The sequence below is a fragment of the Vibrio sp. 10N.247.311.13 genome (genome assembly GCF_041467595.1).
Taxonomy (GTDB): Bacteria; Pseudomonadota; Gammaproteobacteria; order Enterobacterales; family Vibrionaceae; genus Vibrio; species Vibrio crassostreae_C.
In genome coordinates, this window is record NZ_JBFSUX010000008.1 from 1 (window position 1) to 57,671 (window position 57,671).

Sequence of the window (57,671 nt, forward strand, 5' to 3'; positions counted from 1 at the left end):
ACCGATGACCTCAACCTTGGCAAGGTTGCGCTCTACCAACTGAGCTAGTATCGCAATCTGAAAACGTCTTTCTCCGTTCAGGGCTGCGAATTATAAGAGCATTTTTTTGTGATGCAAGTCCTTAATGCAAAATTACGAAACTTTTTACTCAACTGCTGTAAAAGCACACAGATTTGCAAAAAAAACGGCTCTTATGTCCCTGAAAAGTTAGATAAACGTGATCATTTTATTCGACTAGATGTTAATAATCGTTTTTCGGTAGTACTGCAGCTCGGCGATCGACTCTCGAATATCGTCTAACGCAAGGTGACTTCCCGACTTAGAAAAACCATCTAAAACTTCAGGTTTCCAACGACGAGTCAGCTCTTTCAGAGTGCTTACGTCAACATAGCGGTAGTGGAAGTACTCTTCTAACTCTGGCATGTGCTTGTATAGGAAACGACGGTCTTGACCAATGCTGTTGCCACAAATTGGTGACTTACCTTTTGGTACCCATTTTTCAAGAAACTCAATGGTTTGTTGGATGGCATCTTGCTCTGAAACCGTGCTTTCTTGAATTCGCTTCACGAGGCCGCTGCCAGTGTGAGTCGTTGTACACCACTCGTCCATCTTGTCCAATTCACTCTGAGGTTGGTGAATAGCCAAAACAGGTCCTTCAGCCAGGATGTTAAGCTCACTATCAGTAACGATAGTAGCAATTTCAATGATTTTATGAGTTTCAGGATCAAGTCCTGTCATCTCTAGATCAACCCAAATAAGGTTCTGATCGCTAAAGGACATAAGGCGTCGCCTATTTGTTTATGTGTAAAAGAGGTACTATACCCAAATAACTATACTCAAACTAGCTTTAGGACCATCGAAATCACGTGGTACCAGCAACATCCTGTTTGAGTCCCCAATCATCAAGTTAGATGTGTTAAGTGAAAAATTGTGGCTAAAAAAAAGAAGTTAACCAAAGGTCAAGTACGTCGTGTACGTAGCAACCAGAACAAGCGACTCAAGAAAGAAGATTCTATCCAATGGGATGAGAACATGCTTGGCGGAACCAAAAGCGGACTCGTGATTACGCGCTTTGGCCAACATGCTGATATCGAAGATCTTGAAACTAACGAAGTTCATCGTTGTAACTTACGCCGTAGTATCGAGACTTTAGTTTCTGGTGACCGAGTGACTTGGCGCGCAGGCTTAGAATCAATGGCCGGTATTTCTGGCGTTGTGGAAGCGGTTGAGCCGAGAACTTCAATGCTGACTCGCCCTGATTACTACGATGGCCTAAAGCCAGTAGCTGCGAACGTCGACCAAATGGTTATCGTATCGGCTGTGCTACCAGAGCTATCACTTAATATTATCGACCGTTACCTAATTGCTTCAGAAACGGTAAACATCGCGCCGCTTGTTGTACTGAACAAGGTCGATCTACTGACTGATGAGCAGATTGCTGAATACCGTGAAACACTTAAAGAGTACGAGAAGATCGGCTATAAAGTGATGTTCGTGAGTAAAGAGTCTGGCTACGGCATCAAAGAGCTGGAAGCTGAACTCAAAGACCGTATCAACATCTTTGTTGGTCAATCGGGTGTGGGTAAATCAAGCCTAGTGAATGCATTAATGCCTACGCTAGACATTGAAGAAGGCGAAGTCTCTGAGAACTCAGGTCTTGGTCAGCACACAACCACGGCAGCTCGTTTATACCACTTCCCTTCTGGTGGTGATCTGATTGATTCACCAGGAGTGCGTGAATTCGGCCTATGGCACCTAGAGGCCGACGAAATCACTGAAGCCTTTATCGAGTTCAAGCCTTACCTTGGCGGTTGTAAGTTCCGTGACTGTAAACACATTGATGACCCAGGCTGCATCCTGCGCGAAGCGGTAGAAAACGGAAAGATCAGTCGATTACGTTTCGACAACTACCACCGCATCATTGAAAGCATGGCGAGTAACAAAGATAACCGTCAGTATTCACGCAACAAAAAAGCCGATCTCTAATCGCGTTTTTGTGAACAAATGTGTGCATTTACTGACAATTGGCGCGAATTTAAGTAACATCTCGCGCCCTAAACCGTCATCGACAGATTTAATTGAAAAACAATTAGCATTGGAAAATTAATACAATGGATAAGATTAAAGTTGGATTGCAGTACTGGATTCCACAACATGGATTAACTCGCCTAGTCGGCAAACTTGCGTCTGCTAAAGCGGGCGGCTTAACGACAGCGATCATCAACTGGTTCATCAAGCAATACAAAGTGAACATGGATGAAGCTCTGCATAGCGATCCAAAACACTTTAAAACATTCAATGAATTCTTCGTGCGTGAATTGAAAGAAGGCATGCGTCCTATCGCTGAAGGTGAGTCTGTTATTGTTCACCCTGCAGATGCACGTGTGAGCCAATTTGGCCCAATTACTGACGGTCAACTGATTCAAGCGAAAGGCCATAACTACTCAGCTCGCGAGCTATTGGGTGGTGATGCTGCGCTAGCGGATGAGTTTAAAGACGGTGAATTCGCAACGCTTTACCTGTCTCCAAGTGATTACCACCGCGTGCACATGCCATGCGACGGCACACTGCGCCAGATGATCTACGTTCCAGGTGACCTTTTCTCAGTTAACCCGTTAACGGCAGAAAACGTTCCAAACCTATTCGCACGTAATGAGCGTGTCGTTTGTATCTTCGATACGGAATTTGGCCCAATGGCACAAGTGCTGGTTGGCGCAACGATCGTAGGTAGCATCGAGCAAGTATGGGCAGGTACCATCACCCCACCTCGTGGTAACTCGGTTTACAAATGGGATTACCCTGCACAAGGTGACAAAGCAATCATCTTGAAGAAAGGCGAAGAGATGGGCCGCTTTAAGCTTGGTTCAACCGTTATCAACCTGTTCGCTAAAGATGCGATCAAGTTTGACGACACTATGCAAAATGGCGAGAAAACGGTTCTTGGTACACCTTTCGCGCACATTGCTGGCAAAGAAGCGCAAGCAAATGACGATGTTGTTACCGATTCTGCTGAAAACACTGACCAAGCTTAACAATTTGAGTTAACTCATTTAAGCTTTCAAGGCGCGTTACTTTTTCTATTTCAGAGAAGAACGCGCCTTTTTCTTAACTCTACCGATTCATTTGCTACTCAAGCTCTAACAACTCAATCTTTCAAACCCTGCCCAGCCACCTGCTGCTTCTCACTCTTGTCTCTAATTGCCCAGATAAAAGATTGACCAAAAACAAAACAACTGTCGAAACCTTAAACAACTTTTTGATTTTACAACCCGTCTCCAAGTACCAGAAATCCAGATAACTTACTCTATTTGAAGATATTTTATTTATAGGGTCTTTGTACATGCCTAAACTCAATGTTGGCGTTCTGGTCAAGCTGTTGATTTGTTTTGCGATTCCCTTAGGCGTGTTATTCATGCCGATAGATTCAATACCAATCGATGATCTCACGCTGATTCAACACCGCCTGTTGGCGATATTCTTATTAGCAGCCCTGCTGTGGGTGCTTGAACCTGTTCCGGTATTCGCCACTTCCATTTTGATCATTGCGCTTGAACTGGTGATGATATCTGACAAAGGTTTACACCTATTTAGAAATCCACCAGCGGGGCACAATCTCGGTGAGTTAATCAAATATACCGACATCTTCGGTGCATTTTCGTCACCGATCATCATCCTTTTCATGGGTGGTTTTGCTCTTGCGATATCCGCATCCAAGTACGAACTCGACAACAACCTAGCTCGAGTGCTTCTCAAACCATTTGGTACAGAGCCGCGCTTCATTATGCTCGGCTTAATGCTGATCACCGCCGTGTTCTCAATGTTCATGTCAAATACCGCAACGACGGTAATGATGCTTGCGCTGCTCGGCCCTATCGTGGCATCTGCACCAAAAGGCGATATGGGTATCAAAGCGCTCGTGTTGTGTATTCCAATTGCTGCCAATACTGGCGGTATCGCAACCCCAATCGGTACACCGCCCAATGCCATCGCGCTGCAATACCTAACGGGTGAAAATACCATCGACTTCCTCAGCTGGATGATGATGGGCTTACCCTTTGTGATCATCCAACTCACCATCGCTTGGTTTCTTCTACAAAAACTCTTCCCTTCTAAAGAAAGAAACATGGTGCTCAAGCTTGATGGACAATTTAGAAAGAGCTGGCGAGCGATTGTGGTTTACATCACCTTCGCTGCGACAATCTTATTGTGGATGACCACCAAACTGCACGGCATGAACACCTATGTCGTGTCTATCATTCCACTGGCTGTGTTTACGCTCACTGGCATCATGGGCAAAGAAGAACTCAAGCTGATTAACTGGGATGTGTTGTGGCTGGTCGCAGGTGGTATTGCGATTGGTATTGGCTTAGATAAAACAGGCTTAGCCGCTGCACTCGCACACGCAATTGACTATGAATCGCTGTCACCTGCAGCTGTGGTACTGACATTGTCTATCGTGTGTTGGTTAATGGCGAACTTCATGTCAAACACTGCGACGGCCAACTTGCTGATGCCGATAGCCGCTGCAATTGGTGCTTCCATGGAAAGCCTAGTTGCGATTGGTGGTCTGCAAGGCTTGCTGGTTGTGGTCGCCTTCTCTGCGTCACTTGGTATGATTCTGCCCGTATCGACACCACCAAACTCACTGGCCTACTCGACCGGGCTTATCGAAAGCAAAGACATGGCGAAGATGGGCATCATCTTAGGTATTGTGGGCTTGCTGATGGTTTACCTCGCCCTGTTTATCATCACCTAGCACGTTAATCCCTACTAATGCCCTTCCAGATAGTAATCACGTCTTTGCTATCTGGAAGGTTTAGTGCATATTGAATCCCCCACTTCTACATTTTGACACGGACGTACACTTCAATGGGATTCGAATGGCTGGCTCTTGCTGCCGCTTTTCTTTGGGCTATCGCGAGCCTGATGTCAGTAAAGCCTGCTCAACACTTAGGTTCTTTCGCCTATAGCCGTTGGCGCATGGGTTGCACTGCTATCATCTTATCGAGCATGGCTTGGTTTACTGGTGGCTGGTCAACGGTCGAAGCAGACCTAGTCACGCCGATGATGCTGTCTGGGCTAATTGGCATCTTCATTGGTGATACCGCCCTATTTGCTTGTTTGAACAGAATGGGACCGCGCCAAGCAGGTTTGCTGTTCTCTTGTCACGCCGTGTTCTCGGCAATTCTTGGTTACTTCCTATTTAGCGAAAGCATGACTTCGGTGGAGCTGATTGGCTCGGCTTTGGTGTTCAGTGGTGTATTAACCGCGATATTCTTTGGTCGTCGAGGACAAGCCAACAATCAACTCGAAACCATTAAAGGCACTGTGTGGATTGGTGTTGCACTGGGAATTACAGCTGCGATTTGCCAAGCCTTGGGCGGTATTATTGCAAAACCCGTGATGCAAACCAGCATAGACCCTGTTGCCGCTTCAGCGATTCGTATGATCACCGCTTTTGTTGCTCACTCCGCATTTCGTCTAACTGGCGCTAAGCTCTCACGCGCAATCAACCCGATGAATGGTCAAATATTTGCGATTACCGCAGTGAACGGATTTTTAGCGATGGCGGTGGGAATGACGCTGATCTTGTATGCGCTTCAGGAAGGCAATGTCGGCATGGTTGCTCTGTTATCTTCAACCACACCTATCATGTTGTTACCAATACTTTGGCTGTACACCAAACAGAGACCAAATGCCTACGCTTGGATCGGTGCCATTGTTGCCGTAGTGGGTACTGGTATTCTAGTCAGCTAGCTAGTGAAGTTAATTGGCAGCTGATTGGAAACTGAGAGTGAATAGCTAATGACTATTCACTCTCAGTAAAAACAAAAGCAAAAAGTTAAGAACGTGGGAAAGGAAAAGCCGTCACGTCATCGATGTGGTCATAACCTAACGCCAGCATGATCAGACGATCAATACCTAAAGCAACACCCGCACAGTCTGGTAAGCCCGCTTTTAATGCCTCAATCAAGTGATGGTCAATCGGTTGAGGCGATAAGCCCATCTCAATACGTTTGGCATTGTCATCTTCAAAGCGCTTGAGCTGCTCTTGTGGTTTATCCAGCTCATGGAAGCCGTTTGCCAATTCAATCCCTTTGAAATACACCTCAAAGCGATCCGCCACTCGTGGATCATTCGGGTTAATCTTGGCTAACGCCGCTTGTGATGCCGGAAAGTCATAAACAAACGCAGGGACTTGTTGGCCTATTTTGGCTTCAACCCCAATACTAAACAGCAACTGCAGCAAGGTATCGCGGTCTTCTTCTGGTTCTGCAATGTCGCTGAGCCCAAGTTTCGCCGCAGCTTGCTTTAGCGTATCCATCGAATCTTCCAGTGGACACACACTTAACACATCAATAAAGGCTTGTTGGTAAGTCATTCGCTCTGCTGAGCCTGATTTAAGTACCTGCTGTAACAACAGATCCATTTCATCCATCAAGTCATGATGATCAAAGCCAACGCGATACCACTCCAACATGGTGAACTCAGGGTTGTGGTAACGGCCATTTTCTTCGTTACGGAAAGACTTACAAATTTGGTAAATACAGCCACTGCCCGCCGCTAATAGACGTTTCATATGAAACTCAGGGCTAGTCATAAAGAACAGAGGCTGACCGTGCGCATAACCCGGCCCTACGAATTCAGTTTTGAAAGTATGCAAATGCACGTCCGTCACCGTGGCGTGGCTCATCGCAGGCGTATCCACTTCCATCACGTTTCGCTCAGCAAAGAACTGACGAATTTGATTAAGGATATCAGCACGTTGCTTTAACTGTTTAATGGTTGCGGCCGGTTGCCATGTAGAGTGCATTATTGAGTTCCATATTACTGAATTCTAGGCGACGAAAATTACCACCTTTCATCGCTTTTGTAAGCTTCTATCTTTCTATTCGTGAAAGCAAAATGTTGTTTTAATGAAGCCAGAAAATTACGTTCTACAATACAATTATCAATACAGATTTCACATCAACATTGATAACAAAAATCATACTCAACAAGCCGTTAACACCCGTCCTGTGGGTTAATCGTTATCAACAATTCATTGCCGTGATTGCAGTCACATAACCTATAATTTCTATGCCTCCATATGCATTACCGACCTAAAAACCCAAATGCATCAACTTTTCGAATACCGTCCTCTCTTACACTGAACCTACCACTTAAGGCTTAGGGGCGCTAAATGGTTCCTACGATTTAGAACCTCCTAAATAGGCTTTTTATAATTACAAGCGGAATACTCCGCATCACACTGGAGAATAACTGTGAAGACAATTACCACAGATATCGCAGTCATCGGCGCAGGCGGCGCTGGTCTTCGTACAGCTATTGCTGCGGCTGAAGCTAATCCTGAACTGGAAGTAGCACTGATTTCTAAAGTTTACCCAATGCGTTCGCACACGGTAGCGGCAGAAGGCGGTTCAGCAGCAGTAATTAAAGACGAAGATAGCTTAGATAACCACTTCAACGATACTGTTGGTGGTGGCGACTGGCTATGTGAACAGGATGTTGTTGAATACTTTGTTGAAAACTCGACTCGCGAAATGATCCAAATGGAACAATGGGGCTGCCCATGGAGTCGTAAAGAAAACGGTGAAGTAAACGTACGCCGATTCGGCGGTATGAAGGTAGAGAGAACGTGGTTCGCAGCGGATAAAACCGGCTTCCACATGCTTCATACTCTGTTCCAGACTTCGATGAAGTACGACACAATCAAACGATTTGATGAGTACTTTGTGGTGGACCTTCTCGTAGAAAACCAGAGCGGCGTTGAAGATGGCGAAGTACAAGGCCTAATCGCGATTCACATGTCTGAAGGTGAGCTTGTTACCATCAAAGCAAAATCTGTTGTTCTAGCAACGGGTGGCGCAGGTCGTGTTTACCACTGTAATACCAACGGCGGCATCGTAACTGGCGACGGTATGGCAATGGCTTATCGCCACGGTGTACCACTGCGTGATATGGAGTTCGTTCAATACCACCCAACAGGCCTACCAGGCACTGGCATCTTGATGACCGAAGGTTGTCGTGGTGAAGGCGGTATCATCGTCAACAAGAACGGCTACCGTTACCTCCAAGATTATGGCATGGGCCCTGAAACTCCAGTGGGCGAGCCGAAAAACAAATACATGGAACTGGGTCCTCGTGACAAAGTTTCTCAAGCATTCTGGCACGAGCAGCAGAAAGGCAACACCATCAAGCACCCGCTTGGTGATGTCGTACACCTTGACCTTCGCCACCTTGGTGAAGAGTACCTGCAAGAACGCCTACCGTTTATCTGTGAGCTAGCAAAAGCGTACGTAAACGTCGACCCAGCAAAAGAGCCAATCCCAATTCGTCCAACCGTTCACTACACCATGGGTGGTATTGAAACTAACGGTACCTGTGAAACTCGCATTAAAGGCCTATTCGCCGTTGGTGAATGTGCTTCAGTTGGCCTGCACGGTGCAAACCGCCTAGGTTCTAACTCTCTGGCTGAGTTCGTTGTATTTGGTCGCGTAGCGGGTGAACAAGCCGTGAAACGTGCAGCAGAATTCAAAGGCTGGAATGAAGAGTCTATCGCGAAGCAAGTGAAAGCGGTTGAAGATCGCATCGCAGGTCTGCTAAGCCAAGAAGGCGATGAGAACTGGGCTGATATCCGCACTGAAATGGGTCACACCATGGAAGCGGGTTGTGGTATCTACCGTCAAGAAGACTTGATGCAAGAAACCATCGACAAAATCACTGAGCTAAAAGCACGTTACAAAAAGATCAGCATTAAAGACAAAGGCCAAGTGTTCAACACGGACCTACTTTACGCTATCGAAGTGGGTTACGGTCTTGAAGTTGCTGAAGCGATGGTTCACTCAGCTATTCTTCGTAAAGAGTCACGCGGTGCGCACCAACGTCTAGACGACAACTGCACAGAACGTGACGACGTGAACTTCCTGAAACACTCTCTATCGTTCTACAACGAAGATGCAGCACCAACCATCGACTACAGCGGCGTTAAGATTACTAAATCTCAACCTAAAGCTCGTCTTTACGGTGAAGCTGCTGAGAAAGCCGCTGCCGCTGAAAAAGCAGCAGAAGAGAATGCGAAGAAGAGCGAAGAGGAGCAAGCATAATGTCAGCGAATCGAATCCAAAAAATTGAAATCCTGCGTTATGACCCTGAGCACGATGCAGAACCTCACTTTCAAACCTTTGAAGTTCCGTTTGATGAAACCATGTCAGTACTTGATGCGATCGGTTACATCAAAGACAACCTAGATAAAGACCTGTCTTACCGTTGGTCTTGTCGTATGGCGATTTGTGGTTCTTGCGGCATCATGGTTGATGGCGTGCCAAAACTGGCGTGTAAGAGCTTCTTACGTGATTATCCAAACGGCTTCAAAATTGAGCCTTTGGCTAACTTCCCAATCGAAAAAGATTTGATTGTCGACATGACGCCGTTCATCGAGCGCCTTGAAGCGATCAAGCCTTACATCATCGGTAACGACCGTAAGCCAGAAGACGGCACAAACATCCAAACTCCAGAGCAAATGGCGAAATACAAACAGTTCGCTGGCTGCATCAACTGTGGTTTGTGTTACGCAGCATGTCCTCAGTTTGGTCTAAACCCTGAGTTCATCGGCCCTGCGGCACTTGCTCTTGCTCACCGCTACAACCTAGATAGCCGTGACAATGGTAAAGCCGAACGTATGAAGCTTATCAATGGCGACAATGGCGCTTGGGGCTGTACGTTTGTAGGTTACTGTTCTGACGTATGTCCGAAGAAAGTAGACCCAGCGGCTGCAGTAAACCAAGGTAAAGTTGAGTCTTCAATGGACTTCGTTATCTCGATGTTCAAGCCAGACGGATCGCAAGTAAAAACAGCAGAGGAGGCATAATATGAGCAATCGTAAGCCTTATGTTCGTGAGATGAAGAGAACGTGGTGGAGCAACCATCCGTTCTACCGCTTCTACATGCTACGTGAAGCGACTGTACTGCCTTTGATTTTATTCACTCTGTTCCTAACCTTCGGTTTGGGTGCACTAGTGAAAGGCCCTGAAGCTTGGGCTGGTTGGTTGAGCTTTATGGCTAACCCTATCGTCGTTGGTATCAACATCGTGGCACTGCTAGGCAGCTTGCTGCACGCTCAAACCTTCTTCAGCATGATGCCTCAAGTAATGCCAATCCGTCTTAAAGGCAAATTGGTTGATAAAAAAATCATCGTACTGACCCAGTGGGCAGCGGTGGCTTTTATTTCTTTAATCGTTCTTGTTGTGGTGTAAGGAGCTTTCGTTATGAACACAAATTACAAAGTAAAACCTGTTAACCACAACCCACAACGCTCTGATGAGCCAATCTGGTGGGGCCTATTTGGCGCTGGCGGTACTTGGTTTGCGATGATCACACCAATCACAGTTCTAGTGTTAGGTATCTTAGTGCCAATGGGCATCATCGATGCGGACGCAATGAGCTACGAGCGTGTGTCTGAATTCGCCACCAGCATTATTGGTGCGCTATTCATCATCGGTACGCTAGCACTGCCAATGTGGCACGCAATGCACCGTCTTCACCACGGCATGCACGACCTTAAGTTCCATGTCGGTGTTGCGGGTAAAGTTGGCTGCTACTTCGTTGCAGGCCTAATCAGCGCATTGTCTATTATCTTCATTTTTATGATTTAACAGTTAAGAGCAGATTCGGGATTCAAGTTATAGAGCACCGAAGAGCTTAAGAGCGAAAAGACTAAAAGCAGAACAAGAACTCCTTGTTCTGCTTTTTTTGTTGCTTGTTATATCTCTTACTCTCAATTTCTCTAAGAACCCATCCGAAAAACCACTCACAAGAAAATCAACCTATTCAATAAAAAGCCAAATTAAACCTATTATTTTGTGAACCCCCTTCAAAAAAATAAATTCTTGCCATAATTAAACCAATCATTTGCAACCTAACGCTTAAATACTCAACCTCGCACAGTGTCTTTAGTTGATGCAAATCACAGTCCATAACAAATAACTAAACTTTATGGTTAAGCATTCTTGATTCGCAGCGTGCATATTGGTAATAATTCCTTATAAAAAACAAATATTAATAACAATAATATCAGTATGCAGGTTTATCTATGGACGGCTTAAAATCAATCTACTTTCCGCGACACACTTCCCCCCCAATGGCTAGTCGATATTAATTCTATTTAGTCATTCAAAATGAATCTAAAAAAGATTGTGTTTTCGATAGCTGTTTTTTCTGCAGTTGTCATTGGGTATACCTTTTTTTCATCTTTTCCCTCTCCTGAATGTCGTCAGTATTCAGGTGAACTACGTATGGGAGAAGAAATTACAACCTTCACTTTTTCGCTTCTTTCTAAAACCGTCGAACTAAAGACAACATTTAACCAGCCTCTACAAAAGCTCGGTATACCAAATGAAATACATTACCAGTTTCAAATCCTTGCAGTCACACAGCAAAATAAGACTTGGCGCTACCGATTAAAAGAACTAAACAGTGGTTTTCTGCAAGAGCTCGAAATTAAGTCAAATGGTGATCGTTATTCGATTCGTTGGATCAACGACCGAGCAAACAACATAATTTACAAATGCACGGAAGTAGATAATGCAAAACTTTAAAAAAGCAGCAATCGCGGTAAGCCTATCCTTAGCGGTTTCTAGTTGTTCAAGTACAGGTAATTATGGTGGCATTAGCACTACCACTCTAATTGGCTGTGCTGGAGGGATGATAGTCGGTGGTCTTGCTGGCAAAGCTCTTGGTGGAAAGGAAGGAGCGTGGATCGGCGCAGGTGTTGGCGCATTAGTCGGTTGCTCCGTTGGCTATTACTGGGCGCAACGTGAAGCAAAACTAACAGAAGCGGCAAAAGAACAGAATGTAGACGTCGAGTTTGAACGTATTGGCTCTCAGGATGACAACGAAGTCGACGGCATGGTCGTAGTCCAATCAAAGGCGATTATTAAAGCTGAACAAACGGGTAATACAGAGCAAATTGAAAATGTGGTGGGCAACTCCGAAGTAGTTGGCCTTTCTGCAACAGTTAAAGGCGATATATTCCGAACAGGCCAAACCGATGTATCGAGTGCGAAACATAAACGCTTCTTTAAAACTTATTCAGACACCGTAAAACCAAGTGGTAGCGCAGTACTGGTCGTAGGGCACACAGATAACACCGGTTCGGCAAAAGTTAATGCCGAGGTTTCACTTAAACGAGCTCGTAGTGTTGCTCGTGAATTAATCCTCAACGGGATCCCAAAAGAAAACATCTATATTTACGGGGCTGGAGAATCTCAACCAATTACCTCCAATAACTCGACTCAAGGCCGTGCTGAAAATCGACGTATTGAAGTCGTTACTCTGGATAACAAACCTGAATACATTACCAACTATGTTCGATACAAAGCGACAGAACCTAGCTACGCGAAACTAAGAACCACAGATAACATTGCCAAACGCAGTAAAACTGTTAGCCAGCAAGTCACGAAAGGACAAGCGACTTCTGTACAAAGCACGACAGCTGTAAAAGATCTAATCGATAAAAACAACCGTCGTAGTATAAATAATCGTTCTTATGTCGACTTCGGTGGGGAAAGCTATCAAGGGGCAGGAAATAACCTTTTTGCCTACATTGGCGCGCGCGAGAGCAATAATTTCTCAATTATCGGACAGGCTGTGGCCAATACACTTGAAGAATCATCATGTGTCTACGACGAACCAAGTGTAACGACCCCATTATTTAAGATAAGTGATAATAGTCGTCGAACAACAGATTACCTACCAGGGATGAACCGCACAGCATGGGGGGCCGAAGTAAATGAGCACCTTGTCGCTCTAGCACCACTAGCAGTGGACCGAAGCTCGTTAGAGGCAACCGAAAGCCCTTCTATTTATGTTTACGAGGGTTACGCTTTAAACAAGAAAGTTAAACCTCAAAAGACGCATAAAGTCGTTGATGTCAATATCTACAATGGATCTGAAGGGGTTATTTATCGCGCCTTCGTACAAGACAAAAACTACCCAATTAAGTGTGTAGATATTGCTGTGAACAAAAAACACGATAAAGGCGTGTTTAGTGCATTTGCTGGCAGTATCTACTACCAAGGTCCTAAAGGCCTGATGATTGCAGAATACAAACCAGGGAAAATTTAATCATGAGTGAATTAACAACTTGGCTATTACTCAACCGCATGCTTGTGGTAGGTATCAGCTCAATTATTATAGCTATAATCGTTTATCTTAGTAATCGCGATACCATCAATCTATATTTAAAGGCGATGTATTATCGCCTACCCGTCATAGGTAAAAACGCTCGGCTGGCAAAAAGGCTGGGATTAGATGACCAACGCTGGTTTAACTCAGAGCGTGAAGTATGTAATAGTTTTTTACCATTCTACGACCAGTATAATGCTGATGAATATCATTACGACCAATCAAGTCGTTACCTAAACAAAGTTGGAGATACCGGCATCTCCCCGATGAAATGGTACACTTGGCTTGGCTTGTCTATCATGGTTCTAATTGAAGCTGCTGGCTTTGCTTATGTCCTTGCTGGTTTCACCATTCAAGATGGTAGTGAATCAATTCAAGTCCAAGCCGCTGTCGGTATTGCATTATTGATCAGTGTACTTTTGGTCGGATTTACTCATGCGATGGGTGGTGAGCTATACCGAAACCAACAGATAGGTAAAATTCGTCTGCACTGGAACCATGATCCACAAAAGCCAGGAGTCATTGCACCTGATCTGAACATTGGCTTGAAATCCAAAACGAATGCTCTCGATGACAACCAACCAAGTTGGCGCCAAATGGCAAACCGTTTAGCCAAAGCGAATGCCGGTTTCACTAAGTCTTGGATGATGAGCATCGTTACTATTGCCTTCATTTCCATTGTTGCCGTCGGTGCAACCTACGTTCGTGGACAAGTGCTTGAAAAAATTGCAATAGAAGAAATTAGTGGTCACGAACAAGAAGGGATGGGAAGCGCCTTTGATATTCAAGACCCATTCGCTGAAAGTGCACCTGCAGAGCTAAGTGCATACAATAATGAAGCAGAAAATAAAGCATTTATCGATGCTATAGATGCCCACAAACGCGGCGGGTGGATGACGTTTATCATGCTAGCCGTTATCTTTGCGGCAATGCAGGCATATAGTATTTACCTTGGCTTCAAAAGCACATTCTCAGGAAAAGAATCCCCCGTCGCTTATAATGCAACTTATAAGTTCTCTAACGTCAATGCATACATTGAACACTATGCAGCACTGCAAGCCAATGTTGAACGTGTTGCGCAAAGCGTACTTTCGCACTTGCAAAGTAAAATTGCGATTAATGCCCAAAGAAGCGCAGGCGAACAACATATTATTTATGCCGCAAACAACCCTTCTAGTCGTAACTTCTTAAATTATTACAAGCTACGAGCTTTGAAGAGCGCAGAAACACCTGAGCTTATCAAATCAAAACAACCTGACTATCAGCCAGCTCAAACAATTGAACCACAGCCCGTAGTCCAACCAACAACTCAACCAATTGAAGAATCAATCCACCAAACGACACCAGCCCCACAATCACACGTAACACCAACTGCAGAATCATTCCTCACCGACCTGGATATTATCAACAAAGTGAAGAGTAACAACTTTGATGGTTTAACAGATGAACAAATCGTTGCAGCACTTAAGACTATAAATAACGAGCCTAAGCCAGAAACTACAGAAGAACGCCTCGCTCGACTACAAAAACAAGCGATGGTTTCTTAAAGGTATGAACATGAAAAAAACATCCTTAGTTATATGCGCAACAGTTGCTCTTATTTCTCAAATCACTAATGCAGCCACCTTGCGTAACGATGTCCCAAGCTGCACTAGTGAAGTACCTGCGGAATATTACCAACTACCAAATGATCGAGAGCTGGTTATCTTGCTGGATAAAACGATGGCTCACTCCCTTGACCAAGGTATCAAGTCAGAGCTTTATCAAAGTGTAAAACGATTCATTCAACCAGGTGACAAAGTGCAGCTGGTCGAGTTTTCATCGTTTGCTCAAGACAGTTACACAAAAGTGACATTTAACGGTCAACTGGATACTCAACTCAGTGATGAACATCGTAGCTATGTGAAAAAATCCGTTCTTAAGTCGCTGGATAAGTGTCTCGATAAACAACATAACTTTATGTTAAACAAAGTTGGTATATCGCTAAAAACGGCATTTCAACCTCAAGAAAAGCCTACAAACACTGAGTTGGTTGGCGCTTTGAGTGACATAAGCAGTCAGGTACTCACTCAATCAACCGCTAAACGTAAAGTTGTTTTACTTATCAGTGACATGCTTGAGAACTCAGACATCACCTCCTTCTACAAGAACAACAAAACTCGAGTTATCAATCCACAACAAGAATTGAAGCGAGTGTCTGCATCGCAAATGTTTGCCAATTTTAACCAAGCTGATATTTATGTAATTGGTACCGGTGTTATACCTGGTAATCAACAGTACATATCGGCACAAAAAATGAGCAAATTAGAATCTTTTTGGAAAGACTACTTCAAGCAAAGTAATGCAACATTGCTCGGTTTTGGTAAGCCGATGCTACTTGGAGATATTCGCTAATTTTACCCATATCAGGGCAACTTTAGTTGCCCATTTTTAATTAAAACAAGGATGTAGCATGAGTCATTGTCACAGCACAATATTTCATGGCGATAATTTCTGTCCGGATTGTGGAGAAACTTTAACCACAACACCACAAAAGTATAGCGTTGAAGAAGTCTTTCCAACAATTTTAGATGACGTAAGAAAATATTATACAGAAGCAGAAGCTAAGACAGGCCGAGTACTTGAATCCAGGCTCTACAAACGTTTATCTAAAACGTCTTCGCAAAATCTAGAGTACTCATATTGGTGGCTCAGACTAGAAACCAATGATGGGACAATTATCGAGACCTCGATTTCCGCGGAGCACAAATATACATCTTCCATTGGTCGTGGCGACATTCTTACTCTCTATTACCCTACAACAATGAACCTGTTATACAAAAAAAGTCGCGATGCAAAGAAATTTGTCAAAGACAACCAATCCGTACCATGTGTCGTTGTTCACGGTGACAAGGGACAATGTTATACGGTAGAAAACCTTTATCCAAAGCCTGAAAAAAAGTCCCCGTGGCTCTGGATTGTGGCAGGCGTATTAGCAGCTATCCTGATGTTTAATGCATCTCACACCACAACAGGCTCTGTATGGTTTACGAGCTTAGTCGTCGCGATAGTCGTTCTATTGCTAGAAAACAATCGCAACAAAAAGAAATTTGCATTTGAGGAGTCCAAAGATGAAGCTCTAAACGCTTCATTTAAAAAACTCCTCAAAGTAACCAAAGAGCAATTAGGTTACAGCAACATTGAACGAAATAAAAAATCATCGGATATCATTTGTATTCAGTGCAACGCTCGTTTACCCGAAGACATTGGATACTGTACCTGTTGTGGTAACGCAAATACTACAAAATATCCACCAGACACCTCTCTACAAAATGTTAACTCCAAGTTTAACCAAATGAACCCTGCCCCTCCGACGTTGGAAGCAAACGGTTTATACCAAGAGAACGTTGCACAAGAACTCTCAAAAGTTCACTCATCGCCATCATCAGTATCTGTTAGTGACATTCAGCAACGCCTCCACGAGGTTTATTCATATCACTCGCTTGATAACTATACTCACCACTATGCGCTGAAGGATGCACGACAAGGTAAATTGTCCAACGAATTTATTTTAGCTCGCGTTAGCTCTCTTTCTCTCAAGGCAGATGTATCAGACGTTACACACCAAACTACTACCACAACAGAAACCAAGCACTATCGCGGTAACAACTATCAGTACTCAACATATGATACTCAAAGTTCAAGTCACCGAAATCGTTCATCAACTCTTAAAGGTAAGGTGTTACTAGAATATGTTTCGGGTAAGACGGTTACCTTTACGCTGTCTGAAGACGTTTTAGGTGATATCGATGTCGATGACTGGATCGCCATCGCTGATAGCTATGTCGAGTTTGAAGACCAAAGTAAATATTACTTCGAATACGCTTACAATATCACCAAAGATAAAGAATATTTTGATTCATCATTTGCCAACTATTCGGATATTCGTGGTGGAAACATCTGGTGGGGCTGGAACATACTGTTTGTTGTAGGCGGTATTACTGCTGCGTTCACCAATAATGACGCCTTAGTCCCCTTATGTTTCACCGGTATTGTATTGTTTAACTTCTATGCACTTTGTAAATCGCTAAGCTCTTCAGCTAAGAATAAGCGTCAGCGTAAAGCACTACTTAAGCCCTTGCAGGAAAGAGTGTCCGTCTTCAAAGAATCCTTGGAACCACTAAAAAAACAACTGAACGTTATTGGATAGTCTTCAAAAGCCAGCAGCATGGTATGCTGGCTTAGATTTCCTTAATCGGTTTGTTGTGGCGTAAGAAACTATAATTGTAAACAAAAACTATAAAGTTAAGATTGTTAATCACACCCAATCTTCTTATCGCATATTCCAACTTGATATGACTCATCGCCAGATACAAAAAAGGCCGCTCATGAGCGACCTTTTCTATTTCACTGAGCCATCCTAAACAAGATGGACACAATCAAATTACTTCACACGACCAACGTATTCGCCAGTACGAGTATCAACTTTAACAACTTCACCGATTGCGATGAATAGAGGTACGCGAACTACCGCGCCAGTTGCTAGAGTTGCAGGCTTACCGCCAGTACCTTGTGTGTCGCCTTTAAGGCCAGGATCGGTTTCTGTTACTGCGATCTCAACAAAGTTTGGTGGAGTTACTGTGATAGGGTTATCATTCCACAACGTTAGAGTACATACGTCGTTTTCAACTAACCATTTAGAAGTCTCGCCTACTGCTTTTGCATCAGCAGCGATTTGCTCGAATGTTTCGTTGTTCATGAAGTGGTAGAATTCGCCATCGCTGTATAGGTAGCCTAGTTCAACGTCTACAACGTCCGCTAGTTCTACTGTATCGCCTGACTTAAATGTTTTCTCTAACACTTTGCCTGACAGCAGTTTACGAAGTTTAACACGGTTAAACGCTTGGCCTTTACCTGGCTTAACGTATTCATTGTCGATAATTGAGCAAGGCTCGTTATCCATCATGAATTTTAAACCGCCTTTGAATTCATTGGTGCTTACTGACGCCATGATTTTCTCTTCCACATCTTTGAGTTAATTTCAATGCCGCATATCATAACCCGAAAAGTCGAATCTGTTGAGCAAAACTGGCTCAAACAACTATCGAATGCGATCTCTGACCCGACAAAACTGCTTGAGGCATTGGAAATAGACCCAACACCATGGCAAGCAGGCTTCGCTGCTCGTGAGTTATTTGCACTTCGGGTACCTCTTAGCTTTGTCGAACGAATGGAAAAAGGCAACCCACACGATCCATTGCTACGACAAATTTTACCGCTAAGCGAAGAGTTTGAGGTACACCAAGGCTATTCCGCCGATCCTTTGGAAGAACAAGAAAATGCAATTCCTGGGCTACTGCACAAATACAAGAACCGTGCACTGATGATTGTGAAAGGCGGTTGTGCGATTAACTGCCGTTACTGCTTCCGCCGTCACTTCCCTTATCAAGATAACAAGGGCTCGAAGTCTGTTTGGCAAACCAGCCTCGACTATGTAGCCCAACATCCCGAGATAAACGAAGTTATCTTATCCGGTGGCGACCCGTTGATGGCAAAGGACAGTGAACTAGAATGGCTGATCAATGCCATCGAACGAATTCCGCATGTAAAAACCGTTCGAATTCATAGCCGATTACCGGTTGTGATCCCTGCTCGAGTGACTGACGAACTCTGCCAAACATTGACTAACACTCGCCTTAATGTAGTGATGGTCAGCCACATTAACCATGCTAACGAAATCAACTTAGAGCTCAAACAAGCCTTCCACAAGCTTAAGTTAAGTGGTGCTACTCTGCTCAACCAAGGCGTGATGCTTAAAGGCGTAAACAACAGCGCTAACTCATTGAAAGAATTAAGCGAAAAGCTATTCGACGCCGGTGTTTTACCTTACTATATGCATGTACTTGATAAGGTTCAGGGCGCCGCTCATTTCTATATTTCAGATGAAGAAGCGAAACATCACTTTAAAGGATTAATCTCTGAGGTTTCAGGCTACCTAGTTCCGAAGTTAACCCGTGAGATTGGCGGGCGCAGCAGCAAGACACCGCTCGACCTACACATTGAATAGAGAAGTTGTATCAATGAAACACAATACCTCAGTTGCTCCACCAGCAACCATATCTCAACCAGCGCTTAGGTTCAGCTCAAGAGGTTTCACCATCATCGAGCTGGTCGTGGTGATCGTGATTCTAGGTATTGTGTCGGTCACTGCAGCTTCTAAGTTCCTCAACCTTCAAACCGATGCTCGTATCTCGACATTAAACGGCCTTAAAGGCGGAATGGAGGGCGCAAGTGCTATGCTTTATGGTAAGACATCAGCATTGGGCTTAGATAAAGCAGCTAGCGCATCGATTAATGTTGAGGGTGACAATATCTCAGTGGTCTATGGTTATCCTGCAGCGATGAACGATCAAACTTGGTCACAGCTCATCGAATCAACCTTTCTAGATGCTGTTTGGGATACGGGTCGAGCTGACTGGTTCTTTACCAACACAGATGCGAATGATGGCATTATTCTTTATGCGCCTTCTAGCCGAAAAAAACAGGCTGATAACTGCTACCTTGAGTACCAAGAAGCGACAGAGACCACGACACCAGCCTTCACCTTAACAACAAGCGGCTGCTAGGTTTTAAGTAATCTTTATCAATCGTTAAGACAAAAAGTTTTTGTTCGATCGTCCGGTCTATTATTAGCATACTCGGCTCTATTCTAAATTTTTAGGAGGGGTGATATGTCACAATTTATAGAACAAACTCTCAACCTTGCCCCCTTTAGCTGGGCAGGCCTCGCTGCATGCATGCTGTGTGGTTCTTTAATCGGAATCGAAAGGCAAACACGCGGTAAACCCGTCGGAATCCGAACGTCGATTCTGATCATCAGTGGTACCTATTTCTTCCTCACCATGGCGATCAGCCTATCCCCCAACACACTCGATCAAGCTCGTGTGCTTGGTCAGATAATTACGGGTGTTGGATTTCTTGGGGCTGGTGTAATGATGACACTGGATGGCAAGATTCATGGCGTGACTTCAGCCGCAATTATCTGGGTACTCGCAGCATTAGGTATGATGATCGCACTAGGGCATCTTTCCCAATCGGTCATTATCACGCTAATGGCGCTAGTGATTCTGCTTGGTGTCGATAAAGTGGAAAACAGCTTCCAAAGCTTACGTCGTGGCGTTCACCAAAAGTGGATGCGAAAAGGTCGCGTGAAGAAATAGCGCAGCACTTGATAGCCTTAGTGGTAATGCCAATGATACAAAGAAGCCTAGTCAAACGACTAGGCTTCGCATTATTTTGGGAGAACTTAATACACCTGAATGCACACCTGATTCTTACCCGCAGCCTTTGCCTTATAGAGCTGCTCATCAGACGAACGAATACTCTGGTTTTCCCACAAGTGCCCTACGCTGTCGAACTTATACAAAGAGTAAAGCGTCGCGCCACCAGACACTGAGATACTAATCTTGTCACCCGTAGGGCATCGATAACTCTGTAGGCTAATGTCGTTTTGAATTCGCTCAAAGATCGATGAAAGCAACTCAGACGATTCACCCGTAATCGCGACAACAAACTCTTCGCCACCAAATCGAGCCACGATATCTTGCTGTCTAACGCTGTTCAGCATCAACCGAGCAACATGGCAAATCACCTCGTCCCCCACTTTATGGCCATGCTGATCATTAACGACTTTGAAATCATCGATATCAAACACGCCAACACCAATAATCGGCTCTTCATCTTGCGCCAGTAATCGAGCCTCAAAACCACGTCGATTCAGCAAGCCCGTTAATGGGTCGCGCATTGCTAGCTCATTTAAACGCTGGTGCTCTTGTCTTGTATAGAAGCGCCATAGCCATAAAACCGAGAGCAGATACAAAACCAACAGTATCGAAAGCTGAATCTTCTCCATCTCCAATACATGCAGAAAGTGCTCGCTCTTATCTTCTTCAATACTCAGATATAGCTGGGTGTTAATGTCATCAACATACAGAGGCTTGGAATACGTAAAATCCATAAACCCGTATTTGTTTGCGCCTCGAGTACTGGTGACTTTATAGCCATGGGTAGGGTTCGATACTAGGTTCGAGACATAACCATCGACACCCAACACCCCTTTAAACTCACCATTAACGTAGATTCCTTTGGTTAAGGTCACCACTTTCTGACCTGTCAGGTAGTCATCATATTGGCCGGTATACACCACTTGGTCTTGCCCTTGAGCTAAGCCAAAGCGAATCGTGTTCACCCAATAAGGCCTGCTATTCACAACCGAATCAAAGGTGTCGCCCTTAATGTAACTGGCAAAATCAGAAGGCGAAGAGATAATGAATTTCTCTTTTGAAATGAAATAAATCGCAGAGATGGTATCAATGGTATTGGCAAAATAAGCCATGGTCGGCGCGATGAACAGGCGCTTGCCCGCTTCGGTATAAAGGTCCGATTCCGGGTTGCACATCTCGCGAGGGCCAGAGAACATAAAATCAAAACGAGGGGCATGTTGCTCCTCACTGGTGAAGTAACACGTCTCACCCTCGATCTTTTTGTCATGCGAGAATACGTAGGTATCCCCATGCAGTGGATAAAGCGCAGTGATGTTGTACTCAAGCGCATTTATGATCTGTGTGAGCTCCGCTAAAGAGCGTGTTACGCCTTGGTTTTCCATTCCATACTGTTTATCTGATTCTTCCGCTGAATCAACGAGCAACAAGCTCAAAACTACTAAAAAACTGGCGGTCAGGCCTAAGAAAGCCTTTTTAAAATCGACGGTATGGTGGTTAATCAAAGCATATAAATCATCATTAGGGATTTATCGCACATTGTACTCATAAGTAAAAATACTGCAATAGAAAATATAAAACAATATGCTTATCTATTTTGGAGGGGCGTTTGGATATCTATAAGAAAATGTTGAGTTGCAATAACGCCTAAGTCAGATGCACTTAGGCGCTATGAATCACTATAGTAACACTAAGCCTTACTTAGCAAAGTTTACAATCGGGAAGCACGGGAAGAAACCGTTGTCAGCACAGTTGATCAGACCAACTTGTACGCCTTCGATTTTGTTGGTTTTGTTGAAGATACCAACCTGAACCGTAGACACTTCTGAAAGGTTCGCAGCGCCAACATCAACCATAGTGTTACCTTCTGAGTAGTTGACGAAACTCACGTTCGCGCCTTTCACATCATTAGTAATGTTCACAGCACCAAGGTTAACACCTGTTGTTTTACCCGTGTTCCAGTTGAAGAAACCTAGAGATGCACCGGTCATTTCTTGGTTCACTTTTGATGCACCCAAAATACCCAGGTTCACACCTGTGGTCGTTTGCGTCTCAGACATACCAACAACAGCAAGATCAAGACCTTTAAGGTCGTTCACTTGTCCGTGAAGTAAAGCCAAGCGCACACCGCCAACAGCATCTGAGTCAGGTGCGTTGAAGCCATTGATCGTTGAAAACATAACAGGCGAAGAGGCAAATGCCGCCGGTGCCATTACTGCTGCAGACACAGCAAGTACAGAAAGTAGTTTTTTCATTGGGGAGTCTCCACTGACTTATTGTTCACTTGATTAATCCATTTTTAATCAAGCATTTATTGTCCTTTATTCAACAGCTACCCATGTTAAATCAATGTAATAACTGTACTGTTGAATATAAGCCGCTAAATCATAAAGAGCAATGGTTAAGAGCAGATGCGGGATTCGAGTGAACGAGATGCGAAAAGCAAAAAAAACAGAGACCGAAACCTCCGCTCTAACGCTTATTATTCCAAACAAAAATCTAGGCGAGAAAATCAACATGTTTCACAAGCTTATAGCCCACACACTTATTGCCGCATCTAAAGCGATGTCATCCTAAAAAATTTATTGATAAAAGCTCAACAGACCTCAGGTATTCAAAAACTAATGTTCGTAAAATTCTGAAAATAAACTAAATTCTAATATAGGAATAGAACGATATGAAACAGTGGGAATAGCATGATTAAGGAACCTACGAATAAACAGACCATTAAAGCGATTATTTCGCGTGGTTTTTTGGCTATCGTGTTATTTTTAGGCCTCTATATCTATGTTAGCCATGCTCTGAAGAACAAAGAGCAGGACATGATTAATCTCCAGCTCAGTCTTTCTGAAGCTTATAGCGTTATGCTCTCTGTCAGACGACAAGAGCAGCAGTTTGTTTCCACAAGGCAACCAGAGATTCAAGAACAACTCAATATAAAGCGAAGTCAGCTGATCGAAAAGCTGGCTGAGATCGATGGGAAAATCGTACGAAGCGACCTCAATATTTCTTTTAATTATGCCAAAGTTGTCGAGTATCTCGACGAATACCACACCGCCTTTACATTATTAGCCCTTGAGTTAGTCAGCATACATGGCAAGAGGGACCAAATTGGGCTCATTGAGAAACTAAAAAATGCAGCGTTGACACTTGAGCGCTTCGTACATGAATCCAATAATGTGCAGCTTGAAGAATTGACTTTAGAAACACAAGATCTCATGTATCAGTTCTTTACCGATTTTGATCAGACAACATTAGATAAGATTGTCGATTCATTGTTCAAAATCCAAGATGAAATAGAACAGAATTCCCGAACGATCAGTGCATTAGCTTCGTTTAATAATTTTAAACGCCACTTTTGGCGATTGCAGCGAGGGTTAAAGAGTGTCGGGTACAGCTCTGATAGCGGCCTCAAAGGAGAACTCACCAGCAGTATTTATCATGTTGAAGATGAGCTCAACTTACTTTTCACCGAAACACCCAAGCAGATCGCAGAGAGCCTGACGCAGATAAAGTCGTACAGCTACTTATCGACAGCCGCATTAGGAGGGGTGACGTTACTGGTGCTGCTTTATGTTGTGTGGCGTGCCAGTCAACTTGAAACTCAATTGATTGTTTCACAAGAGAAAGCACGACAAGCAAACCGCGCAAAAAGTGCCTTTCTTGCCAATATGTCTCATGAGATACGGACACCGCTTAATGGCGTGATTGGTATGTCAGAAATACTTGCAGAAACCAAACTATCCGCAGAACAGAAAGACTGCCTTGGGACTATCTATACCTCTTCTCAAACCTTACTTATGTTGATCAACGATGTTCTCGATCTGTCCAAAATTGAATCGGGTAAACTGGAAATTAATCCACATACGACAGACTTAAGAGAGCTGCTGTTTGATAGCGTGACTCTGATTTCTTCTAAAGCTTATCAAAAGCAGATTAAGTTGGAAGTTGAAATTGATGGCGAGCTCCCAGAGTACATTCATGTTGATGAGAATAAAATTCGCCAAGTGTTGATGAATTTAGCCTCAAATGCGATCAAATTTACAGAACAAGGCTCTATCGTATTCACCGCTAAACGGCTTCCATCATTGGAAACAGAGTGTGTGGTCGAGTTTTCTGTTCGAGATACGGGTATTGGTATCGCAGCAGACCAACAAGAGCACATTTTCAAAGCGTTTTGCCAAGAAGATACCAACATCACCTCCAATATTGCGGGGACCGGATTAGGGCTTAGTATTTCGTCACGTATGGTGGAAATGATGGGAGGCTCGATAAACGTTGAGTCAGAGAAGGACGTGGGCAGTTGCTTTCATTTCCAATTAACCGTAGTGCCATCAGATCATTCTGAACATAAAAATCGTAAACAAACCGTTGTCTATTATTCAGATGCGCCATCGAAACTTTTACTCGATGACTTGTTCCGCCTTGGTTACTCACCACAACTAAAATCAATCGAAACAAACTTGGCGGCAACTGACCTCCCAGAGATCGCTTTGATGGAAGATATTAACCAAGCCAAAACACTGCATCGCTTAGCACCAGAGGTGAAAATCATCATAGTGAAAGATAATCTTAGTGATCCTATGAGTGAGTGTCATTTTATCTCAGGCTATGTGACTCTTCCTATGCTCGGTTCCCGCTTAAGTAGCATGTTGAACTCCGTGCTTGAAAGGTCACAGCCACAACCCCCTCAACATCAACCTGAGCCGATAGAAGCGACTGTACGTCAAAAAGTCCTCGTAGTTGAAGATAACCGCGTAAACCAAAAGGTGGTATGTATCAATTTAGATAAGTTAGGGATTGAATATTGGGTTGCCAATGATGGACAAGAAGCGATTGATTTATATAAAGGGCATCATCAAGACATCGGCCTTATCTTGATGGACTGCATGATGCCGAATGTAGATGGCTTTGAGGCAACAGAGCGAATCAGGCGCTATGAAGAAAACCTGCAACTTCAGGCAACACATATCCTCGCTTTAACGGCATCCGTGCTCGATGATGATATTAAACGTTGCTTCGAGTGTGGAATGAACGATTATCTTCCAAAACCATTTAAGCGTGACATGATGCTGCAAAAAATTGATGAACAACAGTTTACGCACAAGGCAGGCTGACCAAGGAGCTTTGGAAAAAAGGGTGATGGTGAAGCTGAAATACAGATACGGGATGCGAATAAATAAGGCTTAAGAGCAAAAAAACGGAGACCGAAGTCTCCGTTTTCTAAAGCTTATGTGTGACTTTCTCTGCTATAGAGAAAGGGGGATGATTACATCATGCCACCCATACCACCCATACCGCCCATGCCACCCATATCAGGCATTGCAGGGCCAGAATCTTGTGGCTTATCAGTGATCATCGCTTCTGTTGTGATCATAAGACCAGCAACTGACGCTGCGAACTGAAGTGCAGAGCGAGTTACCTTAGTTGGATCTAGGATACCCATTGCAATCATGTCGCCGTATTCGCCAGTCGCCGCGTTGTAACCGTAGTTACCTTCGCCAGCACGAACGTTGTTAGCAACAACAGATTCTTCATCACCTGCGTTCTTCGTGATTTGACGGATAGGCGCTTCCATTGCACGTAGTGCAACACGGATACCGACGTTTTGCTCTTCGTTGTCGCCTTCAAGGCCAGCAACTTTAGATGCAGCGCGGATAAGTGCAACACCACCACCAGCAACCACACCCTCTTCAACGGCAGCGCGAGTTGCGTGAAGTGCATCTTCAACGCGGTCTTTCTTCTCTTTCATCTCAACTTCAGTTGCAGCGCCTACTTTGATTACTGCAACACCGCCAGCTAGCTTAGCTACGCGCTCTTGAAGTTTCTCTTTGTCGTAGTCAGACGTTGCATCTTCGATTTGTTGACGGATTTGAGAAACACGACCTTGGATCATTGTTTCTTCGCCCGCGCCATCGATGATGGTTGAGTTTTCTTTAGTGATAGTTACACGCTTAGCTTGACCTAGGTCTTCTAGCGTTACTTTCTCTAGGTCTAGGCCGATCTCTTCAGAGATAACCGTACCGCCCGTTAGGATAGCGATATCTTGTAGCATAGACTTACGACGGTCACCGAAACCAGGCGCCTTAACAGCCGCTACTTTCACGATGCCACGCATGTTGTTCACAACAAGTGTTGCTAGCGCTTCGCCTTCTACATCTTCAGCGATGATAAGAAGTGGACGAGATGCCTTAGCAACTGCTTCTAGAGTCGGAAGAAGTTCACGGATGTTCGAAACTTTCTTGTCGATAAGAAGAATGAATGGGCTTTCTAGATCAACAGAACCCGCTTCTTGGTTGTTGATGAAGTAAGGAGATAGGTAACCACGGTCGAACTGCATACCTTCAACTACGTCTAGCTCGTCTTGTAGAGCCTGACCTTCTTCAACCGTGATTACGCCATCACGACCTACTTTTTCCATCGCTTCAGCAATGATGTTACCTACTGTCGAATCAGAGTTCGCAGAGATAGTACCTACTTGCGCGATAGCTTTTGTATCTGCACATGGAACAGAAAGGCCTTTTAGCTCTTCAACTGCAGCGATAACTGCTTTGTCGATACCGCGCTTAAGATCCATTGGATTCATGCCAGCAGCAACGGCTTTTAAGCCTTCAGTGATGATTGCTTGAGCAAGAACTGTTGCTGTAGTCGTACCGTCGCCCGCCGCGTCATTCGCTTGCGAAGCCACTTCTTTAACCATTTGCGCGCCCATGTTTTGGAACTTGTCTTCAAGTTCGATTTCACGTGCAACTGAAACACCATCTTTAGTGATCGTTGGTGCGCCAAATGATTTGTCTAGAACAACGTTACGGCCTTTAGGACCTAGCGTTACTTTTACTGCGTCAGCCAGAACGTTTACACCTTCTAGCATTTTAATACGTGCGTCATTACCAAATTTAACGTCTTTAGCAGCCATCTTAATTTCCTTTCAAATTCTTTGTTTCGGGGCGTCTCAGCGTTATCGCGTCATTCTGAACGGTGAGGGACGAACGTGATTCAGAATCTACTCAAATCGCACTCTGTTTAGATTCCAGATAATTCGTTCCTCATTTCTGGAATGACGATATGAATCATCCAATACTGGCTCTGATAACTTTTACTGAGAGTTAAATGAAAAATAGATTACTCGACGATCGCCATGATGTCGTTTTCAGACATAATCAGAACTTCTTTGCCGTCGATTTTTTCAGTTTTCGTGCCGTAACCTTCAGCAAAGATAACGGTATCGCCAACTTTTACGTCCAACGGTTGCACTGAACCGTTTTCTAGAATGCGGCCTTTGCCGACAGCTAGAATGATACCGCGAGTCGATTTTTCTGCGGCAGAACCAGTTAGAACGATGCCACCAGCAGATTTAGATTCAACTTCTTGGCGCTCAACGATAACTCGGTCATGTAGAGGACGGATATTCATCGGTCTTATCTCCTGATAATTTCCATTTAAATTTTGATAGTTGCCACGATTAGCGTGGGTCAAACAATATGTTGGGGGCGATGTGAAAGATCCCAAGGGGGGAACGAAAAAATTGTGAGCTAAAGTGCAGATTCTCACCCCTCATCTTTCCCTGCTTTTCGTTTACTCGTATCCCGCATCTGTTTATCCTACGCTTTTGGTTTCTATCGGCGTTTTGCATGCAAGATAAGCACGGGCTATTAACTGCCCCAATTGAGAGTACATTGCGTACCATGACCATACCGACCATATTCGGTATGGTGGCGATCTTGATGTTTAACCTCGTCGATACTTTCTTCATCTCATTGCTTGGCACCCAAGCCTTAGCCGCGGTGAGTTTTACCTTTCCAGTCACCTTTGCCATCAACTGCATCACCATGGGGATTGGTATTGGCTTATCGACATGTATCGGTCGATTGCTTGGCCAAGGCAGCGCACAAAATGCAGCACGCTTTACCTGTCATGGCTTATTGCTGGCTCTGCTTCTGGTCGGCTGCGCGTCTACATTAGGTATTATCGCCTTAGAACCTATGTTTACCCTGCTAGGAGCAAAGCAAGAGTTGTTGCCGCTGATATCGGAATACATGTCGGTGTGGTATCTCGCGATCCCATTGTTGGTCATCCCCATGGCAGGCAACAGCGCGATTCGAGCGACCGGTGATACGAAAACACCCGCCAAGATCATGCTTCTGGCTGGCCTTATCAATGGCGTTTTAGATCCGCTACTCATCTTCGGGTATGGGCCTTTTCCTGAACTGGGGATTCAAGGCGCTGCGATTGCCAGTGGTTTCAGTTGGTTTGGTGCGTTGTGTGGCTCACTCTACGTATTGATGGTGCGAGAAAAACTGCTTGCGCCGCCTAAGCTGACAAACATCGTCAGTGACTGGCGACAGATCTTAAAAATAGGCACCCCAGCGGCTTTGTCTAACGCTCTGAACCCACTTGCCGGCGCTATCATCATGATGATGCTGGCCAAACAAGGGACTGAAGCCGTGGCGGCGTATGGCGCAGCGCAACGTATCGAGTCCATTCTTATCATTGTGTTGATGTCTCTTACTTCGGCGCTTACGCCTTTCATGGCGCAGAACTTTGGCGCAAACAACCCACAACGCAGTTTTAAGGCACTGTTTCTGAGTATGCGTTTTGCTGTGATGTTCCAAGGTTTGATTTTCTTAATGATGGTGCCGTTGAGCATTCCTTTGGCTGCCCTGTTCTCTCAAGAAGAATCCGTCCGAGGCATATTGTGGCATTACCTGTTAGTCGTGCCCTTTAGCTATGGATTCCAAGGCATTGTGATGATGCTGATCAGTGGGATGAATGCCATGCATCAACCACTCAAAGCCTTTCAATGGAGCTTCATGCGTTTGTTTGTGTTTACCTTGCCCTTTGCGTGGATAGGCAGCCAAATTGATGGTGTCGAAGGGTTGTTTATTGGTTTAGCCTTGGGGAACATCATGGGTGGTATTTCAGGGTATTGCTTTGCACTTCGTGTGAGGGCTAAAGCAGATGCGGGATACGAAGAGGGATAGTACAAACCAAAAACTGAAAGACAAACGCTGACTACGCAGCGCTTAGTCCATCTTCGTTATATTTATGTCGCTAGAGCAAAGTTGATCGTATTTACCTTCGCTAGATTAACGTTCTGTTTTGCTTGCCACAGATCATAGTGATCCTGCATTGTTAACCAACTCTCCGGGGTTCTACCCAGTGACTTAGAAAGACGTAAAGCCATTTCAGGAGAAACTGCACTTTGGCCTTTAAGAACACGATTCAGCGTAGAAGGGGATACATCAAGCTGCTTTGCAACAAAACGACAGCTATAACCAAACGGTTCCATATATAGGTCATAAATAAACTCACCTGGGTGAGGAGGGTTGTGCATACTCATTAGTGATAATCCTCATAATTTAAAATATAGGCATTACCATCAATAAATTCGAAAGTAATACGCCAATTACCATTTACTGTGATTGACCAAATACCATCTCTATCCCCTTTTAATGGGTGAAGCTTAAAGCCAGGTAGATCAACATCATCAATAATGGTTGCAGTATCTATAGCTGCCAACTGCATCCTAAGCTTACGCTCATGCTTAGCTTGAATACCGGCTTTACTGCCAGTCTCAAAAAACTTTTTGAGACCTTTATGCTTGAATGTTTTAATCATACAGAGAGTGTAGCGTGTTGCGCATCATGAATCAAATTTCAAGCAGCTTAAGAGCAGATGCGAGATTCGGGTAAACGGGATGCGAAGAGCCTCAAAAACAGATACGAGATTCGAAGAGCTTGAGAGCAGAAAAAGACTAAAAGAAGGAAGATGACATGGAAGACACCACTTACAAAATGTTCTATGACGCACCAATTGGCAAGATGATCATTGTGAGCAATGGTGTGTCGCTTATTGAAATTGACCATGTAAATCACGAAGAGCTAATGACTAGCAATCCAGATGACCTTTGCCAACTGGCAGCGAAACAGTTAGATGAGTACTTCGCAGGTCAACGAATAGAATTCGATTTGCCATTAAGAGCGATAAAAGGCACTGAGTTTCAAAAAGTAGCTTGGCAGGCTTTAACAACCATTCCTTATGGCGAAACCATCAGTTACGGTGAACAAGCAAAGAGAATGGACAACCCAAAAGCAGTAAGAGCTGTGGGTGGTGCAAATGGCAAGAACCCATTTAGTATTGTTGTACCTTGCCATCGAGTCATCGGCGCAAATGGCACATTAACCGGCTACACCGGCGGCATGAACCGCAAAGAGTGGTTACTGGATTTTGAGCGTTCGGTTGTAGATAGAACGCAATAAGCCTTACCTCGCTAGATCAATAATATAAAGTTTCACCATCAAGAAGCGCCATTATCACCAGACAACATATAGTCTATATTTAAAATTTCATACAAAGAGGTGATGGTAATGTCCACTGATACGATTGAATCTTATGAAGATCGAAAGCGTAGAGATGGAGCTATAGCGCTAATGAAACTATTATCGTTTTCTATTGATGATAAAAAACATGACCGAGTCAATTCAGGTACTCAGATTCGAGATAAACTGGCAAAACGTAAACAATCGGTTCAAGAATCAACATCACCGTTACGCTGATAATAATACGTTCGGTTACTTTAGTTTAATCCCATAAGTGTCAATATGGGCAAGTAGCTCATTCGATGTAATTCTATGTTTAACGAGCAAGTCAACCTTGAACGGAAGCGACGACTGTTCTAAACGATCTTGCAAGCCTGCGACGACACTTAACGAAATACCGTGCCCCTCGATAACAATATCGATGTCGGAGTTATCTTTATAAGTTCCAAGGGCTCTAGAACCGAATACCCAGGCATGAATGACTGAGACATGGTTCAAAACAATATCCTCAATCAGCTGATACTGATGAGGCTTAAGGCCGACCGAGTCTGGTTTACCCAAATAACTATCGATCACATTTAACCTCTTGTTCGCATTGACCCTCTTGATCACATTTAAGCTTTAAATAGAGTGTGACTTGCCCTATCACTGGTGAAAATGACTCTAAGATCAGTGACTGAGCTTCAAGGACATTTTCCTCATCATAGGTGTAGGACAATAAATTTCGTTTTATGAGTGCTTCAAGCATAATCTCACACTGCTCCGAAGACAGGTGCTTAGCTTCTAAGGCCGTACGAAAAACGCTCCTCGGCGAAGCCACATCAAACCCTTCAAACTCAAGTAAGTCTTTAAGGGTCTTCCATGTCAGTTCGAAAGAAAATTCAAAAGTTTGTACTAACCCAGCGAGCTCTAACTCATTGTAGCTATCTTGTGAGCACGCTCTCTCAAGCCTTTGCTGCGCTTTCATTAAGTTTTGCAGTCGTTGCTTCCAGCGGTCTGGGTTTGAGTTCATATAAACAGCCTAGAGATAAGGTAAAAGATAAGTATAGTATGAGCCTTAAGCTACCTAATCATTCAAGCAATGTCACTCTTTCGATATTTATCAAGGCCGTTCTTTTCGTCTTTTGTTTAAGGTCGTGCCCTTATGTTCTACCCTGCATGTTTTTCTTACCCAATTCCTGCCCTTAAGCTCTTCGTATCCCGTTTACTCGCATCCCGCATCTATACTCAAATTCCAGATACAAAAAAACGGCCACACTCACGCGTAGCCGTTCTAGTATTCGATGAAAGTTAAGTGATTACTTAACGATCACATCGCCTGACATCTCAGCAGGGATTGCGATACCAGACAAAGAAAGCATCGTTGGTGCAAGGTCAGACAGCTTACCGCCCTCTTTGAATTCAACGTCTTTGCTGCCCACGTAGATAAGTGGAACAGGTAGGTTAGTGTGCGCCGTGTGGATGCCACCCGTTTCTGGGTTTACCATCATTTCCGCGTTACCGTGGTCAGCTGTGATTAGCAGTTGGCCGTCCGCTTCTTTGATTGCTTCAACCACTTTACCAAGACATTCGTCTAGCGACTCTACCGCTTTAACTGCTGCATCGTAAACGCCAGTGTGGCCAACCATGTCACAGTTAGGGAAGTTACAAACGATAGCGTCGTATTTGCCGCCTTTGATTGCGGCAACAAGCTTTTCAGTTAGCTCTGGTGCGCTCATTTCTGGCTGTAGGTCGTAAGTTGCTACTTTTGGAGAAGCAACAAGTTGACGCTCTTCGCCTTCAAACTCGTCTTCGATACCACCATTGAAGAAGAAAGTAACGTGCGCGTATTTCTCTGTTTCAGAGATACGTAGCTGCGTTTTACCTTGCTTCGATAGCCATTCACCGTAAGTGTTCTCTAGAGAAGCCGGTGGGAATGCACATAGAAGCGGGATGTCTGCTGCGTATTGAGTCAGCATCACAAAGTCGATCGCTGGGAATACGTTACGCTCAAAACCGTCGAAGTTAGGCACGAATGCACGTGTGATTTCACGAGCACGGTCGGCACGGTAGTTCATGAAGATAACCGCATCGCCATCTACGATAGCGGCAGACTCTTCGCCTTCTGCTTTGATTTCAGTCGCTTTTACAAACTCATCGTTTTCATCACGAGCGTAAGCCGCTTCTAGGCCAGCAACCGCTGTATCAAACGTGAATTCTGCTTTTGCTTGAGTCAGCAGGTCGTAAGACTCTTGAACGCGATCCCAGTTGTTATCACGGTCCATTGCGTAGTAACGACCAATAAGCGAAGCCACACGGCCTTTACCTAGCTTAGCGAACAGTTCTTGGAAGCGTGCCAGTGTGTTTTCTGCGCTACGTGGCGGCGTATCACGGCCGTCTAGGAATGCGTGTAGGTAGATTTTCTCTGCGCCACGCTCTGCTGCCATTTCAACAGCTGCGTAGATGTGATCTTCATGAGAGTGAACGCCACCTGGAGACATAAGGCCCATGATGTGAACCGCTTTCTCAGCTTTCACCGCTTTATCGATAGCGTTCACTAGCGTTTCAGTTTGGCCGAACTCACCATCTGAAATTGACTTAGTAATACGAGTAAGATCTTGGTATACCACGCGACCCGCACCAATGTTGGTGTGACCCACTTCAGAGTTACCCATTTGGCCATCAGGTAGGCCTACATCTAAGCCAGAAGCCGAGATTAGCGTGTTAGGTTGGTTAGCAATAAGACCGTCTAAAACTGGAGTCTTAGCGTTCGCGATAGCGTTGTCTTGGTTGTCTTCACGGTAACCGTAACCGTCAAGGATCACTAGAGCCATTGGCTTCTTAGCTGACATAGGACTGACCTCGTTCAATTCAAAATAAATCGGTATAAAAACAAATTAGCGTAATTTTACTACAGTTTACAGTCAAAACTGTAGCGGAAGATCAAGAAAGGGCGCAGGTAGGATGATCGAATGTGAAAAAAAGCGTCATTTTAGAAGGGAGTAAAGTAGGGATATGAATACTTATATCCCCACCATCCATATTGAAAAAGCGGAACAACGGTAGCCTCACGGCTCTTCAGTTTAGAAGATTAATCTCAGTGTCATGCTCTTCATCATCGTCCTGTGATTTTAGATCATGCACTGCTGGTTGCTCTATCACTGTGGTTTTGTTGGTAACATATTGAAAGCTAAAATCATCCCACAATATTTGATCCAAACTTTCTTCAATTTCTTGATTAGATGAAATATCTATTATCATGATTACTGCCTCATATCGCTATTAAAGCTCATAGTAATTATGGACAATAAACAGAACACCTTCGAAAGAATTGTGTAAAAAACACGCTAACGGAAGGTCATAATTCAAATAACCGAACCCAATATCGGTTCTAGGCTCTAGGCTCTAGAAGGAGCTCTTCTTGGTTCTGAGCAGCATTCCAAACCAAATCCCCTATCCCATCTGTCGGCTTAAACCCGGTTGGTGCATCGAGAAGAAGCTGGCGAATCGCATCATGTTGTAGGTTATGACAAGCAAAATCCAAAGATTCAAGTAGCGTGTCATATTCATTAATCGGTAAGAACACTTCTTGTGCCGTCATGATTCGCTCATGAGCGGTTGGGGATACATTATCGCCAATCAATAACTCTTCATAGAGCTTCTCACCAGGGCGCAGGCCGGAGAACTGGATTTCAATATCACCATGAGGGTTCTCTTCATTCTTAACAGAAAGGCCTGAAAGGTTGATCAAGTTTGCTGCAAGGTCTGTGATTTTGACCGATTCGCCCATATCAAGAACAAACACATCACCGCCTTTACCCATAGCGCCCGCCTGAATAACCAGCTGCGCCGCTTCAGGGATGGTCATAAAGAAACGGGTAATATCGCGGTGGGTAACAGTAAGTGGGCCACCGGCTTTAATCTGCCTTTTAAACAGAGGAATAACCGAGCCAGACGAGCCAAGTACATTGCCAAAACGAACCATACAGAAACGTGTGCCGTGCTCTTTTTGGTTCTCTTGCTCAGCTAAAGCTTGCAGGCCTAATTCCGCCATACGCTTGGTGGTGCCCATCACGTTAGTTGGGCGTACCGCTTTGTCTGTCGAGATAAGCACGAAAGACTCAACACCCGCTTCAATAGCGGCTTTAGCCGTATAGTAAGTGCCGTACACATTGTTACGTACGCCTTCTATCACGTTGTACTCGACTAGAGGAACGTGTTTATAAGCCGCAGCATGATAAACCGTCTGCACACCAAAAGATTGCATTGAGGTTAACAAGCGATGCGAACGCTGCACCGAGCCTAGTAGAGGCACGATTTCAACATCGTAACCTTTGGTTTCTTTCACTAAAGAAAGCTCACGATCAATTTGGTACAAGCCAAACTCAGAGACTTCAAACAACACTAATGTTTTAGGTTGTTGTTTGAGGATTTGACGACAAAGTTCAGAACCAATAGAGCCGCCAGCACCGGTCACCATCACCACTTTATCTTTGATGTCAGCTTCCATCAGAGCTTGCTGAGGCGCAACCGCATCGCGACCTAACAAATCTTCGATAGGTACATCGGTCAGCTCATCAATTTTCGCTTTGCCAGACACAATATCCGCCATTTCAGGAACGGTTTGAATCTCAACGGGCAGCTGCGCCAGCAAATCCAATACTTGCTTACGGCGTGCACGAGAAGCACTTGGTATCGCGAGTAATATTTTGGAAATATCATATTTATCGATCAAGGCTTGAGTCTTGCCTAAACCGACAACAGGTAACCCCAAGATCACCGTGTTAGTGAGGGTGCTATCGTCGTCAATAAATGCTCTGACTCGATAATCTTCGGAAGCACGAAGTGCCACCGCAAGCTGCCGACCACCCGAGCCCGCACCATAAATCAACACTTCTTGACGTGAGTCTTTCGAAGGTGACGTAGTGGCAACAAGATTACGAACCACAAGACGAGAACCACCGCATAATAGCGCTAAGTAAGCACCATAGATGATAGGCACCGTACGAGGGATTGGCTCTTGCAGGTAATAGGCGAATACGGCCAAAGATACTGCCGACAATATTGCGCCTGCCGTTACCACAAACAGTGCTTGAAAAGTTAGGTAGCGGAGTATGGCACGATACAGTCCAACTTTTGTAAAAATGAGGACCGTTGTTATTACCGTTAAGCCCATCAATAACAAGCTATCGCCGTCATTCAAAAGTGTTACATCACCTAACCTTGTCCACAAAGCAATATGCAGAGCAATTAAGATGAGCAAAGAGTCGATGAGGACACTCACTACCCGCTTGTGTAAGCGAGAAAGTTGCCAGATAAAATTGAGACGTTGCATAATAATATTCTTATTTATTTTAATTTAATAAGCCACAGAGACTGCATAAGTGGGAAGTACTGAATATGGCTGAAGTTCGCTAGGAGAGCTTACAAACGACAATCCGAAATTTACTTCGATCTTAGTTTTGTTATTGGTAAAAAAACCCCAATTGTTTAAAAAACTTTAGCCTATTGGGGTATTTTAGACCAACGAAGAAGAGAGTTTACACGAACAACGCTCTCATGCCTGATACTCTCAAATCACTAAGCCAATGATTAGAAGAGCAAGGGTATAAAAGAGAAGGACTCGTTCTAAGAATGGGGATTATTTAACTGCATCACCAGAGCCACTGCCAGTCGCTGTCATCAAGATATACTTGAAGTAATCTTTCAAGGTCAGCGTATCTATCATGCGCTTATCCGTTTTAGCCAATAACTCTGGTGTAGACATATCAATATTTTGAACTTGAGCTAAACCGGTTACACCTGGTAAAACATCATACACGCCTTGTGCGTCTCGCTCTCTGATCAACTCTTCTTGGTTAAATAGGTTGGGGCGAGGACCAACTAAACTCATTTCACCTTTCACAACATTTATTAATTGCGGTAGCTCATCAATTTTAGTTTTACGCAAAAAGCCACCAAGCCTTGTGATTGAAGCATCGCTCGCTAAATGACTTGCCACCGATTTTGTTTCAACACTCATAGTACGAAACTTTATAAGCTTAAATGGTTTTTTGTTGCGCCCTACACGTTCTTGAACAAAGATTGGTGAACCTGTATCAAACATGCCGATAATGGTTACAACAACAAGAACTGGCCATAGGAACAATAAACCAAAGAAAGAAGCTAGAAAGTCGATTAAACGGATCATGTTACTTATTACCTTGTTTATTTAAAATGTAGTCTGCTGTTTCTTTAAAACCATCTTGTAAAGACTGAGGTGGTGTCCAATCTAATGTTTTTTTTGTATGGGATATGTCTACTTGTAAAGAACCAATAAGACGATCAACTACATCTTCTTTTTTAAGCAACTTACCAACAAACTTGTAACACCAAGCAGGGATAGGTAATTGAAAATTTGTCTTACCACAAGCAACTGACATTTGTCGTACCATTTCAGATGTAGAAACATCGTGATCATCTGAAACTAGAAACACTTGATTCTTAGCTTTAGGATGATCGATACAGGTAACAATTAAATCAACTAAATTGGTTACAGACACTAAACTGCGCTTATTTAAACTGATTAAACCAAATGGCAAAGGATAGCCTTTAGAAACCAAGTTCATTAAAGAAGCAAAGTTAGCTTTGACACCAACACCATATACTAACGGTGGACGAATAATAACAACTTCCATTCCAACTTCTTTGCTCAGGGTAAACAACTGCTCTTCAGCCTCAGTTTTGGACATGCCATATGCGTCCTCTGGAATTGGTTTATCCAAAGCACTATAAGCTTGTTTTTCAGTTGTGCTCTCGCCATTTACTTTAATAGAACTCACAAAAACAAAACGCTTTACACCAGCTGCCGCAGCTTGTCTCGCTAGGTTAAGCGTGCCAGCAGTATTTATTAGTCTAAATTCTTCCAACGGATTTTCTGCCGTGTCACTCATAACATGGACACGGGCAGCAATGTGTACAACAACGTCAACACTCTGTAGCACCGATGAATAGTCTGAATGAGGATCGATACTTGCTTTTAAGTATCGATGACACTTGGGAGGTGTGGATCGCCCAAGCAAATTAACGTTTTCTAATGTGCCTAGGGCATTTAATAAGTGACCACCCACAAACCCTGAGTAGCCAGTAATTAAAATCTTACTCATGATAACTACCCTAATTCAACAATCGAGTTACTCATATCCTTCATTATGTTCGCTCTGGTATATTTTCCAATGAAAGCGCTTCTATCTGTGTGCACCAGTTCTAGTTTATTCAACGCATCCATTGCGCCTTTATGATCTCCGGGATAAAACACTTCAGCATTAGAAATTTCTGATTTTATAAATTCCGCAGCATACCCAGAAACCCCAGCTAAAATAGGTTTACCCGTTGCGGCATACTCAAATATCTTCGAGGGAAGCACTTTCTCAAATGCGGGGTAATCATTTAAATGCAAAAAGAGAATATCTGCATCTAAGTACTCTTCAATTAACTTCTGCCTGTTTACCGGCGGCAACAGTTCTAAGTTTGTTAAGCCAGAGATACTGTCAACTAATTGCTGCTTTCGACCACCATCTCCAATAACACTAATTTGAATATCTTTGTATACTGAGTTGGCAAATTCAGGGAGAATCGTATGCAACCCTTGTCCTTCGCCAATATTCCCTGCGTATACAAGACGCTTAGAACCGTCTTGAAGAGCGGCTTCATTATCAGGAGTAGGTAAATTCAAAAACTCACCATCAATACCATTTGTAAACCAAGAATAATTAGCCTTTGAGTAGCATGCCTTAAAATATCCTTCAAATCCTTTAGAAACGAGGTTAATATGATTTGCCGAAGAAAATGTATATTTTTCAATTGCAGAAAGTATCGGTTTCAGCACCCAAACAACCTTGGGAGACAACACATCTTTAATCGTATCAACAAAAATATCACGTATATCTAAATACAATGGAGCCTTCTTGCTTTTAGCCACTCGAGCACCTAAAAACGCAGTAAACAACCGCGAACTCGTTGCAAAAACCACATCATAAGATTCTCTTTTCACCAACTTTTGTACCTGTTGATAAAATGTTTTGAAAGATTTAATTTGGTCTAACATACCACTTTCATGTGATGGAAGATCAATACGTCGTATCCTAACGTTGCCGTCAACTTCTTCCCTTTTTGCATCTTCGTTAAAACTGGCATACCTATTGGGCATTGTTGTTACAACATCAACATCAACGCCGGCTTGCTGCTTCAATTGCTCAACCAAAGCAGTTGTTCTAAACGAGCCAGCACACAGGTCCGGTTTAAAGTAAAATGATAAAACCAGTATTTTCACGAATCCCTCTTAATCTGTTTAATTTCTGTTCTTAAGTGACCACTAGCAAACGCTATTTCAATTTTCTTATTTTCGATAGTTTTGCCAAATTCAGGGTGCCAAGAGCTGTCTTTAATAACTAAGGGCTCAGAGCTAATAAATACACAGAGTAAGTTATTACCATGCATTATTTTAAGTTCACTCTCTGAAAGTTTTATAACATCCACCTCAGGATGGAGATGCAGATGAAAACAAGCAGGAGCCTCTTTTGACAACGTATCATTGATCACCAAACTATCGGGTGCAAAATCTAAAGCTCTAGTATGTGTAACTTTTGGGCTTTGCTGCATGTACCCATTATGGCTGGCTACAAGCTGCACTTGCTGTCCCGCATTGCTGACTTTAACCAGCTCCGCATAAGCACGCTTTGCTACTCTGAATCCAGACCAAACCTGTGATGAATCCATACCTGCGACCGAAACCGTATTGTGAGCCGCTGTTTGTCGCTGCCTGACGCGTTCCACGCTGGTACCATATAAGGAAGTGCCAGAGTTGACGAAAACCCGCTGCTTGCCCATAGATAACTCAAAACTCAAAGTATCAGCATGTGCATGACCGGGCAAATAATCAGGACCTACATTTGCGTGGTCGAATATAACCGCATAATCTGCAAACGAAACACGACTATAGCCGCTATTTTTGTTTGTGATCAATTGCTGTTCAGCCTGAGTGCATTTCAGCCCTAAGGAGTGTGCATAAGCAAAAATTTGCTGCGGAGGCATTGCGATCCCAATGGCCGCATCATTAAAAAAGCTCACTTCGCCGTCATCATGCACCATAGATAGCAGCCAAAACAAAGCTTTTTCTGCAATTTTTGTCCACTTGGGTAGGCATTCTGTTAACTCTCTACACTGGCTCGTGTTAGCCAAGTCAATCAGTTCAAGTAAATCCCATAATAAGATCTCGTGATACATTGGAGAAAGTTCAAAATGCGCGCCATCTTCCAAGAATTGCTCATCCAATTCTTCATTGAGCAATTTGATACCGAGCGAGAGCAATTGCATAGAGTTTTCTCCTTGCAAATACGCACCGACAAAAGTTAGTGCCTTTGCATTAGCAAACAGATGGTTACCAAGAATATGGTACTCCAACTGCTGAGTCAGCGCATTTGCTTGCTCGCTCATACTCTTGAGATACTTTGGTGGCACTTCAGTTTGAACGCTACACCACTTAACCCAATTCACTAATCGCAGTGAAATCGGGTATGGCTCCCAACCATTTCCATGGCAAGCTGGATTGTCTTCAATCCATTTATCAACAAACTGATGATGCAGTTGACACCTATCCAGGCCATTTCGAGCACTCAAGTCATCAAAGTAGTGCAAGTTGTATAACCATAGCTTAGGTTTACTGTTACAATTCCAATCAGCAGAGCATGTAACCTTGCCCTTTTGATTTAAAAACAGAACTTTAGTCTCGCTAAAGATGCTTTGCTTGTTCAGTAATGGGCCCCGCCACTGCCATGAAGCACTATGTGGTTGACCGCACTCTACTGGCTTGGGTTTTCGAAATTTGTAATAAGCTCTGTAATATACTTGTTTAAACCTAAGGTACCTCACCGTATTTAACAGTTTAAGTAAACTATCAATTGTTCTTATCATATTAAATAACTTGTTCGCTAAGATTATAAAGGTTTTCACCATCAATGGAAGAAACCTCAAAATTCAAGTCTATATTTTGAGGTAATAGCCACTAACTTCTGAAGCAACTCCTTTCTCACGATTTAGATGGAGATTGCTGTGGGTTTTCTATTCTTAGCCTATAACAGACCAAAAATTCTAGCGGCTTAACTATATACTCCATTAACATTCCATCTCGATGTGACAATATTGCCGATGGCATTAGGATGATTTCAAGCTACTGTGTTTGTGTTACCTATTGAGTTAGTCACGCAGCTATAAACCCAAACAATCGAAACCTTTTGACGACTAGTTCTTAATTATACTAACGCACGGAACAAGAAATAACCGTAAGGATTGCCACCGACAATACTAGGACAACTAAATCAGAAAGCAATATCTAACTCTAATTTTTAACTTTGAAGCTCAACGACTTCATTGGAGCGTTCTTACCTGCGTTCAATACTAAAGATTTACTAAAGTTCGGCTAGCACAAGAATCTCATTGAATGATATAAAAACCAATTCGCGAATATTGTCCGACTATAGATGTATTACATTACAAAATGTGGTCATATTTCACCTGGGACATTATAATCCCATTACTAACTGAAAAGCCATTAGAATCATTCAATTACAAAACAAATCTCAGAAATACGGTTCTAATGCTAACTTTTATTATTACCGTTTAGTTTAAACATTCTTTAAACCCAATAAACTTTATACGATTTTTTTAAAATCAGGTAAAGGTTTCCAGGTGATATCATGCTTAAATGTTCATTCTTTACAAATTCATTGCTATTATAACAACACCGGAGTATAGATTGTTTAACAAGCACACTTTAATTATTAGAAAAATTAAATATTCAACCTTAAAAATCTAATTAAACATCACCTCTCAGTTTCAGGGACGTTGTGAGACATAATTTTAAAGTATTCCCACTTGATATCGGAGTCTATATAAGTATCACAATCCTAGTCTAACCATCCGAACTCCAATTTTATCGAAATAAATTAGCTCAACATCTATAATTAGTTTAAATAAAATTGCGATTTCAAGAAAATTTTAAACCTGTGCATTTGATAATTAACAGGTTTCATTACCAATATAATCATGGGTTGAAAAACTTAGGTACAACGTCAATCAAAACTCATCACCTTATTAATCTTAACTCGGAGTACAAATGTAAGAAAATAAAACACCCCAAATTTTAGTCGAATGAAAAATGCCCCATATACCAAGCATCAGAACGTTCCTGTTTCGATCGAGCCTCTTAAAAAGCTAAACTCCATAGAAGAACCTCTCCCCCTCCCATAAATACCATTATCATTTCCACGCCAAACCAAAGTGATCATCCGATATCAAAGATGGCAAAAATCATCTTTTTAAAATCTTATACAAATATTTATCGGGATAACATAATAAAGGAATAAATAGATAACTAAAAATCTCACAACATAATTCTTGATGAAACAACCATTTTAGATTCTGAAAACTACGATAAATCAACCTGGCTTTACTTTATGAAATATAGCAAAGAAAAATAAATATATTATCCATATTGAACTTTACTATATAACTGGATAATAATTTAAAATATTATTACATACAATTAATTTACTAGCTAACTATTTAAAAACCACACCATAGTTACTCATTTCAAGCTACTAAGCCATTCATCATAGTTAATTTTTAATTGCAACTTTCCTGAAACTGTTCTTATAGGACCACTCAATATAAAAAACTCAAAAGATACATTTACATTATTTGCATCAAATAATTTTCTGGCATCAGCAGTCGAAAGCTTTGTGTTTGGACAGTATAAAATAACAGCCTCTCCGGGTTTTTTCTGAGCAATCTGGATATTTGAAACATAATTAAAAATCTCATGATGGCGACCAAATATAAGTCCTGTAAGTGGGATCTTCTTATTATTTACATCTAATATATACTCACCACTTCGACCATCCTTCATTACAAAAGAATCTAACACACCATTTTCAAACTCTTCAGATGTAACAGTATCCCCTGTATCATATCTTATTAAAGGTGTCGCAAAAGAATTATAAGACGTCCCAACCAAATTGCTGTTATTTAATTCAGCAAATCCGTAACTTTGGAAAACCTTATATTTAAATTTAGAAACTTCATAAGCCATCACACACCTTTCTGTATGCCCATAAAATGCCTGAGTTTTGATTCCAAAAACTGATTCAATCTTATTTCGATAACGATCATGAGGAAACTCTGAACTTAAAAATGCACCACGTAATGTAGAAGAAAGCAATTTCTTTAACCTAGGGGATTTTTCACAGTAGCATGCAAATTCATACAATGTACTTGGGTAACCATGAAGAAATGAAACCTTATTACTTTCGATATATTCATAAAGTTTTTCTTCAATTTTATTAAAATCAGAGTATATATCAGCTACGAGAGAATGCCTGATAAGATCATAATCAACAAAATTTAGGACACTACTCCTTCCATAGAAATTTAATTTAAGCATATCCGGTTTGAAACCGATCTTCCCCCACATCTCATGTATATGTGCCCACTCATGACCGATTGCATCTGGTGAAGTGTAAAACTTAAATGGTGCTCCTGAACTCCCCCCGGTATTAGACAAAACCCTACCCTTAACTTTATAACTGATCTCATCTGTCGAGTAGTGGCTTAAGATACTTTTGGATACAAAAGGAATTTTTTCCAGGTCAGAAAAACTCTTTAAAAGCTTAATATCAAATTCACAATCATCGTAATATTTTTTGTAAAAAACAGTATTAACATATGCATGCTCAACTAATTTTTTCACTCTGCGAAATATATATTCTTGTTTATCACCAACAGAGTTATACTTAAATTTTTCTATAATCTCTTGAGAATTTGAATAGCTTCCTCCTATCCCTGGGCGATATTGATATGGAATCTTAGCAAGGTACTGACCAACACTAACTCCCAAAGGAAGCTTGTTGAGATTATTCTTTAAAAAAAAAGTTACTGACACTAATTAACTCCTAAACTATACAATAAGCTATAATCAAAAATAAGCAGGGACTTGTCTATAAACCCTGAAAACTAAACATAACATTCCTATGAGCTATTTTATTAAATCACCAAACTCTACTATCTACTTTATGATGTCATCTTATAAACGATAAAAATGGAAACGAAATCCAAAAATGGTAGATAAAACTATAACAACGTTGTCTTGGCAGTTATAGAAAAAGTCAATGGAATAACATCTTCCCATTCACATCTCATTTTCTCGTGAAGAAATTAATTGAATGTATTGAGGCACTAGATACCAAGTAATTACCTATAGTTCAACGGCCATAAGGACTGTTAAATTTATTGGTGATGGTTATAATTTTCGCTTATAAAGCTTTGCTCTCAACAAATAAAGTGTGTGACAAATTTAATATGTCTTTTCCTCCAAAAACTGTATCTTGCATCCTTTCACAAAGTTCATTTAATAATTCAGTATTATCCAGAAACGTTTTAAGTTCTGACACATTTTTCGCAAATGCCCTTTCTGACTTGATTAAATTTATATACCCATATTTAACTGAATGGTCAAAATCTGAAAACACGCAATAAAGAGAAGGAACTCCTAAAGCTAGTGCTTCTACTCCGATAGCTGAAGTTCTAGTAATACAAATATCAGTCATTTCTATAGCTCTTCTAACCGGTCCATTTTTCAGAAAAGCGAATAACCCTAAGGCCTCTTCACCTAGACAAAGATAATTACTCTCGTTATCTCGAGGATGTAACTTGACGACAAGTGAACTATCGTTACTTTTGCACCAATTGAGCAAAAATCTAATTATAACCAAATTTATTTCAAACTCATAAGGTTGTGTGAAAAAGGCTATTTTTTTTATTTTTTTTATTCTAGCCAGCCCTTTTAGTTTAAAGGGACAGCCTTCATAGAGTAACTTCCCCGTATTATTGAATCCCCTAGCATCCAAGTTATAAGATATTTTAGAATCACAATAAAAATCGCTTACAGGAAAAACATATGATTTATTTGCATCTAGGTTCGCTGTTTGAATTGTAGATACGGGAATACCTAACGCATCAGCCATACTTTTTTCAAAAATAGCATAACGTCCTTTAAGAGAGAAATTTAATATTTTCTTACAGTTTTGGGGTAATGTTTTCCTAAGATTTGATGAGTACGCGCCCTCATAAAGAAACCATCTCGACTCTTCGTTTATTGAACGTGAGCTAAAAGAGTAATTGAAGTGAGGAAAAGTGTATACGCTATCTTCCGAGAAAGCCTTACCATTAAAAACTAAAAATTTGAATACGTTAACTAATGTATGACGTACTGATGGAAGATGTAGCCTTATATTATTTGGCATAATTGAAATTACGTCAATCAATTGTTCTAACCGGCCTAGCCTACCTTGAGGAATGAGAACTAAATCTACACCGACATCAGGAGAACAACCTGCCAAATCACTTGCATACTGTATTTGGAGATGAGTTCTAGCTATAAACACATCCCCCTTAAAAGTATCTTTTTTATTAATAGTTTCTATGTTTTTCAATCTCAATCTCAATCTCAATCTCAATCTCAATAGTTTAACAATGAAATTAAAATAAAAAGTAACCTCTATAATTTTAACAATCGATAGTCTAAGGAGTCCGTAGCATAATATATCACGACGCCTATAACGAAAGGTCACTTTAGACGATTCAAAATCTAGACCTTTTATTGCATTTCCTATGTATGCACCTAGTAGTAAAGAGGATCCAAAAGGAGACTCTATTGTTTTGTATCCTACTAATGGGATTTTCTTTGAAGTATATTTAGCGCAATATACATATATTCTTCCACCAAGTTTAATTGCTGTTGTTACTAGCCTTAAGCAGGCAAAAAGTGGTTCGAGCATAGAACCTACGAGTCCATCCAAGAATGGAATGTTATTTTTCACCCCCTCGAGGTGAGATTTATCTTTCACTTGCTTAAAAAAATGTGACAGATCATCACTAACTTCATTGCCCATTGATGATAAAGATTCACCACGCTCCCTTAATTCATCATCCAGCGTAATATTATCCAAATAAAACAATTTAGATCCGGATTTCAGATCTATTAGTACTTGTCTCTTTTGACTACAATCTAATTCACTCAGAACAAGGACAATATTATTCATAATAGTTTACATCCTAAATTAAAATATCACAGAATATCGAAACGTGTTAAAACAACACCAGAAATAAATAACAGTATTAATGTAACAACAAACAGAACTTTACTCAATAATTTATATTTATTTGATGAGATGAAATATATAACATGAAAAAAATTCAAAACAACTAGAGGTATTATCAACGAAATAAACACACCAAGCATTTTAAATTCAGGTATAAAGTAATAATTGAAAGAAAGACTTATAATTGACACGAACAAATAAAAAAACATTTGAACCAATGTTTTCTTATAATAATTAAATAGTATATTAGTACTAATGGCTGTGATTGATGACAAATAGTTCACGATCATAAGTATAGCGACAAAAATAAGAGTTTGATTGTGATCGTAATTATAATACCAAACCAAAAACTCAGATAAAGCTAAGAACAAGATGATGCTAGCTATTAAATAAAATACCATTATTTTTATCGAAATATTCGACACTTGTTCATCTAACCCATTTTTTAATTTCCTATAAATTATAGGGGTTAGTAGCACAGAAGCAGCTTGTGTAAATATAAAGTAAACCATACAGAATCTCTGTATTATAGAATAGAGACCTATTTCAGCAAGAGGTATTTCATTCACCATAAATAGTCTATTTGACCAGGACATAACCCATGCAGCTATAAGAGTAGGGACAAATGGCAATGAATATGACAACATTTCTTTTATCAGTTTAAAATCTGAAGAGATAAGTAAACGTGGTCTGTTTATAAGAATTGATGTTAAAATTAACAACAACCCTACAAAAAAGTGAGATATAGGGAATACATCGACACTGTTCCCTAAAACTAGTATTGATATATATACTGCAATAAATAATAAAGACGTTTTAAATATTGATAAAATTAAGTACTTACTTGCTTCACCTGTAAATTGGTATTTAACTAACGTTATAGAAGAAAGGATGTAGCCCAACGAAGAAACATATAACATAGAATATTGCTTGTAATCAATATTTATTATACTTAGTAAGTCAAAATAAAAATTAGTAAAAGTAGAAATCAAAAACAATAATAGTGATGAAATAATCACAACACCTGATGCAATTGAGATTATATAATCGCCATCATCGATATAAAATCTAGAAGCAGAACGCCCTACAGCTAATCCAATCGTCGCTTGGAGGAAGAAAAGGCAAGCTTCAAAGGTTGCAATTTTTGCATATAACTCATTACCCAAATAAGAAGATAACATTAATAAGGTAGCAAACGAGATTATTTGCGGAACCCCTATAGCGAGGCCATATGAAAGAAACCCTTTATTCACAATTTTAAGAGCCCCACTTTGTATCGTCATCAATCATATCCGTCAATACATTGTATACTTTTTGGGCAACAACCTGATGCCCAAATAAAGAAAGATGATGGTTGTCTAGCAAATATAGGTTTTCTACGTTAACTTTATGATAAAGATCTTCGAGGAATATACAACCAGAAATACTCTTTAATATTTGATTATATTCATTGATTCTCTGTTCAATTAATGGGTTAGAATCCATATAATCTAAATTGCTCGGCCCTATTGGAATAAATACTAACTTTGATTCCCTGAAACCATCACGGAAATATTCTAAGTTTCTCTTAAAATCAATTTTATTTACATAAGAAATATTACGAAACTTAACAATTTTTTTATAGTTCTTTTTCACAATGTACTTCGTTACTTTTCCTAATATAGGTAACTTTGAAAGGATCAGAGACTCTTTTTTTGTTAATGCTCGAGAATAGCAGTCTACAATACCGACCTGAATAAATATTACATCAGGTTGGAATGCCTTTATATGTTTATCACGAATCCTTGCTAGAGAATTAGTATCTAGCCCAGGCTTTGCATCAAAAAATAGATTTATATTTTTTGATAATCTATTTTTTCTGATTAATGAAGATACTTTATATGGCCATATATCCACCCCTCTAGCAGTATCCGGATCTTCTCTTGGATAGCCAAGAGAATCAGTTAAAAATAACACATTCACTATAAATATTACCTTTCAAATAGTTAAAAGTTTAGTCACATGATTTTAAAAATATGGAGCACTCATAAAGATTAATGGGAATTTAATTTTTCTGTTTTTCATGTAATAAACGAGATATGTTAAAATCTGTAAAGCGAAGGTATTGATATATACCTAATTATCTTTCTCAAGTACTTGATAAACCTTCGTTCGGTTTCCAAACTATTCGCGTTACCTCTTTAGCGTCTTGCGACTGAAAGGACTTTTCGAAACACTAAATGAAATATATTGCACTCGATAACAACTGAAAAAATAAGTAACAACTTCATGTATGTGATGTAACTCCAACACTTTTAGGTTTGTAGCTTAGTCGATAGTCTTATAAATGCAGTTTAAATATTGATAAATAACAAGTAATACATTCATTTTTTCAAAGCGATATCCATGCAGATATCAACCATACTTGGGCTACAATCAACTATCTTTAGTAATTAAGGGAATGATGGTATCGCCAGAGATATAGCTGATGAGTCAATGGCCGTCATGAATCTACTTAGGCTATTGACCGCTATTCGTTTCTTATTACTATCACTAGATATGCGAAAATTGTCTTTACATCCATCGTAAATAATATATATGAAAGTAATTCTTTATTAAGAGAGTAGTCGTTGAGAAACGGCTTGTTTTCTCCACCTGACTCCTAAAAAATAGTTCAGTATTAAAACATATGGTAATAAGGGAAGCACTGGTGTACCATCCTGAAATATAACAATCGCAATAATGAGTGCAACACGCTTACCCTTAAATTTAGACATAGATGCTGTACAAAAATAAAATATCGTTAACACAAAGGGCAGACCTAAAACTCCAAATTTAAGTAGCCATTCAAAATAACCACCATACGCCCGGTTTGTCATTGTATAAAAATACGTACCAATTGGTGTCGGAATCCAACCGTTTATTACTTTATCTATATTTCCAGCACCCCAAAAACCATAATAATTAAGAAGATCAAATGTAATAGGGATATTTATAACTCGCCTAAATGCGCCTTGTGATAGAATAAATTCTGGGTTATTGAAAAGGCTATAGATTATTTTTACACTTCTGACGTCCATGTAGTTCTGAGCAATAATAAAAAATGCAGTACTTAAAAACACCATACTAAATACACTGATCACAGTGAGAACACCGAAATATCTCTTACTTAGTAAACTAACTAAAATATAATATATAAAAGAATGAATCGCTATTGCATACGCAGACCTAGATATTAATAATGTTGCTAACAACATTATTGTTAACCAACAAAAAACTTTCCTATTTGAATCTTTGTTATCTACTTTTACTACTAGGAAGTATATGACAGATATAATAGTAAATACTTTTCCAAGTTGAGCAGGTTCTGCAGTCAATGACCGAACCCCTCGCCCTGAAGATGCGAAAGACAAAGCGGCATCCACAGACCTCGTAACTAAAAATGATAGAAATTCAGGGTAGATAAATTGAATTATACCTACAGATGCATATATAACAAAAACTATTTTAACTAATTTGGAACTAATAACGAAATTAAAGCATTTAATCAATACATAAATAGTAAAAACATTTAAAATAACTATAGAATAAGTCAATATAAATTTTAAGTCTAAATTTTGACTATGTACAATACAACCAGTAATGAAAAAAACCAGTAATAAAGCCGATATTGATAATTCTCTTGGGGTCAGCTCGACTTTACTAATATTAAAGCCTATATAGATGATAGCAAATAATATAAATCCCGGCTGTACATCTATTCCCGAAAAAAAGCCTACAGAATAAAAAAACAAAGTAGAATATAACAAAACCATTTTATTTAACGCTTATCTCAATAAAGTTTATCAGTTGCACAACATAATTTTTCAATGGCGCATAGGTCTCTCGCTCAAACAGAAGTTTCACTTAAAACCTTTCCTCCCAAAAATAAATTATCAGAACTCTGTATTTAATGTGCCTTTCACCTCTACAGGCTTAACAAAACCTATGCATATGGGGAAATTCTGGATAGGTTCTATTAAACCTCTATAATTAGCGTTCAAGTTGTCACCTTCATTTATTATGAAATCTAACTACCAGCGCATACTTTTATGCCTAAATTAATTGTACATAACTTGTTGAATTGTAAAAAATTAATTAAATTATAAGACAACTGTAACACGTAAATGCATGATAAAAAACACATCTCTGTCGCAGAGTCGTTATTACACATAAATTCTTAAACGTCTCCACTTAGGAGTAAAGTCTCCGAATTTTCCAGAAAAAACGAAGCACAAATTCTTAATCTTTATGCCCCATAGCGTTAATTTCTTCCTGCTCAAAAACGTCATCCGGATCGTGCTTGGATGACTCAAACTAAATATTTTCCGTAGAAGTCATGACAATTTTCTAATATGTTTTTGCTATAATCAAGCATTACAGACATAGTATAAATCCACTAGAACAATGTAACGTTCTTGAAAATCTACCACTTTACTTCCTCCAACCTCTCTGCAGTTGTGCTTCATCGGTTGACTAACTTAATGCAAGTCCTTCATCACGCACAAGGATTCTTATTTTCATATTTTTTTATCGGTATTTCTTCCTTAGCATCGTGATAATTAGTTATCCTAGTTTCCACAAAGAGTCTAATGGATTGAATCTCATAATGTGACTAAAGAATAGTTCAATTAAGCTCCCTACAACAATACGAGCTGTGTAATATTTGCTAGATATTCCTACCAAACAAGAGCTTAACTTTCTAAACTAGTCCAAACACTCTTCGTCAGATGTTTAAATTAATCGACGTTTAGTTTCACATAGCTTTAGCTATAGGGTCGATTCTCTTCCAACGTTGGAGATACTCTATAACAACTGACTACAGCTATATACTATTTTAATAACCAGCCATCCTCTCATAAACAGGAAGCATCAAAAGTTGCTTTCTCAAACTACAGAGGTTTTCCGTGTGGCTTGATAAAAAAGCCTCTGTTTGTTTGTATAGCCCTGGTTTATATGTATTATCCAGAAAATCATCCACCTCTACTGGTTCAATGGATACACTGCCTAATTTCTGAATTTGTAATTTTTCCATTGGACGGAAAATCAGGCGATGTGCTGAAGTTAGAACTTCCACACTCCAACGACCAGGAGCCCCCCAGTTACCGTGATAAGCAAACAGCGCACCCGAGTCTGATACACCTGCGCCGGAGAAGTTGTATGAGCGCTCATGCCAATCTTCACCGCCACTGAAGAAACAGCTTAGCTGCTCAGGAAAACCGCCAAGGTGGAATGCCATATCAGTTACGTGAGTGGTGTTCGCAAGGAACCAGTTCTCTTTAACACCTTCCGCTTTTTTCAATTTCGCGATCACATGCCCCCACTCAGTTAGTTCGAAGTTAAAGCTTTGAACGCCACCATCTTGCTCAATGATGTCCTTTGCTGCGAGTAGCGACGAGAAGAATCGACGGTTGTAAGCAACATAAACCTTAGCATCGTGATTTGCCGCGTAGTCAGCAAGTTCTGCTATTTCTTGCGCGTCAAGACCTGCTGGTTTTTCTACCAAGATATTCTTAATACCGCGGTCAATCAGCTTGATGGTTGTCGGTGCCAACTGCTCAACGCTTGTTGTCACGATACCAAACTCGAACGGCTGAAGATCTTCAGATTCATAAAACTTATCCACCCCTCCAACAAAAGGGCTCACACCGGTCGCGTCTTGAAATTTAGCCGCTGAAGCCTCACTGCGCCCTACCACTACAAAATCACGCTCTAAGCCATTAAGAACTTTCGCGTACTCTTGTGCCATCGGTCCGGCACCAATCATTAATATCATTTTGAAACCTTATGTAATTGGGACTAACTGCTCTAGTTCACTGCTTGCGTTAGGGTCGAAAATTGCCGTAGCTTTACGCAAGAACTCAGCATGTAACATATTTGAGGTTGCTAACGACGTCAGCTCACAGTCTTGTTTGTTGATTAAATCCAACACAACTTTGTTTGATAGCTGGCTTTGGAAGAAAATTTGTAATGGCGACTCTTTTAACGTTTCACCATTTTGATCAAGCCAACGCACCACTCCTTCACGCTCAGAGAGCTCAATACGTTCACCATCAATGGTCACGGAGATATCTAACATCACTTGACCATTCTCTGTCTGGTCACAATGTAAAGATAGCTTGTGTTGATCTGATTGTGCTGAAAGCCCACCAACGATCTCTTTGTAGCCCAAGCGCTTGCTATCAATAACACTAACGTCGCTTTGGAAATCCAACTCGTAGCTAGAGAAGTCAGCAAGGTAGTTCCACAAATCAATAAAGTGGATAGCGTTACAGCCCAGCCCCCAGTTGCTTCCTGTTACTTCTAGAGCAACAGATTGAGCGCCTTGATACTGTTGCGCTAACTCCTGGTATGCAGGAAACAGTCTTCTCGGGCAGTTAACCCAAGTTTTCACGCCTTCGCCTACTAATAATTTTTCTGCTTCAACAAGTTGTGCAACAGATTGGAAAAGTACTTTTTCCAGAACTAGGTTCTTAACTGTTAGCTTTTCAATCAACTGTTCGACGATACTTAAGCGCACGGCTGCGTTAGTCGCGACAATCCCTACTTCTATGTTCAGTCCTGCTATCGCTTCCATATCAGTAACATACGTCACCGTAGGCGAAGTCTCTTGAGCAACTTCTTCGTAGCGCTGTTTTGCAACTACGAGTGATTGTTCGGATGGGTCTAAAACATAGATGCGGAACTTGTCATCCAATTGAGCGAGAGCTTGAAGGTGTCGGCTGCCCAATTGACCTGCACCAATAATAAGTAAATTGTCTTTCATATAACGAATACCAATCTAAGTTTTTAAAATCTGGGTTACCATTTATAAACTAAAGCCATCATCGACCACGATATTCTGACCTGTGATGTATTTTGATTGCTCTGATAGTAGGAACAACACCACACCAATCACGTCATCAACATCTAACATACCTGCACCATGGGTTTTCTTTTTGTAGGCCTGTAAGAAGGCATCTGGTTGATGATCGAAAATACCACCTGGGCTGACGCTGTTGATGCGGAACTGACTGTCACTCACATAAGCAACCACATACTTGTTGAGATGTTGAATCGCCGCCTTAATCGCCGCGTACTCCACAGGCATGGTCATCGGTGTGTTGTCATAAATATCGAACTTTGGTGCAACAACACCATAGATGGAAGATATGTTAACTAGTGAAAAATCTCTGGTATTACGCTGAAAATAGGACGCTGTTTGTTGAGAGAATAAAAAAGCACTGCCTAAGTGCAGTGATAGGTTTTCATTGAAGCTTTCAAGGCTTACATCAAAGAAGTGCTTGCCGTAAGTCGAGTTTCTTGGGTATGTCGCGTTTACTGCACCATCAACATTATCATCCAATTGGGCGAAGAATTGCTTAACATCGCTTTCATCCGTCACATCGAGTTCATGGAATGAAACAGCTTCAGAGTTAATATCACATCCTAGGTTTTCAATACGTCCTTTCATGCTGTCGACATTAATATCAGCAGCGATCACTCGCGCGCCTTGTGTAAGCACTTTGGTTACTAGCTTAGTACCCAATAAACCACCAGCTCCAGCGATGAAAATCACTTTATCTTTTAATAAATTATCCACTTAAAAACCGCCTTCTACGATTGCTTCTGCCAGTTTAAAGTCATAAATATCATCAATATCGACTGCTCGCTCTTTTGGCACCTCAATACTTGTCACTCGTCCTACAAATAGATTTTGATTGTGTAGGATGTAACTTGGTGAGGTGACATAAACAACCGTGGTGATGTCAAATGCCACAGGGGCATCTTGACGACGGGCAACACCACCTTCGATAAGGTTCATCAGTTGTACATCACCGGCTTCATCTCTTCGAACCATATTGAAGTATGGGCTGCGATTTGCAGGTGTGATACCGATACAAACATCCGCATCACTATCAATAATCTGCTTAATCGCACCTTCTACATCATCAACGCTACGCAGAGGGCTGGTTGCCGGCAGGCTAACAAAGCGGTCAAACGGACCATACTTATCAGCAACCCATTCAACCGCGTGCATCCACGAAAGCCACTCAGGACTGGTATCAGACGCTAACTCCTCAGGTCTTTCGATTAAGATAGCACCGTTCGCGAGAGCAACCTCAGCGATCGCGGCATCATCCGTTGAAACAAAAACTTGGTCGATCGATGAACATGATTTCGCAACATCTATCGAATACTGCAGCAAAGGTTTACCGGCTAAATGTTTAATGTTCTTCCCAGGTAACCCTTTTGAGCCGCCTCTAGCAAAAATAAAAGCATGGTTTTTCATTGTGACGCCTTTAATAACGATAATTTAGTGACTGGCTGCTCTGATTTGGTGAATCAGCTCTACACTCTGCTTTGCTTCTGCGACATCAATGCAGAAATGCTCTCGCCCTTGAATTTTAGAAATAAAATCTGTCAGCATGTTCAAATACATTTGGTTCTTATCCCAATCCGGTTCACTGTAAAGAACCTCATCACCTTTAGAGCTAGCAAATGTAATTTCGTTTCTTATCAGATCCCACTCTAAGGTACCTAAGCTACCGATAACTCGGCACTTTCGGAATGGCTTTCTCTGTAGGAAATCTAAGTGGATGTTGACGACCGCACCTTGACATACAGCAACGATGTCAGCGCAATCTTCAACATCGAGCGACAATTCATCACCAGAACGTAAAATTGCATGCTTCACATCAAGTGAACCAAATAGCCATTGCACATAATCGAGCTCATGACTCAGCTCTAATAGCACACCACCACCCAACTCTGCATTTGCAGACACGCTATTGCGATAATCCTTGTTAGGACGCCAATCAGGCAAATACTGACCAACTTCAATATTCACGTTATATATGTGCCCTGCCGTTTGCTGCTCTAACAGCTTTTTAAAGGCAATAGCTGATGATAAGTAGCGCAAGCAGTAACCCATCGCTACAGGCGTACCATGTTTATCAACAGCGTGCTGTACAAGCTCACTGTCAGCAACACTGACAGAAAGTGGTTTTTCAATGAGGACCGGAATATTCGCCTCAATTAAAGGCAAAGCATGCTTGGCATGAAATGGCGCTGGGGACGCAACGATAGCGAGATCTACTTCATGGGCGATAAGTTCATTAACCTCACCCACGACAACGTCGCAATCAGAGACAGCTTCTTGAGGGATTCTTCCACTCGCAGACATCGCAACCAGCTTGCTATTAGGAAACAGCTGCTTGAGGTTTTTACGATGACGATTGGCAATATTCCCTAAACCAATAACGGCAACACATTTCATCGGTTAGTCCATCCCTAGAGTGTGAATGTCCGCTTGTGCACGGTTGAAATCATCCATACGACCTATGTCTAGCCAGTATTCATGGACTGGGAACATTAGAACGTTATCTCGCTCTTCCATATGACGCTCAAGCAATGTTGGCATATCAATACGGCAGTTCTTTGGTACCGAGTTGATGACTCGAGGTGATACAACATAAATACCAGCATTCACAAAGAATCGCTGAATCGGCTTCTCCACCATACTCGTGATCTTGTTGCCTTCACCGTTAATCACGCCATATGGGATTTGATAGTCATATTCACGCACACACATTGTTGCGTCCGCTTGGTTCTCCTGATGAAAATCTAACAAACGCTGGAAATCGACCTTCGTTAACACGTCACCATTCATTAGGATTAGTGGTAAATCCGCTGGCAAAGACTCAGGTAAAAGACCTAGAGCACCACCAGTACCTAAAGGCTTATCTTCATGAACATAGGTGATCTTAATGCCCAGTTCAGAGCCATCACCGAAATAGTTGATAATCTGCTCCGGCATGTAGTGTGTCGATATATAAAAATTCACAAAACCCGCTTTCACAAAACTGCGGATCACCGTTTCAATAATAGGCTTATTACCAATTTTTAGCATTGGCTTCGGGCAAGAGTCTGTCAGTGGTCTTAATCGTGTACCAAAACCACCCGCCATAATAAACACTGGGTTTTCATAGCTTGGCTTGTCAACTAGAGCGCCATGGAGTGTCTCTAGACCGGTAAGTTTGCCATCATCAATCAGTGGGATAAATAGGATATCGAGCTTATTCATCAGCTCAATCAGTTCTTCTCGAGAGCTCGATGCTTTAGCTGTAATTGGATCAGAGTTCATCACCTCAGAGACCGGATTATCAAGCCCCTTAGACGCTAATAAACCTCGACGTATATCACCATCAGTCACGACCCCTAATAAACGATTATCGTCTGCAACGACCAAGGCAACACGAAGGGCTTCAGAATCAATAATTTCTAATGCAGTTCTGATGCTTTCCGATGGTGATAAAATCGCTTTTTTCCAACTACTCATCATATTCGATCAACTTATTTTTTTGATTTAATTTAGAAAAAGTTATCGTGTTCGGTTGTACGTCCGACAAAATTGTCGAACCAGCACCAACAATACACCCCGAAGCCAAAGTGACACCTTGAATAACAGTGGCGCCTGCCCCAACATAAACAGCCTCTTCGACATTGACCTGGCCACAGAGTGAAGCTCTTGGTGCTATGTGGCAATAGTCTCCAATGCTAGTGTCATGTTCAACAAGCGCGGTACTGTTAACAACACTGTGCTGACCTACAGTAGCCCCTGTCTGAATAATAACTGAATGTAAAATTTGACAACCTTCCCCTATTTTTGCAAATGGAGAGATAGATGCGCTGCTCGAGATAACCGTCTCAAACCGAAAACCCAAAGCAAGGAAATGCTCGTTCACTTTTCGTTTCAGATCCGACTTTGGCAGAGCCCCGACTCCGTTCACTAAGAGCACGTTACGAGGAGAAAAACTCAGAACATCACCATCATTTTTGAGATGACATATTCCCTCAAACACTTCTCTTTGACTGATATCTGCAGGGCTCACGACAGCAAGAATTTCTCTTCCCTGACCAAGTAATATTTCAGCAAGAACGGAGGCATGACCACCTCCACCAATGATTACAATAGGAAGCATTGACTCGTCACTCAATGATCAACTCTCCGGCTTTGTGGTTTTTACTCGCTTTGTTTCCGATCAACTCCCAGTAACGATATGGTGATAAGCCTAAACCTGGACGCTTAATTGTAAGGTTTGACTCTGTTAGAACTTCACCTTCTTCAATATCGGTTGCTGCCACTAAGCTCTTTCGTGCCACTGATTTGTTCTTCACTTCAGATACTGTCGGAGTTTTCACGCTAGAGCCCAAAGCTACTTCAATTTGGCGAATGGCTTTGACCATCGCCTCTAGTTCTTGTGGTTCAAGCGAAGCTTTGTGGTCTGGACCTTCCATGTTTTTATCTAATGTAAAATGCTTCTCAATCAAAACTGCACCGCGAGCAACAGCCGCAATTGGAATCGTGATTCCTTCACTATGATCCGAATATCCCGCCGCCAAATCAAATGCTCGGCCCAGTGTATCCATTGCTTTCAGATTAATTTCTTCCATTGGCGCTGGATATTCCGTCGTACAATGAAGGATTGTTACTTTGTCCTTTAGGGCTTTTTGACCCACTTCTGATGCGTAAGCTTCTTGGAAACCTAACATGGAAGGCTGTGTGTTTTCATCGGCTGTATAACCGAAAGCAATAACCCCTAATGTTGTCTCGATTTCAGCCAGTGTGGCCATGCCTGTCGATACAATAAGATCACAACCAGTACGAGCATGAGCTAGCACAAGAGGCGCATTCGTTAACTCGCCGGAAGGTAGCTTTAAACGCGTCAACCCCA

51 protein-coding genes (1 of these 51 running past the window's edge) are annotated in these 57,671 nt (G+C 41.8%); 20 read left to right on the forward strand and 31 right to left on the reverse strand.

From position 1 onward, the window contains the following. Positions 1-234: 234 nt before the first annotated feature. On the reverse strand, positions 235-780 hold the full coding sequence (gene orn, locus AB6E52_RS05150) for an oligoribonuclease (protein ID WP_010434065.1): 546 nt from the start codon (positions 778-780) through the stop codon (positions 235-237). A 150-nt stretch (positions 781-930) separates the two neighbouring features. Between orn and rsgA the strand changes: the two genes are divergently transcribed. The 4 genes from rsgA to AB6E52_RS05170 all read left to right on the forward strand — a co-directional run bounded on the left by rsgA (position 931) and on the right by AB6E52_RS05170 (position 5,757). Then, positions 931-1,986: a small ribosomal subunit biogenesis GTPase RsgA gene (gene rsgA, locus AB6E52_RS05155; RefSeq protein ID WP_017061306.1), complete on the forward strand. Its 1,056-nt coding sequence runs from the start codon at positions 931-933 to the stop codon at positions 1,984-1,986. Between the two features lie 125 nt (positions 1,987-2,111). Beyond that, positions 2,112-3,032, forward strand: a complete 921-nt coding sequence (gene asd / locus AB6E52_RS05160; protein ID WP_017063172.1) for an archaetidylserine decarboxylase — start codon at positions 2,112-2,114, stop codon at positions 3,030-3,032. Between the two features lie 308 nt (positions 3,033-3,340). Continuing rightward, entirely contained in the window at positions 3,341-4,756 is a 1,416-nt protein-coding gene (locus tag AB6E52_RS05165; RefSeq protein ID WP_102320033.1) for a DASS family sodium-coupled anion symporter, read from the forward strand. Positions 4,757-4,869: 113 nt separating this feature from the next. Further along, positions 4,870-5,757: a DMT family transporter gene (locus AB6E52_RS05170; RefSeq protein ID WP_017071213.1), complete on the forward strand. Its 888-nt coding sequence runs from the start codon at positions 4,870-4,872 to the stop codon at positions 5,755-5,757. An 85-nt stretch (positions 5,758-5,842) separates the two neighbouring features. Here AB6E52_RS05170 and epmA read toward each other — a convergent pair whose 3' ends face one another. Next, positions 5,843-6,814 (reverse strand): elongation factor P--(R)-beta-lysine ligase, encoded by a 972-nt coding sequence (epmA, locus tag AB6E52_RS05175; RefSeq protein WP_102320032.1) that lies wholly within the window; start codon positions 6,812-6,814, stop codon positions 5,843-5,845. 451 nt (positions 6,815-7,265) lie between these two features. On the opposite strand from epmA, the gene frdA reads away from it, so the two are divergent. The 9 genes from frdA to AB6E52_RS05220 all read left to right on the forward strand — a co-directional run bounded on the left by frdA (position 7,266) and on the right by AB6E52_RS05220 (position 17,374). Continuing rightward, on the forward strand, positions 7,266-9,107 hold the full coding sequence (gene frdA, locus AB6E52_RS05180) for a fumarate reductase (quinol) flavoprotein subunit (RefSeq protein ID WP_102320031.1): 1,842 nt from the start codon (positions 7,266-7,268) through the stop codon (positions 9,105-9,107). After that, complete coding sequence (locus AB6E52_RS05185; RefSeq protein WP_009847917.1) at positions 9,107-9,871, forward strand: succinate dehydrogenase/fumarate reductase iron-sulfur subunit; 765 nt, start codon at positions 9,107-9,109, stop codon at positions 9,869-9,871. The genes frdA and AB6E52_RS05185 overlap by 1 nt, the downstream gene beginning before the upstream one ends. 1 nt (position 9,872) lies before the next feature. Next, the gene (gene frdC / locus AB6E52_RS05190) at positions 9,873-10,256 is read left to right on the forward strand and encodes a fumarate reductase subunit FrdC (protein WP_017061300.1); all 384 of its coding nucleotides are present in this window, start codon (positions 9,873-9,875) and stop codon (positions 10,254-10,256) included. A gap of 12 nt (positions 10,257-10,268) precedes the next feature. Then, the gene (gene frdD, locus AB6E52_RS05195; protein ID WP_065584500.1) at positions 10,269-10,655 is read left to right on the forward strand and encodes a fumarate reductase subunit FrdD; all 387 of its coding nucleotides are present in this window, start codon (positions 10,269-10,271) and stop codon (positions 10,653-10,655) included. Positions 10,656-11,177: 522 nt separating this feature from the next. Then, on the forward strand, positions 11,178-11,597 hold the full coding sequence (locus AB6E52_RS05200; RefSeq protein ID WP_133151369.1) for a hypothetical protein: 420 nt from the start codon (positions 11,178-11,180) through the stop codon (positions 11,595-11,597). Beyond that, a complete protein-coding gene (locus AB6E52_RS05205) occupies positions 11,584-13,125 on the forward strand; it encodes an OmpA family protein (RefSeq protein ID WP_102320029.1) in 1,542 nt (513 codons plus the stop codon). Before AB6E52_RS05200 ends, AB6E52_RS05205 begins: the two co-directional genes overlap by 14 nt. 2 nt (positions 13,126-13,127) lie before the next feature. Next, positions 13,128-14,732: a hypothetical protein gene (locus AB6E52_RS05210; protein ID WP_241910576.1), complete on the forward strand. Its 1,605-nt coding sequence runs from the start codon at positions 13,128-13,130 to the stop codon at positions 14,730-14,732. 10 nt (positions 14,733-14,742) lie between these two features. Beyond that, positions 14,743-15,579 carry a hypothetical protein gene (locus AB6E52_RS05215; protein ID WP_102320028.1) on the forward strand — a complete coding sequence of 279 codons (837 nt, stop codon included), beginning with the start codon at positions 14,743-14,745 and terminating at the stop codon, positions 15,577-15,579. 58 nt (positions 15,580-15,637) lie between these two features. Next, entirely contained in the window at positions 15,638-17,374 is a 1,737-nt protein-coding gene (locus tag AB6E52_RS05220) for a hypothetical protein (protein WP_102320027.1), read from the forward strand. A gap of 234 nt (positions 17,375-17,608) precedes the next feature. On the opposite strand, the gene efp is transcribed toward AB6E52_RS05220, so the two are convergent. Continuing rightward, a complete protein-coding gene (efp, locus tag AB6E52_RS05225) occupies positions 17,609-18,175 on the reverse strand; it encodes an elongation factor P (RefSeq protein WP_017061297.1) in 567 nt (188 codons plus the stop codon). Positions 18,176-18,208: 33 nt separating this feature from the next. Here efp and epmB point away from each other — a divergent pair, with 33 nt between their 5' ends. The 3 genes from epmB (at position 18,209) to AB6E52_RS05240 (ending at position 20,384) form a co-directional block, all read left to right on the forward strand. Further along, positions 18,209-19,231, forward strand: coding sequence for an EF-P beta-lysylation protein EpmB (epmB, locus tag AB6E52_RS05230; protein ID WP_102320026.1), 1,023 nt, complete (start codon positions 18,209-18,211; stop codon positions 19,229-19,231). 13 nt (positions 19,232-19,244) lie between these two features. Further along, on the forward strand, positions 19,245-19,790 hold the full coding sequence (locus tag AB6E52_RS05235) for a prepilin-type N-terminal cleavage/methylation domain-containing protein (protein WP_102320025.1): 546 nt from the start codon (positions 19,245-19,247) through the stop codon (positions 19,788-19,790). A gap of 105 nt (positions 19,791-19,895) precedes the next feature. Next, entirely contained in the window at positions 19,896-20,384 is a 489-nt protein-coding gene (locus AB6E52_RS05240) for an MgtC/SapB family protein (RefSeq protein ID WP_004733333.1), read from the forward strand. An 86-nt stretch (positions 20,385-20,470) separates the two neighbouring features. Here AB6E52_RS05240 and AB6E52_RS05245 read toward each other — a convergent pair whose 3' ends face one another. Both AB6E52_RS05245 and AB6E52_RS05250 read right to left on the reverse strand, forming a co-directional pair. Then, a complete protein-coding gene (locus AB6E52_RS05245; RefSeq protein WP_017063163.1) occupies positions 20,471-21,949 on the reverse strand; it encodes a diguanylate cyclase in 1,479 nt (492 codons plus the stop codon). Positions 21,950-22,141: 192 nt separating this feature from the next. Next, entirely contained in the window at positions 22,142-22,699 is a 558-nt protein-coding gene (locus tag AB6E52_RS05250; protein ID WP_017061293.1) for a VC2662 family protein, read from the reverse strand. A 441-nt stretch (positions 22,700-23,140) separates the two neighbouring features. On the opposite strand from AB6E52_RS05250, the gene AB6E52_RS05255 reads away from it, so the two are divergent. Next, entirely contained in the window at positions 23,141-25,561 is a 2,421-nt protein-coding gene (locus tag AB6E52_RS05255) for an ATP-binding protein (protein ID WP_102320024.1), read from the forward strand. Between the two features lie 152 nt (positions 25,562-25,713). Here the strand turns inward: AB6E52_RS05255 and groL are convergent, their stop codons facing one another. Next, positions 25,714-27,360 (reverse strand): chaperonin GroEL, encoded by a 1,647-nt coding sequence (groL, locus tag AB6E52_RS05260; protein WP_017061290.1) that lies wholly within the window; start codon positions 27,358-27,360, stop codon positions 25,714-25,716. Between the two features lie 206 nt (positions 27,361-27,566). Further along, positions 27,567-27,857: a co-chaperone GroES gene (locus AB6E52_RS05265; RefSeq protein ID WP_010433998.1), complete on the reverse strand. Its 291-nt coding sequence runs from the start codon at positions 27,855-27,857 to the stop codon at positions 27,567-27,569. Positions 27,858-28,075: 218 nt separating this feature from the next. Here AB6E52_RS05265 and AB6E52_RS05270 point away from each other — a divergent pair, with 218 nt between their 5' ends. Continuing rightward, a complete protein-coding gene (locus AB6E52_RS05270; RefSeq protein ID WP_102320023.1) occupies positions 28,076-29,425 on the forward strand; it encodes an MATE family efflux transporter in 1,350 nt (449 codons plus the stop codon). A gap of 62 nt (positions 29,426-29,487) precedes the next feature. Here AB6E52_RS05270 and AB6E52_RS05275 read toward each other — a convergent pair whose 3' ends face one another. Together AB6E52_RS05275 and AB6E52_RS05280 are read right to left on the reverse strand one after the other, a co-directional pair. Beyond that, the gene (locus AB6E52_RS05275; protein ID WP_017067998.1) at positions 29,488-29,784 is read right to left on the reverse strand and encodes a HigA family addiction module antitoxin; all 297 of its coding nucleotides are present in this window, start codon (positions 29,782-29,784) and stop codon (positions 29,488-29,490) included. Then, positions 29,784-30,062, reverse strand: a complete 279-nt coding sequence (locus AB6E52_RS05280; protein WP_017067997.1) for a type II toxin-antitoxin system RelE/ParE family toxin — start codon at positions 30,060-30,062, stop codon at positions 29,784-29,786. Before AB6E52_RS05280 ends, AB6E52_RS05275 begins: the two co-directional genes overlap by 1 nt. A 155-nt stretch (positions 30,063-30,217) precedes the next feature. Between AB6E52_RS05280 and AB6E52_RS05285 the strand changes: the two genes are divergently transcribed. Next, a complete protein-coding gene (locus AB6E52_RS05285; RefSeq protein ID WP_102320022.1) occupies positions 30,218-30,703 on the forward strand; it encodes a methylated-DNA--[protein]-cysteine S-methyltransferase in 486 nt (161 codons plus the stop codon). A 108-nt stretch (positions 30,704-30,811) separates the two neighbouring features. Further along, positions 30,812-31,000, forward strand: a complete 189-nt coding sequence (locus tag AB6E52_RS05290; protein ID WP_017063158.1) for a hypothetical protein — start codon at positions 30,812-30,814, stop codon at positions 30,998-31,000. Positions 31,001-31,015: 15 nt separating this feature from the next. On the opposite strand, the gene AB6E52_RS05295 is transcribed toward AB6E52_RS05290, so the two are convergent. The 22 genes from AB6E52_RS05295 to neuB all read right to left on the reverse strand — a co-directional run. Beyond that, complete coding sequence (locus tag AB6E52_RS05295; RefSeq protein WP_102320021.1) at positions 31,016-31,339, reverse strand: nucleotidyltransferase family protein; 324 nt, start codon at positions 31,337-31,339, stop codon at positions 31,016-31,018. Beyond that, positions 31,329-31,775: an HI0074 family nucleotidyltransferase substrate-binding subunit gene (locus AB6E52_RS05300; protein ID WP_102320020.1), complete on the reverse strand. Its 447-nt coding sequence runs from the start codon at positions 31,773-31,775 to the stop codon at positions 31,329-31,331. The genes AB6E52_RS05295 and AB6E52_RS05300 overlap by 11 nt, the downstream gene beginning before the upstream one ends. Positions 31,776-32,061: 286 nt before the next feature. Beyond that, on the reverse strand, positions 32,062-33,594 hold the full coding sequence (gene gpmM, locus AB6E52_RS05305; RefSeq protein ID WP_102320019.1) for a 2,3-bisphosphoglycerate-independent phosphoglycerate mutase: 1,533 nt from the start codon (positions 33,592-33,594) through the stop codon (positions 32,062-32,064). Between the two features lie 226 nt (positions 33,595-33,820). Further along, entirely contained in the window at positions 33,821-34,003 is a 183-nt protein-coding gene (locus tag AB6E52_RS05310) for a hypothetical protein (RefSeq protein WP_017063154.1), read from the reverse strand. A gap of 130 nt (positions 34,004-34,133) precedes the next feature. Continuing rightward, positions 34,134-36,077, reverse strand: coding sequence for a nucleoside-diphosphate sugar epimerase/dehydratase (locus tag AB6E52_RS05315; RefSeq protein WP_102320018.1), 1,944 nt, complete (start codon positions 36,075-36,077; stop codon positions 34,134-34,136). A gap of 306 nt (positions 36,078-36,383) precedes the next feature. Continuing rightward, a complete protein-coding gene (locus tag AB6E52_RS05320) occupies positions 36,384-36,932 on the reverse strand; it encodes a sugar transferase (RefSeq protein WP_102320017.1) in 549 nt (182 codons plus the stop codon). Between the two features lies 1 nt (position 36,933). After that, positions 36,934-37,887 carry an SDR family oxidoreductase gene (locus tag AB6E52_RS05325; RefSeq protein ID WP_102320016.1) on the reverse strand — a complete coding sequence of 318 codons (954 nt, stop codon included), beginning with the start codon at positions 37,885-37,887 and terminating at the stop codon, positions 36,934-36,936. Between the two features lie 5 nt (positions 37,888-37,892). Further along, positions 37,893-39,053, reverse strand: a complete 1,161-nt coding sequence (locus tag AB6E52_RS05330) for a glycosyltransferase family 4 protein (protein WP_102320015.1) — start codon at positions 39,051-39,053, stop codon at positions 37,893-37,895. Next, the gene (locus tag AB6E52_RS05335; RefSeq protein ID WP_372189945.1) at positions 39,050-40,735 is read right to left on the reverse strand and encodes a heparinase II/III family protein; all 1,686 of its coding nucleotides are present in this window, start codon (positions 40,733-40,735) and stop codon (positions 39,050-39,052) included. The genes AB6E52_RS05330 and AB6E52_RS05335 overlap by 4 nt, the downstream gene beginning before the upstream one ends. A 1,630-nt stretch (positions 40,736-42,365) precedes the next feature. After that, on the reverse strand, positions 42,366-43,718 hold the full coding sequence (locus AB6E52_RS05340; protein ID WP_102320623.1) for a hypothetical protein: 1,353 nt from the start codon (positions 43,716-43,718) through the stop codon (positions 42,366-42,368). A gap of 370 nt (positions 43,719-44,088) precedes the next feature. Next, a complete protein-coding gene (locus AB6E52_RS05345) occupies positions 44,089-45,876 on the reverse strand; it encodes a hypothetical protein (RefSeq protein WP_102320624.1) in 1,788 nt (595 codons plus the stop codon). 26 nt (positions 45,877-45,902) lie between these two features. Next, on the reverse strand, positions 45,903-47,219 hold the full coding sequence (locus AB6E52_RS05350; RefSeq protein WP_102320625.1) for a lipopolysaccharide biosynthesis protein: 1,317 nt from the start codon (positions 47,217-47,219) through the stop codon (positions 45,903-45,905). Then, positions 47,194-47,898, reverse strand: a complete 705-nt coding sequence (locus tag AB6E52_RS05355) for an SGNH/GDSL hydrolase family protein (protein ID WP_102320626.1) — start codon at positions 47,896-47,898, stop codon at positions 47,194-47,196. The genes AB6E52_RS05350 and AB6E52_RS05355 overlap by 26 nt, the downstream gene beginning before the upstream one ends. A 632-nt stretch (positions 47,899-48,530) precedes the next feature. Further along, positions 48,531-49,730 carry a hypothetical protein gene (locus tag AB6E52_RS05360; RefSeq protein WP_102320627.1) on the reverse strand — a complete coding sequence of 400 codons (1,200 nt, stop codon included), beginning with the start codon at positions 49,728-49,730 and terminating at the stop codon, positions 48,531-48,533. A 1,061-nt stretch (positions 49,731-50,791) separates the two neighbouring features. Further along, a complete protein-coding gene (locus AB6E52_RS05365) occupies positions 50,792-51,730 on the reverse strand; it encodes a Gfo/Idh/MocA family protein (RefSeq protein WP_102320628.1) in 939 nt (312 codons plus the stop codon). A gap of 9 nt (positions 51,731-51,739) precedes the next feature. Next, the gene (locus AB6E52_RS05370) at positions 51,740-52,720 is read right to left on the reverse strand and encodes a Gfo/Idh/MocA family oxidoreductase (protein ID WP_102320629.1); all 981 of its coding nucleotides are present in this window, start codon (positions 52,718-52,720) and stop codon (positions 51,740-51,742) included. A gap of 42 nt (positions 52,721-52,762) precedes the next feature. Continuing rightward, positions 52,763-53,536 carry an oxidoreductase gene (locus AB6E52_RS05375; protein WP_102320630.1) on the reverse strand — a complete coding sequence of 258 codons (774 nt, stop codon included), beginning with the start codon at positions 53,534-53,536 and terminating at the stop codon, positions 52,763-52,765. Then, complete coding sequence (locus AB6E52_RS05380; protein ID WP_102320631.1) at positions 53,537-54,226, reverse strand: cytidylyltransferase domain-containing protein; 690 nt, start codon at positions 54,224-54,226, stop codon at positions 53,537-53,539. It lies immediately after the preceding gene. A 24-nt stretch (positions 54,227-54,250) separates the two neighbouring features. Next, positions 54,251-55,213 carry a Gfo/Idh/MocA family protein gene (locus tag AB6E52_RS05385; protein WP_102320632.1) on the reverse strand — a complete coding sequence of 321 codons (963 nt, stop codon included), beginning with the start codon at positions 55,211-55,213 and terminating at the stop codon, positions 54,251-54,253. A 3-nt stretch (positions 55,214-55,216) separates the two neighbouring features. After that, a complete protein-coding gene (locus AB6E52_RS05390) occupies positions 55,217-56,278 on the reverse strand; it encodes a nucleotidyltransferase family protein (RefSeq protein ID WP_102320633.1) in 1,062 nt (353 codons plus the stop codon). Further along, positions 56,268-56,918: an acetyltransferase gene (locus tag AB6E52_RS05395; RefSeq protein ID WP_102320634.1), complete on the reverse strand. Its 651-nt coding sequence runs from the start codon at positions 56,916-56,918 to the stop codon at positions 56,268-56,270. Before AB6E52_RS05395 ends, AB6E52_RS05390 begins: the two co-directional genes overlap by 11 nt. Before the next feature lie 7 nt (positions 56,919-56,925). Next, positions 56,926-57,671 carry the 3' portion of an N-acetylneuraminate synthase gene (gene neuB / locus AB6E52_RS05400; RefSeq protein ID WP_102320635.1) on the reverse strand. The gene runs 328 nt beyond the window's last position, so only the last 746 of its 1,074 coding nucleotides appear in the window; its start codon lies off the right edge, out of view; the stop codon is at positions 56,926-56,928.

What these genes read in the sequence shown, in the direction of transcription:
- frdD (WP_065584500.1), top strand. Translation starts at nt 10,269, where the DNA reads ATGAACACAAATTACAAAGTAAAACCTGTTAACCACAACCCACAACGC.
- AB6E52_RS05325 (WP_102320016.1), bottom strand. Translation starts at nt 37,887, where the DNA reads ATGAGTAAGATTTTAATTACTGGCTACTCAGGGTTTGTGGGTGGTCAC.
- epmA (WP_102320032.1), bottom strand. Translation starts at nt 6,814, where the DNA reads ATGCACTCTACATGGCAACCGGCCGCAACCATTAAACAGTTAAAGCAA.
- AB6E52_RS05290 (WP_017063158.1), top strand. Translation starts at nt 30,812, where the DNA reads ATGTCCACTGATACGATTGAATCTTATGAAGATCGAAAGCGTAGAGAT.
- AB6E52_RS05280 (WP_017067997.1), bottom strand. Translation starts at nt 30,062, where the DNA reads ATGATTAAAACATTCAAGCATAAAGGTCTCAAAAAGTTTTTTGAGACT.
- AB6E52_RS05315 (WP_102320018.1), bottom strand. Translation starts at nt 36,077, where the DNA reads ATGCAACGTCTCAATTTTATCTGGCAACTTTCTCGCTTACACAAGCGG.
- AB6E52_RS05335 (WP_372189945.1), bottom strand. Translation starts at nt 40,735, where the DNA reads ATGGTGAAAACCTTTATAATCTTAGCGAACAAGTTATTTAATATGATA.
- AB6E52_RS05320 (WP_102320017.1), bottom strand. Translation starts at nt 36,932, where the DNA reads ATGATCCGTTTAATCGACTTTCTAGCTTCTTTCTTTGGTTTATTGTTC.
- AB6E52_RS05385 (WP_102320632.1), bottom strand. Translation starts at nt 55,213, where the DNA reads ATGAAATGTGTTGCCGTTATTGGTTTAGGGAATATTGCCAATCGTCAT.
- AB6E52_RS05255 (WP_102320024.1), top strand. Translation starts at nt 23,141, where the DNA reads ATGATTAAGGAACCTACGAATAAACAGACCATTAAAGCGATTATTTCG.
- frdC (WP_017061300.1), top strand. Translation starts at nt 9,873, where the DNA reads ATGAGCAATCGTAAGCCTTATGTTCGTGAGATGAAGAGAACGTGGTGG.
- AB6E52_RS05390 (WP_102320633.1), bottom strand. Translation starts at nt 56,278, where the DNA reads ATGATGAGTAGTTGGAAAAAAGCGATTTTATCACCATCGGAAAGCATC.
- AB6E52_RS05165 (WP_102320033.1), top strand. Translation starts at nt 3,341, where the DNA reads ATGCCTAAACTCAATGTTGGCGTTCTGGTCAAGCTGTTGATTTGTTTT.
- AB6E52_RS05205 (WP_102320029.1), top strand. Translation starts at nt 11,584, where the DNA reads ATGCAAAACTTTAAAAAAGCAGCAATCGCGGTAAGCCTATCCTTAGCG.
- AB6E52_RS05370 (WP_102320629.1), bottom strand. Translation starts at nt 52,720, where the DNA reads ATGAAAGACAATTTACTTATTATTGGTGCAGGTCAATTGGGCAGCCGA.
- gpmM (WP_102320019.1), bottom strand. Translation starts at nt 33,594, where the DNA reads ATGTCAGCTAAGAAGCCAATGGCTCTAGTGATCCTTGACGGTTACGGT.
- orn (WP_010434065.1), bottom strand. Translation starts at nt 780, where the DNA reads ATGTCCTTTAGCGATCAGAACCTTATTTGGGTTGATCTAGAGATGACA.
- AB6E52_RS05200 (WP_133151369.1), top strand. Translation starts at nt 11,178, where the DNA reads ATGAATCTAAAAAAGATTGTGTTTTCGATAGCTGTTTTTTCTGCAGTT.
- AB6E52_RS05210 (WP_241910576.1), top strand. Translation starts at nt 13,128, where the DNA reads ATGAGTGAATTAACAACTTGGCTATTACTCAACCGCATGCTTGTGGTA.
- AB6E52_RS05265 (WP_010433998.1), bottom strand. Translation starts at nt 27,857, where the DNA reads ATGAATATCCGTCCTCTACATGACCGAGTTATCGTTGAGCGCCAAGAA.
- AB6E52_RS05270 (WP_102320023.1), top strand. Translation starts at nt 28,076, where the DNA reads ATGCAAGATAAGCACGGGCTATTAACTGCCCCAATTGAGAGTACATTG.
- AB6E52_RS05275 (WP_017067998.1), bottom strand. Translation starts at nt 29,784, where the DNA reads ATGAGTATGCACAACCCTCCTCACCCAGGTGAGTTTATTTATGACCTA.
- AB6E52_RS05300 (WP_102320020.1), bottom strand. Translation starts at nt 31,775, where the DNA reads ATGAACTCAAACCCAGACCGCTGGAAGCAACGACTGCAAAACTTAATG.
- asd (WP_017063172.1), top strand. Translation starts at nt 2,112, where the DNA reads ATGGATAAGATTAAAGTTGGATTGCAGTACTGGATTCCACAACATGGA.
- AB6E52_RS05365 (WP_102320628.1), bottom strand. Translation starts at nt 51,730, where the DNA reads ATGATATTAATGATTGGTGCCGGACCGATGGCACAAGAGTACGCGAAA.
- AB6E52_RS05380 (WP_102320631.1), bottom strand. Translation starts at nt 54,226, where the DNA reads ATGAAAAACCATGCTTTTATTTTTGCTAGAGGCGGCTCAAAAGGGTTA.
- groL (WP_017061290.1), bottom strand. Translation starts at nt 27,360, where the DNA reads ATGGCTGCTAAAGACGTTAAATTTGGTAATGACGCACGTATTAAAATG.
- epmB (WP_102320026.1), top strand. Translation starts at nt 18,209, where the DNA reads ATGCCGCATATCATAACCCGAAAAGTCGAATCTGTTGAGCAAAACTGG.
- AB6E52_RS05235 (WP_102320025.1), top strand. Translation starts at nt 19,245, where the DNA reads ATGAAACACAATACCTCAGTTGCTCCACCAGCAACCATATCTCAACCA.
- AB6E52_RS05215 (WP_102320028.1), top strand. Translation starts at nt 14,743, where the DNA reads ATGAAAAAAACATCCTTAGTTATATGCGCAACAGTTGCTCTTATTTCT.
- AB6E52_RS05250 (WP_017061293.1), bottom strand. Translation starts at nt 22,699, where the DNA reads ATGAAAAAACTACTTTCTGTACTTGCTGTGTCTGCAGCAGTAATGGCA.
- AB6E52_RS05360 (WP_102320627.1), bottom strand. Translation starts at nt 49,730, where the DNA reads ATGGTTTTGTTATATTCTACTTTGTTTTTTTATTCTGTAGGCTTTTTT.
- AB6E52_RS05285 (WP_102320022.1), top strand. Translation starts at nt 30,218, where the DNA reads ATGGAAGACACCACTTACAAAATGTTCTATGACGCACCAATTGGCAAG.
- AB6E52_RS05310 (WP_017063154.1), bottom strand. Translation starts at nt 34,003, where the DNA reads ATGATAATAGATATTTCATCTAATCAAGAAATTGAAGAAAGTTTGGAT.
- AB6E52_RS05240 (WP_004733333.1), top strand. Translation starts at nt 19,896, where the DNA reads ATGTCACAATTTATAGAACAAACTCTCAACCTTGCCCCCTTTAGCTGG.
- AB6E52_RS05350 (WP_102320625.1), bottom strand. Translation starts at nt 47,219, where the DNA reads ATGACGATACAAAGTGGGGCTCTTAAAATTGTGAATAAAGGGTTTCTT.
- AB6E52_RS05345 (WP_102320624.1), bottom strand. Translation starts at nt 45,876, where the DNA reads ATGAATAATATTGTCCTTGTTCTGAGTGAATTAGATTGTAGTCAAAAG.
- efp (WP_017061297.1), bottom strand. Translation starts at nt 18,175, where the DNA reads ATGGCGTCAGTAAGCACCAATGAATTCAAAGGCGGTTTAAAATTCATG.
- AB6E52_RS05395 (WP_102320634.1), bottom strand. Translation starts at nt 56,918, where the DNA reads ATGCTTCCTATTGTAATCATTGGTGGAGGTGGTCATGCCTCCGTTCTT.
- AB6E52_RS05220 (WP_102320027.1), top strand. Translation starts at nt 15,638, where the DNA reads ATGAGTCATTGTCACAGCACAATATTTCATGGCGATAATTTCTGTCCG.
- AB6E52_RS05170 (WP_017071213.1), top strand. Translation starts at nt 4,870, where the DNA reads ATGGGATTCGAATGGCTGGCTCTTGCTGCCGCTTTTCTTTGGGCTATC.
- AB6E52_RS05185 (WP_009847917.1), top strand. Translation starts at nt 9,107, where the DNA reads ATGTCAGCGAATCGAATCCAAAAAATTGAAATCCTGCGTTATGACCCT.